The sequence below is a fragment of the Lysinibacillus zambalensis genome (assembly GCF_040183165.1).
Taxonomy (GTDB): domain Bacteria; phylum Bacillota; class Bacilli; order Bacillales_A; family Planococcaceae; genus Lysinibacillus; species Lysinibacillus zambalensis.
In genome coordinates this window covers 230,685-288,355 of record NZ_JBEGDG010000001.1, presented here as the reverse complement: position 1 = coordinate 288,355, position 57,671 = coordinate 230,685, and the positions used below count along the sequence as shown (strand labels likewise).

Here is a 57,671-nt window from a genome sequence, read left to right as displayed (position 1 = left end):
TACATAAATATGGATTGAATAATTTAAAGGGGTATATTTATGAAAATAGTAGAAAAGTACGGAAAAGTGATAGTGGGCGATTTTGAATTTTATGGTCAAATTGAACACGATAAATATTGTTCTAAATGCAAGTTTAATCTAGTATATTACGATGATTTTGATGCTTATTTTTGCCCTAAATGTAATAGTTGGACTGAATCAAAATGTAGTGACTCTAATTGCAAATATTGCTCTAACCGACCAGAAAATCCTTTAACTTCTTTCAGCATTGATGAAAAGTAAAAGCATGAAAAGGAGATTTGCTTGTTTTATACTGAACTCATACCTTTTCATTTTGTCTTCATTTTTTAGTAGCGGCGATGCGAAATAATCTAAATAATGTCCCAAAAGAAAAGCAAAGAATTAAATCTTATTTTAATCAAACATTTATTTTTCTCACAAAGGTTCCCATAATACGAACATATCAGTAAAATAGAGTAGGTTAGGGGGACAGTAATTTGAAAGATCAACGTTTTAAAATTGCGCATCGAGAGGCGCTTATCGGTATTGGACTTGTTATCATTAACTTTGCGATATGGTTCGGCTTTGCCTATGGACTAGGCTCTGGTGATCCAACAAGCTATACGTATGTTTTCGGTTTCCCTGCATGGTTTTTCTATAGCTGTATTGCAGGGACAGGCTTTATGATTATTTTAATCTGGATCGTCATGAAACTCTTTTTCAAAGAGGTACCATTTGACGATGAGGAGGTGGATCGATAATGCACTGGCAAGTTATTGTTCCACTGCTCTTATTTTTAGTCATCATCTTTGGTATTGGTATCTGGTCAAATAAGCATATACGCTCTTCTAATTCATTTTTACAGGAATACTTCCTCGGTGGTCGTGAAATGGGAGGCTTCATCCTTGCGATGACAATGATTGCTACGTACGGTAGTGCAAGTAGCTTTATTGGTGGTCCAGGTGTTGCTTATACGAAAGGGCTTGGTTGGGTCTTACTGGCGATGGCTCAGCTTCCAGCGGGTTATTTTGTTTTAATGATTTTAGGGAAGAAATTTGCTATTATCGCAAGACGTTATCAAGCGATCACGTTAATAGATTTTTTACGAGAGCGTTATAAAAGTCATGCCATAGTCATTTTATCAGCCATTAGTATCATCATCTTTTTATTTTCTGCCATGATGGCACAATGGGTAGGTGGTGCTCGATTAATTGAATCATTAACGGGCTTAAACTACACAACGGCACTGTTTATTTTTGCGATTTCCGTGTTAGTTTATGTAATCATTGGGGGCTTCCGCGCTGTTGCATTGACGGATACGGTGCAGGGCTCGATTATGGTGATCGGAACAGTTATTTTATTAATTGGGACAATCATCGCTGGCGGAGGAATCGATAATATTATGGCCTCACTTGTCGCTGAGAATCCGAATCTTGTGTCTCCATTTGGAGCTGAAGGTGAGTTAACGCCATTATACGTTTCTACATTTTGGATTTTGATCGGTGTTGGAGTAGTCGGGCTCCCACAAATCGCTGTTCGTGCGATGAGTTATAAAGATTCAAGAAGCATGCATTTAGCCATTATCATTGGCACTATTGCCATCGGGACAATTATGTTTGGGATGCATCTAATTGGTGTTTTAGCAAGACCAGTGATGCCAGGTATTGAAATTGGTGATAAAGTTATGCCACTGCTAACATTAAAGGTTTTGCCACCATTTTTAGCTGGTGTTGTTTTAGCAGCACCAATGGCAGCAACGATGTCTACAGTTAATGCGTTGTTGATGCTTGTAAGCTCGACAGTAGTGAAAGATATTTACTTAAATTATATAAAACCGACAGCTAATGATTCGGAAATTAAGCGTGCAAGCTTTATTGTTACAGCAGTGATTGGTTTAGCGGTTATCGTATTTGCACTAAATCCACCAGATTTATTAGTATGGCTTAATTTATTTGCTTTCGGCGGACTTGAGGCAGTCTTTATTTGGACCGTCGTTTTAGGACTCTATTGGAAAAAGGCCAACAAATATGGTGCGATTGCGTCAATGATTTCAGGGATGACCTTATATATTATCATTGATCGTTTTTATCCTTCTGTCTTTGGCATGCATACCGTGACAATTCCAATCGTCGCTTCCTTATTCATTTTTGTTATCGTTAGCTTATTAACGAGTCATAAATTTAAAGACGAAAAGTTGTTTATCTGACATATAAAACGCCGTAGAGATAGAATATCTACGGCGTTTTATATTGTATTCAAAGAGTAATGGATAGAACGTCGAGAATCGTGGATAGAAACCTTGAAATGATGGATAGAATGTTCAAAATCGTGGATAGGGTCACTGGAATGACGGATAGAACCTTCGAAGCGACGGAAAGAACTTGAAGCGACGGAAAGAGCCTCCGAAGCGACGGATAGGATCACTGGACCGACGGAAAGAATCTCCGAAGCGACGGATAAGATCACTGGAACGACGGAAAGAACTTGAAGCGACGGAAAGAATCTCCGAAGCGACGGATAAGATCACTGGACCGACGGAAAGAGCCTTCGAAGCGACGGATAGGATCACGGAAACGACGGAAAGAACTTGAAGCGACGGAAAGAATCTCCGAAGCGACGGATAAGATCAATGGAGCGACGGAAAGAATCTCCGAAGCGGCGGAAAGTATCACGGAAGCGACGGAAAGAACTTGAAGCGACGGAAAGAATCTCCGAAGCGACGGATAAGATCACTGGAGCGACGGAAAGAGCCTCCGAAGCGACGGAAAGTATCACGGAAACGACGGAAAGAGCCTCCGAAGCGATGGATAAGATCACGGAAACAACGGAAAGAACCTCTTCAAATAATAGAACACTCAAAGTTCATAAACAAAAACAAACAAAACCGCCGTAGAAATAGCGTATCTACGGCGTTTTTTTAATGAATTATGTAATCATAAGCATTTTTAGTGAGCAATGTAATCGTTACGATAATAAACAATACGCGAACAAAACCGCTACCTTTTTTAATCGCCATACGTGAGCCTACAAATGCACCGGCAATTTGAGCTACACCCATTAGTAAACCGTAGACAAAATGAATTTGACCTAAGTAGGCGAACATTAAAAGTCCTGCAAAATTACTTGCTAAGTTTAAAAATTTGGCATTTCCTGCTGCCTTTAAAAAATCAAAGCCGATTAATAAAAAGCTGAAAATTAAAAATGAGCCGGTTCCTGGACCAAGAAATCCATCATAAAAACCAATGCAAAATAACAATAGCATGAATAAAACTAAGTGCGTAAATTTTAAATTTTTGACCGTAGCTACTGAACCCCAATCTTTTTTGAAGATTGTATAGACTGCAACAGCTGCAAGCATTATTAGCATAAGTGGTTTTAGTAATTCAGGGTTTATTAAATGTACTGTCCATGCACCAAAGAGTGATCCAATAAAGGCTAGGGGAAAGTATTTGATAACTGAACGAATTTCTAGCTGACCGGAACGATAAAAGGAAATGGTTGATGTTAAAGATCCCATTGTACCAGCTAGCTTATTAGTTGCTACGGCTGCTGCTGGATTTAAACCGGCAAACATTAGGGCGGGTAAGGCAATTAAGCCACCTCCACCAACGACCGCATCTACAAAGGCGGCTAAAAATCCAAAAGATATTAATAATATGACTACATTTAAATCTACTTCAAATAGCATGCTTACACCCCTTTAGATAGTTACTACTGAAATAGTAACTAAAATTCACGTAGCTGTAAAGACTAATTTTTTCGTTGGCTAATCTTCATATTCTTCAACTATAATAGAGGAAATGGAGGGATTCGATGGAATTATTAATCGCCCAATTAAAAGAACTGGGATTCACAGAATATGAAGCTAAGGCCTATACGGCACTCGTACAAAATAGTCATGTTAGTGCCTATCAAGTAAGTAAAAACTCCGGTATCCCACGTGCAAGAATATATGACATACTTAATGGACTTGTTGAAAAAGGGTTAGTACTGAAAGAAGAAACGGCAGATCAAACGACATACTCTTCCATTCCAGTTGCTGTGTTTTTACAACAAATTGAGCAACGCTGGCAATCGAATTTCACGTCGATTAGTGATCAATTAGAAAAATTAGAGGTAAAAGAGCAGGAAGCGGAGCATAAGGTCGTTACGCTAAAAGGAAAAGAGGCAATCGTCAATTATTGTCAGTCGTTATTACAAAAAGCGGAGAAAAAAGTATTATTATCAATGTGGGAAGATATGTATGAAAAATTGCGAGAAGATATACATGAGGTCTCTCAGCGTATTCCGGTTCATGGCATTACATTGTATGTGGATGAAAATGTTGCATCGATTGACCAGCATCGCATTACTCAATATACGAGGAATGCTACTACGCCCCATTGGTTTATACTGTCTATAGATGGTCAAGAGATGATTTATGGTCACTCACCGTCCAATCAAGAAACGGCTTTTATAACAAATGACCCAGTGCATATTTATTTACTAGAAGATTATATATGGCATGACGTGCTTGTCAATCGACTGTTAAAGCGCGATGATACGGAGCTAGGGGAATGGATTACAAAAGAACGTAAAGCCTTTTTCGTAGAGTGAAAATAATAAAAGAATCTACAAGCCATCATGTACAGATGGTTTGTAGATTCTTATTTTATGTTATATAAGATCTTTTATCTTAATAAAAAACTTTATCAACATTGTATTTAGCGCGGAATGTATTAACCGCGTATGTTTCGTAAATTTCACGTTCCATTGGATCATCTACTTCGTACACTTCAATTTTGAAAACTTCATCACGGTGATTTTTCATCGGTGACACATTGTCTTCGAAATGCTTTTTAATACGTTGACGAATCTTACGTGCTTTACCGACAAATAATAGTTCATTCTGTTCATTGTAGAATAAGAAAATGCCGCCATTTTCACGTGTAATTTTATGGAAATCAATAAAACCGAAATACGGTGTGATTGGTACATCACCTGGCTTTACATCTTGTTCGCGTTGGCGAATTACTAAATCTGGTTTTGGAAATTCAATTTTAATCAAACTATTCACGTTCCTCTCTGTTACTAAAGGTATATGTTAACATAATTACAGCTTGTTTACCATAAAATATATGGACTTAGCTTCGATATTAGTTTTAAACAAATTACATAATGACATGCATGGTTAATAACAAAATATTCTATGTATTGTTGATATTCTTAATTGTTCATGGTACAATTCTTTTTAATTAAATAATCTTATCAAGAGAAGTTGAGGGATTTGGCCCGATGACGCTTCAGCAACCTCTAACAAAAGTTAGAAAGGTGCTAATTCCAGCAAAGGATTTGTCCTTTGAGAGATAAGAGTGAACGTGGTAAACATCCTTCTCATTCTATCTCAAATGGAATGAGGGGGATTTTTTAATTTCATCGAAAAAAAGACTTTACGCAAGGCCTGTGTATGGAGACTAAGGCCAATAATGGGTTAACAGAGAGAAATATAAGAGAGGGGAATGCAAGATGCCAATTAATATTCCAAAAAACTTACCAGCTGGAGAACATTTACGTGAGGAAAAAATCTTCGTAATGGAAGAGGATAGAGCGAAAACTCAACAAATTCGTCCGTTAAATATCTTAATCTTTAATTTAATGCCAGAAAAAGAAAAAACAGAGCTGCAATTACTACGTTTATTAGGGAATACCCCATTACAAGTGAATATTACATTTTTGAATACTGCTACTCATGAATCGAAAAATGTTAGTAAATCACATTTACAATTATTTTATACGACGTTCGATCAAATTCGTCATCGTCGCTATGATGGCATGATTATTACGGGGGCACCAGTAGAAAAAATGCCATTTGAAGAAGTGAACTACTGGCAGGAAATTTCAGAAATTATGGACTGGTCCAAAACAAACGTAACATCGGTTCTACATATATGTTGGGGTGCTCAGGCAGCGTTATACCATCATTACGATATTGGCAAAATTGGGCTTTCTGCTAAATGCTCAGGTGTATATTCTCATGTTATTACGGATTTAACAGTGGATTTAGTACGCGGCTTTAGTGATTTGTTTACGGCACCACATTCGCGTTATACGTCTGTATCGATTGATGAAGTACGCAACCATCCTGATTTACGATTGCTCTCTTATTCAGAAGATGCTGGTGTTTTCATTGTGCAATCTAAAGACAATAAAAATATTATGATTACTGGTCACCTTGAATACGATGCAACAACTTTAGCGGATGAATATAGTCGTGATGTTGCGAAAGGATTAGATATTGAGGTACCAGTGAATTACTTCCCAAATGATGATCCAGGGAATGAGCCGATTAATACATGGCGTGCCCATACACATTTGTTATTCTCGAACTGGTTGAACTACTATGTTTATCAAGAAACACCATACGAATGGGATTTTGTTGAACAAATTGAATATCATATTTAGTGCTATAGAAAAATGATGACCTTGATATTATAGGGTCATCATTTTTTTTTCTCATTTCCGTTCTGGTAGAGCACCTTCCTGGGGCGTCCGATGAGCCGCTTCGCTTTTGGTGATGAACAACAATGCTGTTAATTGTCTGGCGATTTTTTATTCTTTTCACTGTTTGGAGTATTTCCGGTATCGCTATCATTCTGTGTAGAATTTCCGGTATCGTTTTCACTTTTACTTTGAGTAGGATTTTCGGCATTATTATTACTTGCACTTTGAGTAGGATTTTCGTTATTGCTACTATTTGCACTTTGAGCAGCGTTACCGCCATTGTTACTACTTGCACTTTGAGAAGCATTCCCACCATTGCCATTACAATCGCTTTGAGTAGGATTATTGTTATTACTCGCACTTTGGGCAGAATTATCGTTATTGCTACCACCAGCACTTTGAGAAGCATTCCCGCCATTGCTACTACTATCACTCTGTGTAGAATTTCCATTTTGATTTTGCGTACTACTATCACAATGCATCACATTTCCTTGATGACCATCGATTTTACGAATCTTCGCGACAATTAATAATAGTAATGGCAATAAAATCATTAAAATGAAGGCGAATATAGGCCATGTTTCTCTATTGTAAATATCTGAATGAATAATATTCGGATGAACAATTTGTGAAAGTCCAAGGATAATCATGCCGAGTGGTAAAATGAGCGGTCGATGATTTTTAATTTTACATATTTGTGCGATACCGATAACCGCAGCATAAAAATACATATAAGTTCTAATATAAATAGTGATAATCCACATGGCTGCCATAATCACTTCAATACGTTGTAAAAAGTCCCCAATTGAAATTCTTTGGGCTAATGCATAGCTTGGGAATGTCCGTGAAGCAGTATTTGCCGGGCCAAGGACAAGGATTGATAGTGTGATGATCGTGATTAAGACAATTCCTCCCAAAATTGCACCAATGTAAAAACCTTTTTGCGCAGATTTTTGGACGTTAACTGCGGAAGGGAAAATCGTTAATAATACGGCAAGGGGGAATGAAAAAAGACTTATAAATCGAATTATACTAAAGAATAATGATTTTTTTGGTGTTTCCATTATTGGCTGAATATTTTCAATCTGTATAGATGGTGCAATAAAAAGGACAAAGAAAATAAAAATTAATATAAATATTGCAAATAGTATTTCTGCAGAACGGGCAAAAACTTCAATTCCTAAAAATGCAGCATAAATAATGATAATACTGAACATAAATGCAAACGCCATCGTGGGTGTTTCTGGCATTATTTCTGTTTTCATGAAAATTCCAATGAAATATAATAATTCACCGGCTGAAAGTAAAGATATAATAGCAAAGCCGATTGCAGTGAATTTTCCGAAAAATCGACCTAATATCTTTTCATTAGCCTCTACAAATGTAAGGGTAGGTGTTTTATTTCCTAAAGCAACGAATAGCTTTACTATGGGCAAACTTATAACGACACCAATGATCGCTGCAATCCATGCATCTTGCTTTGCTTCGCTTGTTACACTTGCAGGGATAATTAAAATGGCTGTACCAATTGAAAAAAGAAGGGTAATGATCATAAATTGTCTTGAACTAATTATTTCTTTTTCCATCATGAACTACCCCTTTTTCTTAACATAATATTGCCTTATTACTTTGTTAGAGAGACAATGTAATCTTTAATAGGTGAAAAAATATAGGTAATCAAATCTAGTGGGCTCGGTATTTTGACCTTTAATAAGATTGCAATATTTAATGCGGCACCAAGCAATAAAAAAATTGAAAAAATAACGATCGTTTTTGTTTCTTTATTTTTTTTTAATGAAGGAATAAAGGCAAAGGCTATAACAGCAGAAATGATTAGTATGAATATCGCCATCATCATAGCTTATTCTCCCTCCGTCTTATTCACTAATGAGTTTTCCATCGTCCCTAATCCTTGCGTGTTGACATGTACGTCAACTTTAACAGGTAGCTCTTGAAATATGGTTAGCCACTCTTTTTTTATTTTTTTCCACTCTTTCGGATTTGTGCGATGAAGTGCTTCGCCGAATCCAAAAATATCGACCCGATAATTTTGCTGAACTGTACTGATTGTTTTTTCGATTCGCTTTTTAATAAGTTCTTCCGTTTTTTTATTGACGTATTGAAGCGATTTTTCTTTTGTAAGGTCTATATCACATTCAACCTCTCCGACATTTTGGTTAACATCTATAGAAACATTGATTTTGGGTGATCCATTTTTAAATTTACCTTTTATTTTTGTCTTTGAGTGTGTAATTTCAGTTGATAGAGTACCTCCCTTAGGGCAAGTAAGGGTTTCAATTGTACTTTCTATTTTGTCCTTTAAAAAGCTTAGACTTCTACTCTCATCTTCCGATAAAAGCCCGATGTATTTATCTTCTTTAAAAACAGCTAAGCCTGCGTACTTCAAGACCGCAGTAGACTTTGATTTTTTAACATTCGTTTGCTCCATTCCCACACTTCTATCTCCATGAATTTCAATGGCAGACATGACTACGCTTGTTTCTTTGTTATTTAAAGTACTGATTAATTCATCTATTTTAATTGATTGGGTTGTACCCCAACTTTTCTCCGACGTTCTAAGAGAATTTAGCATTTTATTAGCTGGTACTTTTTCGATAGGTGTTAATACATTTAAAACTTCTTCGGCAGTCGCGTTATGAGCAACGATGACATCGAAATCATTTCTGAATTCATGATCTCTTGAAATTAAATCTAATGGCTTGCCAATTCCTTCTGTAGCTAATTCATCGCCGAGCACAACTATTTGAAGATGAGAAAAATAAAGTTTTCGAGCTGTTAATGTTGTCATTTTTCTTATGGCCTCAAACACTGTTGCACCTTTTGAATGATAGGTAATAACCGGTGACCGTCCTGAAGTAGGCTGTTTGGAAGAAATCTCACCAGGAATTACAACTTGAACAGTTATGTCAAATTCATTATCTACTTTATCTATTCCTAATGCTGCGACAATTGCTAATTCATTGAGTTCACGCTTACTCCAGCAACCACTTAAAAGTATAGTAAGAATAATTAGTAAACATAGTGCCTTACATTTTGACATAGTTTATTCCTCGTTTACACATTCTTTTGATTCCTTTTTTTCGTATTAAAATATTTATGACCTCTGACAGTGTTTTTATTGCTAACTAGGCGTGGTCGAGTCAATAAAGCTCTACGCGGGAACAACACTAGTGCATCTTTTTGATCCTTTAAAATTAATGGGCCGAATGGACTTAAATATGGTACACCGAAAGTTCGTATGCTGCATAAATGTAGTAGGATGATCATCAGGCCAAACATCAAACCAAATAATCCAACGATTGCTGATACAATCATTAATGGGAAACGAAGAGCACGAACTGTATTGGATAAGCCATAAGCAGGAAACAAGAAGCTACAAATGGCTGTTAAGGCTACAATAATGACCATTACGGCTGATACGACTCCTGCTTCTACAGCAGCTTGACCGATTACTAATGTTCCAACAATGGACACGGCTGGTCCAATGGTTCTTGGCATGCGAAGACCTGCTTCTCTTAATACCTCAAAGGCAATCTCCATAATGAGTGCCTCCACAACGGCAGGGAAGGGGACTCCTTCACGTTGAGACGCAATACTGATCAGCATCGGAGTCGGTAGCATTTCTTGATGGAAGGTGGTGATTGCTACGTAAAGCGATGGTGCCACCAAAGCAAGAGCGATTCCAAAAAATCTCAAAATGCGTACAAGTGAACTAATCATCCAATGCTGATAATAATCTTCAGCAGATTGCAAAAAGGATGTAAATAATGCCGGCACAATGAGGACAAACGGTGAACCGTCCACTAAAATGGCAATTTTACCGTCTAATAGCTCACCTGCAATAACATCAGGCCGTTCAGAATTATAAATAGTAGGGAATAAAGTGAATTTGTTATCTTGAATAAAATCTTCGATGTAGCCGCCTTCTAAAATACCATCAATATTAATACGATCTAATCGGGCAAGAACTTCTGCTACTATTTTGTCATTGGCAATGTCATTTATATACATAACTGCAACTTCTGTTTTTGTTACTTCACCGACAATCCGGGTCTTGATCCAAAGATTAGGACTTTTAATTTTTCGACGGATAAGGGCTGTGTTCGTACGTAATGTTTCCGTAAAAGATTCCCTTGGTCCTCTAATAACCGATTCTGTGGCTGGTTCCATAACGGCTCTATCTTTTGCACCTTGTGTACTCGTCACAATACCAGTTGAAGATTCATCTAATAAGATGACCGTATCACCTTTTAAAATAGAATTGTACAGTGCTGAAAAATGAAAAATATCATTCACGTCGCCAGCTGTTAAACAAGAATCTTTCAAATATCGAATAATCTTTTCTATTTCTGTATCTTGATTATCTTCAATATCAAGCATTAGTTTATCAATCACAGAATTAGAAATGCTTATTTTATCGGATAAGCCTTCTATATAAATGATTGCTAACGTATATTGTTCAGCTTTTCCAATCGTTATTTCTCGTATGACAAGGTCATTACTATTCCCCAATGTGTTTTTAATCAACTTTAAATTTTGAGAAAGAGAACTATATAGTTGGTCGTTATTTTGGGAGGTATCAGCAATTTTAGAAATAGACATGTTCTTTCCTCCTCAAGTTTTTACATAAATATAGAATGTACAACTTTGAGAGAAGATAAACTAAGGTTGGAAGTGATTTCATAGAAAAAAGCAGTGTTCCTTTCGTATAAAGAAAGGAAACACTGCTTTATTTTGTATACGTATATTTTAGTTCGTCATTAGTAGCATCCACATCTACATTTAAATTGTGGTCATTGAAGAACCATAAATCTTTTTCATCAATATAGTAGGTCACATCGTCAATAACTGTCTTTACACCAATTTCGATTGGTTCTTCACGTGTCATACCAAGAGAAAAGCCTTCGTGAAAAGGACTGGAACCACCATATCTAGCATAAAAACGAATCGTATCTCCGGATTCTACTTCCATTTCTTGTTTAAACCATTGTAGGGCTACATCTGTTAGTGTGATATTCATTAGAATGCTCCTCTCTTCGTTACAGCCATTTTACCTTTGGTTCGGTACCATTTTTAATGCGGGCAATATTTGCTCGGTGACGATACATGATAAAGGTAAATAAACAAGCTACTAAAATACCTAACGCAAAATCACCTGTAACAAAATAATAAACGATTGAGTAAATAAGTGCTACTAAAGCGGCAATCATCGAAGTTAAGCTTACAATCTTCGTTATTTTTAATGTTAATGCAAAAGCGATAAATAGTAAGATAAATAGAGGCCATGAATAACCTAAGAGAACGCCTGCTGATGTTGCCACCGCTTTCCCACCGCGAAAACCTGCAAAGATAGGGAACATATGACCAACAACGGCTACTAGTCCAAGAATTAGCGAGTGAATGGAAACGTCAGAGAAGACAGGAAGAGCTACAAGTAATACGGCTGCTGTACCTTTTAAGACATCCATAATCGTTACGACTATTCCCGCTTTTTTTCCTAAAATACGAAATGTGTTTGTCGCACCTAAATTTCCACTTCCGTGTTCACGAATATCCGTTTTATAAAAAATTTTGCCTACCCATAATCCCGAAGGTATAGAGCCGATTAGATAAGCACATAAAATAATAAGTCCATTTAGCATAGCTGGACTCCTTTCATTCATTGATTATTACTTGGTACTAATAATATGTAATAAATATTCTACACTTTTTCTCTACAATCTACAATGACATGAAGGAGATTTCTTCGTGTATCTTGAATTCATTATAAAAGATAACTATTTTTCAAGGATTTTAATATGTATTTGATTATATGTTAGGCTTTTTGACATGATTCATGTTGGCAGCATGAAAGCCCTTTCTAAAAATATAGGTAAAAAGGCAATTTTGTCAATCATCCATTCCTTTGGTAGAATAGAAGTCTATCTTTAATTTCTAGAGTAAGTTAGTATGAATTTTCAAATAGACAGAAGGAAGCTATGAAGTACAGTTCTGTATATTTTGCAGTGGAATTTCAAATGCTTCTGTATGGAAGACCAAAACCTATACCGATCGGCATCGTTTTGAAATGAGAGAAATGACCAGAAGTTAGCCATATGTTGTTTTATTTATGGAACTAATGTTTATGATCCTGCGTCAAGGGAATAGGATAGTTAGTAATACATAATAATGCATATATTGCAACTTTTTCTTCCGGTAACATGCTCAAAACGACAAAGCTGTGAGGAAATTTTAAAAATTTATTGGGTCTGTCACTAGCTATTGACAGGAAATGCTATTATTATTAGGAAGAGAACATAAATAGAACATGCGTTTTGTTTTTTGGAGGGGAATTTTTTGGCGAATAAACAGTCACCAAGCGTCTATAATGATGACGCCATTCAAGTATTAGAAGGATTAGAAGCGGTACGAAAACGACCCGGCATGTATATCGGTTCTACAGATGGCCGTGGACTTCATCACCTTGTATATGAAATCGTAGATAATGCGGTGGATGAAGCACTGGCTGGCTTTGGTTCTCATATCATTGTCACTATTCATAAAGATCAAAGTATCAGCGTTCGAGACTTCGGCCGTGGAATGCCAACAGGTATGCATAAGATGGGGAAACCCACTCCCGAAATTATCTTTACTGTCTTACATGCTGGTGGTAAGTTCGGACAAGGTGGCTATAAAACAAGTGGTGGCTTACATGGTGTAGGTTCTTCTGTTGTTAATGCTTTATCCACTTTTTTAGAAGTTACGATTCATCGTGACGGTAAAAAGTATCGTCAACGCTTTGAAAACGGTGGCCATCCTGTAACAACATTAGAGCAAATAGGACAAACAAAACAGACAGGAACACTAGTACATTTTCTACCAGATGACACAATTTTCTCTGTAACAAAATTCAATTATGATACGCTTGCAGAACGTTTACGAGAGTCCGCATTTTTATTAAAAGGCTTAAAAATTGAGCTAATCGATGAACGCGAGGAAGGCAAAGGTGATGTTTTCTTTTATGAGAACGGCATTGAAGCTTTCGTTGCGTATTTGAATGAGGAGAAGGATGTCCTTCATCCTGTTAAGTATGTGGAAGGGATTCAAGACGATATTGAAGTAGAATTCGCCTTCCAATTCAATGATGGTTACTCAGAAACAATCCTTTCATTTGTTAACAATGTTCGTACTCGTGATGGTGGTACACATGAAACAGGTGCCAAGTCAGCATTAACACGTGTTTTCAATGAATATGCGCGGAAAATTGGCCTGTTAAAAGATAAAGATAAAAACCTTGAAGGGACAGACATTCGTGAGGGCTTAGCTGCGATTGTTTCTGTTCGTATACCAGAGCATTTACTACAATTTGAAGGTCAAACGAAAGGTAAGCTCGGAACTAGTGAAGCGCGCTCGGCGGTAGATAGTGTTGTTTCGGAGCAAATTTTATATGTGCTTGAAGAAAACGCTGAATTATCTGCATCTCTTGTGCGTAAAGCTATTCGTGCGCAGCAAGTACGCGAAGCTGCTCGTAAAGCACGTGAAGATGCACGAAACGGCAAGAAAAGCAAAAAAGGCAGTACGATTCTTTCCGGAAAATTAACACCTGCACAATCGCGAAATGCGGCGAAAAACGAGCTGTATTTAGTCGAAGGTGACTCTGCAGGAGGGTCTGCAAAACAAGGGCGAGATCGTACGTTCCAAGCGATTTTACCATTGCGTGGTAAAGTTATTAATACTGAAAAAGCAAAGCTTCAGGATATTATGAAAAATGAAGAGATTTCAACGATTATCCATGCTATTGGTGCTGGTGTCGGAACAGATTTCTCTGTCGAGGATGCAGCATATGACAAGGTCGTGATTATGACCGATGCTGATACGGACGGAGCACATATTCAAGTGTTGCTGCTAACGTTCTTCTATCGATATATGCGACCATTGATCGAAGCTGGAAAGGTATTTATCGCATTACCACCGCTTTATAAAATATCAAGAGGCACTGGTAAAAAAGAAGTGATTGAATATGCTTGGACCGAAAATGATTTACAAAAGGCCATTAAAAAAGTTGGAAAGGGTTACATATTACAGCGCTATAAAGGTCTTGGTGAGATGAATGCTGACCAGCTGTGGGATACGACGATGAACCCTGATACGCGTACATTAATTCGTGTAACGATTGAAGATGGTGCACGTGCTGAAAGACGTGTGACAACATTAATGGGCGATAAAGTAGAGCCACGCCGTAAATGGATCGAAGCTAATGTAGACTTCGGTATGGAGGATGATTCAAATATTTTAGAAAATGAATTCATCCAACAAGAGGAGGACCAAGCATGAGTAGTACGGAAAAGTATCAAGATTTACCTTTAGAAGAAGTAATGGGTGACCGTTTTGGTCGCTATAGTAAATATATTATTCAAGACCGCGCGTTGCCCGATGCACGTGACGGTCTTAAGCCTGTGCAACGACGTATTTTATATGCGATGTTTACAGAGGGCAATACGAACGATAAACCATTCCGTAAATCAGCCAAAACTGTCGGTAATGTTATCGGTAATTATCACCCACACGGTGACAGCTCAGTTTATGAAGCAATGGTGCGCATGAGTCAGGATTGGAAGGCGCGCCATATGCTTATTGAAATGCATGGGAATAACGGCTCTGTTGATGGTGACCCACCGGCAGCGATGCGTTATACAGAGGCAAGACTATCTGCTATTGCAGCGGAAATGCTCCGCGATATTGGCAAGAAAACCGTTGAATTTGTGCCAAACTTTGATGATCAGGATATGGAGCCGACTGTTTTACCAGCTCGCTTCCCGAACTTATTAGTCAACGGTTCAACGGGTATTTCGGCAGGTTATGCGACGGACATCCCACCTCACGCACTTGATGAGGTGCTAGATGGTGTTCTTATGCGCTTAGATAAGCCAAACTCCACGGTTGATGAATTAATGACCGTTATTAAAGGGCCTGATTTCCCAACAGGTGGCATCATTCAAGGTGTCGATGGTATTAAAAAGGCATATGAGACTGGACGCGGTAAAATCATTGTGCGCGCTCAAGCAGTCGTAGAGCCAATTAAAGGTGGCAAAGAGCAAATCGTTATTACGGAATTACCGTATGATGTCAATAAAGCAAATCTTGTGAAGAAAATCGATGAACAGCGCGTGGATAAACGACTTGAAGGAATTGCAGAAATTCGCGATGAATCAGATCGTACCGGCCTACGTGTTGTCATTGAGCTGAAAAAAGATGTTCCAGGACAAGGGATTTTACAGTATTTGTTTAAAACAACTGATTTACAAGTAGCCTATAATTTTAATATGATTGCTATCCATAATCGTCGTCCGACAATGATGACATTGCCATTGTTATTGGATTCTTATATTGCCCATCAAAAGGAAGTCGTGACGAACCGTTCTATTTATGATTTGCAAAAGGCTAAAGATCGTTCGCATATAGTTGAAGGCTTGATAAAGGCATTGTCTATTTTAGATGAAGTCATTGCAACGATTCGTTCGTCGAATGATAAAAGAGATGCAAAAACGAATTTACAGGCGAAGTTTGACTTTACAGAAGTACAATCAGAGGCAATCGTTAGCTTGCAATTATACCGATTAACGAATACAGATATTACAGAGCTTCGCAATGAACAAGATGAATTAAATAAACTGATCGCCAAGCTTGAAGGGATTCTTAATAGTGAAGCAAAGCTTGTACGTGTCATTAAACAAGAATTGCTCGACATTAAAAAACGCTTTGCAGAGCCTCGTCGCTCAAAAATCGAGCAAGAAATTGAAGAAATCAAAATTACGTTAGATGTCCTTGTACCAAGTGAAGAGGTCGTAGTGACTGTGACAAAGGATGGCTATATTAAACGAACATCTACACGTTCACATGCAGCTTCAAACGGTCAGGATTTTGCAATGAAGGATTCCGATTATTTATTATATGAAGCAAATTTAAATACACAGCATCATCTACTGCTGTTCACAAATCGAGGCAATTATATTTATCAGCCAGTCCATGAGCTTCCTGATATTCGTTGGAAGGATCTTGGTCAGCATATTTCAAGTATTGTGCCAACCGGAAAAGATGAATCTATTATTGCTGTATATGGTTTTGAGACATTCGAACAGGCCAATACGTATATTTTAACGGCTACGAAAGATGGACAAATTAAACGCTCATCAGTAGCAGATTATGCTGTAACACGCTATTCGAAGCCGATAAAAACGATGAATGTCAAATCAGGCGATGAAATGATTTTTGCAAGTATTGTGACGGACGAGGTAGAACTAATGTTAACGACAGATACTGCCTATGCAATTCGTTTCCCAATAGAGGAATTACCAGTAACAGGTGTAAAAACAGGTGGCGTCAAAGGGATTACACTGAAAGACGGAGAAGCATTAGTCGGCATCAATGTTTTACCACCAGATAAAACGTCCTATGTGGCAATTGTTACGCAACGCGGTGCTGTGAAGAAAATGAATGTAGCCGAAGTAGAAATGACTAGTCGTGCAAAACGCGGCTTAAAAGTATTAACAGAGTTAAAAGCGAACCCACATCGAATCGTGGCTGTAGTTAAGGTCACTGATGGGGAACAACTAATGATTGAAACGGAAAAAGGTGTGCAAGAGTCCCTTGATGTACAAGCATTAACTCGAGCAGATCGCCATTCAAATGGCTCCTTTAAAGTGGATATAGCTACAGACGGTGCCATTTCACATGTCTTCGCAGTCAAAAAAGAAGAGAAATAACATTAGTTTTCTAGCCCAGCTCCTTTGAGAGCTGGGCTTTTTTGAGTTAATTGAAACCAAAGAGCTCGGTTCTTTGTCTAACATACTGTGATGCTTTACCTAACGATAACAAGTTTGACCGAGCCGAAATAAGTGGAAAAACAACCTTTAAGAAGAAACAGGCACTTTTCTTTCATTCTTTTCACAAACATTAGCGTATAGTGTTTTTGTTACTAAATAGTACAAAAATGTACCAGTTAATCCTAGGATAAGGAGCAATCCGCTCATATATATAGGGGGAATCCATTCTCCAATGATAATCAATAACGAAGCTACAATCATTGCTCCATAGGTAGTTAAGCTATTAAAAGCCATATAGGTGCTACGAGCGTTAGATGGGGCAAGTTCTCCTATCATCGCCTGTTTATTAGGAACAAACATCAGCTCACCAATTGTTCCAATAAACATGGCAATAAAAAGAATCAACACGTTATTTGAAGAAGCGAAAACACTGAAACATATAGAAAAGATTAACATTCCTATAACAAGAGTCCAGCGATCACTACATTTTTTAAATAAGAACAATACAGCACTAGATAGGATAACTACAAGAATAGTATTCTCTGTTCGAAGAAAACCAAGCATTTTTTTTGTGCCATCTACTATGAAATCTATTCCAAATAAAGAGGCTGAATGTTGAGGTATATCTTTTTCGAGCCGAATCCCAATATAGTTTGATAAAGACTGTTCCAAAGTAAAGATCAAGATTGCTCCTAAAATATAAAACATAAATAGCTTATCTTTTAAAACACTTGAATAAGTTTGAAGCATTTCTACAGATGAAGATTTTTTCTTATGATGAGAAGACTTAGGTGAAGGTTCTGGTGAATAAGTTTCTGTGATGAAAAATACAGTCATAAAAACAGATAACAAAGAGATCAGTGAGATTCCAATAAATAACTCAAATAAGTAGTTTTTAAAAAGAAATGCTCCAATAATTCCTCCAATTGCAGTTGATAAATTCCCTAACCAGTAGCTAATTGTAAATACGAGCTTTCTCGATTCAGAATTAGTAACATCAATCATCATAGCTTGTGCGGCTGGCTGAAACATGCCTCCACAAAACATATTGATGATGAAGAATGCTGCAGAAATATAAGGAAGGTTAAACCAAGGAGAATTACAAAGTGCTATAAACAGATACGAAAGCAATAGACCAATTTCAGAATAAATCATTATTTTTTTCGTCCGATTTTATCAGAAACATGCCCTCCAATAAACCCTCCAATGACCCCACTAATGACAATAATTATAAGAATAAAAGCCGTTTTAGTAGCGCCGATATTTTGAGTAAAATAAATAGCGAGAAAAGGGATAACAGCCATAGAAATAAGGCCGCCTAGAAATTGCATGGCTAGGCGAAGTTTGATGTTGGGATGGATATCTCTCAATTTCATATAATCACTCCTCGAACTTTAAGTAATAGTTTTTTCCGATAGAATTCCTAATGGAAGTGGTGGTCTCATTGACTCTTTTATGTTTTCCAGTTTGAGTCCTACATAGGTAGGGGAGCCAAAAAGAAAATCATGCAAACTATTTTTCATAGGGAACAAAATATGTCTATAGATTCCGCCCTGTTATTTGAGTTTCCTAATTTTATAGGTACGGCTGAAGGATAGAGAATGTTTATAAATTAGAAATAGGTCCAAATAATCTTAGAGCTTGTCTCGTTATATCCTTCCACACCGTGTTTGTATACTCATCAATAAACGTTAAACGCATTCCGTTTAAGATGGATAAGTATGACTCAGCAATTAATGAAGGTGCTTCTTCATAAAAGTAACCAAGCCGTTGACCTGCTTCAATAACCGGATAAATACAGTCTAGAAATGATTTTACAAAATCATCTAGTTCTTTAAAAAGCTTTGGAAATCGTTCAGGTCTTGCAAGAACCTGTTGAATTAAACGTAAGTATTCACTTCTCGTTGCAAAAAGTTGCACATGACAATCTATCATTTCCTTAATTATTTCAAGAGGCTCACCTTTAAAGTGTTCTTGTATCTCAATAAAATATGGTTTGATTTTTTCCAATGGCTCTAAAATAGCTGCTTCATAAAGTACTTCTTTTGAATCAAAATACGTAAATACGGAGCCAAAACTAACTCCTGCTTCCTTAGCAATATCGGCCACTTTGGTCTCTGCAAAACCATTTTCACTATATAATTTAATAGCGGCGTCTAAAATTGTAGATCTTTTTCTTTTCTTTTTTTCATCATTAGTAAGTATCGAATTCATGTTGATACTCCTTTCATAATAAATGATTGATTAATCAATCAAATTTTATTGTAATTTGTTTCCATTGTCAATATAATGAAAGAATTTTTTGTATTTTTAGTTATAAATTACTTTAAAAGCATGATGCCTCCGTTACAGTGGTGAATTTTACTTTGCTTTCTTGAAGGAACGTTTTACAAATGAGGCTGTTTAAATAATAATTCAGCGCTATCGATAAACAGACCCTTGTCATTTACGGATAGATATGGTTATAATAATCTCGAAAAGTTCATATCGAAAGAATGTAGGGGGGCTGGTAGTTGCCAGCTGAGATTGTGTCCGATAGACGCTGACCCTTTGAACCTGATTTGGCTCGTACCAGCGTAGGGAACATCTATTCAAAAAAAGAAAGTTTTTGATACTGATTGTACAACGTCTGGGAGGAATCCTAGGCGTTTTTTATGTTTTCAGACTTTTGTTGCATGCACATACCTTACGTGTAAACAGACCGTGAACGGTTTCTTCTGGTAAAGACATTCATTCATGAACACTTTCACACTACTAACTTGGAGGATTCAGCATGAAAAAATGGTTATTGGTCCTAATAGCTGCACTATTAACTTTAGTGGGCTGTAGCGAAAAAGAAACTAAAAAGGATGCTAAAGGATTAACAAAAGTATCGGTAGTTCTTGATTGGACACCGAACACAAATCATACAGGTTTATATGTAGCTGAAAAACTTGGCTACTTTAAGGAACAAGGCTTAGATGTTGATATTTTATTACCTGGTGAAACGGGTGCTGATCAGCTTGTAGCATCAGGAAAGGCTCAGTTTGGCGTAAGCTATCAGGAAGGAATTACACAGGCTCGTGTGCAGGATGTACCTTTAGTATCGATTGCAGCGATTATACAGCATAATACTTCTGGCTTCGCATCTACCGCATCAAAAGGCATTACGTCACCAAAGGATTTTGAAGGGAAAACATACGGTGGCTGGGGTGCACCGCTTGAAAAGGCTGTACTACAATCACTAATGCAAACAGAAGATGCAGATGTTAATAAGTTAGATATCGTCAATGCAGGTGATTTAGATTTCTTCACAATGATGAAAAAAGATATTGATTTTGCGTGGATTTATTATGCATGGACAGGTATTGAAGCAGAACTTCGTGGCGAAAAGCTGAACATGCTTTATTTAACAGATTATAGTGAGCAGTTAGACTATTACACACCTGTACTTGCTACAAATGAAAAAATGATTCAGGATAATCCTGAGACGGTAAAAGCATTTGTCGCTGCTGCAGCAAAGGGCTATGAATATGCAATAAAACACCCTAATGAGGCAGCTGATAGTTTACTAGAAGCGGTACCTGATTTAGATAAGAACCTTGTGCATAAAAGTCAGGAATGGTTAGCAGATAAGTATCAAGACGATGCTGCACAATGGGGCGAGCAAAAATTAGCTGTCTGGGAAAACTACGCGAAATGGATGGCCGACAACAAAGTTTTAGAGGGCGAATTTAACGCAAAACAAGCATTTACAAACGACTTTTTACCGAAAAAGGAGACAAAGTAATATGGCAAACTCTTTAATAAGTGTACAAATTATCCCGAAAACTGAAACATATGAAGATGTGATCCCGTTTGTCGATGCAGCAATTGCAGTTATCGATGCTTCAGGGGTGAAATATGAAGTTCATCCATTAGAAACGACAATGGAAGGCGAGCTTACGACTTTGCTGCAAATTATTGAAAAAATGAATGCCAAGATGATCGAGCTTGGCGCAATCAATGTCATTACGCAAGTGAAAATTTTATATCAGCCATCCGGTATTACAATGGATACGCTAACGGAGAAATATAAGTAATGAAGCAGGCTGTTAAACAAGGAAGGACGATAATTTTTATCGCCTTCCTCTTGTTCATATGGGAACTAATTGTCCGTTTTGCTGATATTCCACATTGGCTTTTGCCTGCACCAAGTGCCATTTTGAAAGAGGGCTTTCAATCGTATGAGACGTTTGTGCCTCATGCTTTAGCTACTATACAATTAGCACTTCTTGGACTTGCTATCGGGATATTATGTGGGCTCACAGTTGCGGTGCTATTACATCGTTTTACGTTTATAAGGGAGCTATTTTACCCTATTCTCATTATGTCGCAAAATGTCCCAGTACTTGTCCTAGCACCATTATTAATCATTTGGTTTGGCTTCGGTTTATTGCCAAAGCTCATTATTATTTGTCTTGTGTGCTTTTTCCCTCTTGTTATTTCGGCAATGGATGGTTTTCGTCAAACTTCGCCTGAGCTAAAGCATTATTTTGAGATGATAGGTGCTACGAAAGCCCAAACCTTTTGGAAGTTAGAATGGCCTTATGCGTATCCAGCGATTTTTTCAGGCATAAAGATTGCTGCTACCTATAGCGTCATGGGGGCTGTTATCGCGGAATGGTTAGGAGCGAAAATGGGGATTGGCGTTTATATGACATTGGCACAGTCTTCATTTCGAACGGATCGTGTATTTGTAGCGATTTTCGCTATCATATTTTTAAGTTTATTATTATTTAGTGCTATTCGATTAATAGAAAAACTTGTTGTGAAGGGGAGAGGAAACTATGCTAAGCATTCAAAACATTGATAAATCCTTTGATTCCCTTCCAGTTATCCGTAGTTTATCTTTTGAGGTGAAGGACGGGGAATTTGTGGCGATTATCGGTCCGTCAGGCAGTGGGAAAAGTACACTTTTTCAATTAATTGGTGGTGTTTCTTCTATAGATAAAGGTGCTATTTTATTAAACGGCACAGATATCCAGAAAAAAAGAGGGACGATTGGCTATATGCCTCAGCAGCCATGTTTATTACCGTGGCGGACGATCCTAGAAAACGTCACGATGGTCGAGGAGCTTCATGGAAAACCTAATGTTAACGTTGCGAAGGAATGGTTAGATAAAGTGGGGCTCGCAGCATTTGTAAATGCATATCCTAATGAGCTGTCAGGTGGTATGCAACAACGGGTATCGTTTATTCGTGCAATTGTCAGTAATAAACCTATTTTATGTTTAGATGAACCGTTTTCAGCACTGGATGAGTTTACAAGGCTTGAAATGCAGGCGTGGCTATTATCGATTTGGGAGAAATATCGAAAATCTATATTGTTCGTTACACATAATATTGAGGAAGCTCTGTTTTTAGCTGATCGTATTATTGTACTTTCAAAACGACCAGCGACGAAGAAAAAGGAAATAATCGTACCTTTTGCAAGGCCACGACAAGAAGAAATTCGCCATTCCGCTTCTTTTACGGCATTGAAGCAACAATTATTCACTTATTTAAAAGAAGAAAAGGATGAGGCGAATGTTGATTGATGCACATATTCATTTAGACAAGTATAAAGAAAACGACATACCTCCTTTGCTAGAGGAAGCGGAATATGTCATTGCCGTAAGCATGAATCTACCATCATGTGAGAAGACGTTGAAGCTGTCAAAAGCCTATGCAAAGGTAAAGGCGGCATTTGGCTTTCATCCTGAACAACCGTTACTTAGTAATGCGGAGGAAGAGGCATTATTCGATTGGATACGTCATCACGCTCATGACATGGTGGCAATTGGCGAGGTAGGGTTGCCTTATTATTTGAGGCAGGAGAAGGCAATTGATGATCGTTCGTATGAGGCTTTGTTAGAACGGTTTATTGTATTGGCAAAGGAATTAAATAAACCGATTGTATTACATGCTGTTTATGAGGATGCGGCCATTGTTTGTGACCTGCTAGAAAAACATCATGTAACGAAAGCGCATTTTCATTGGTTTAAAGGCGATGAGGAAGTGATTGAACGGATGATTCATAATGGGTATTTCATTTCTGTGACGCCTGATTGTACGTATGAGACTGAAATTCAAGATCTAATCAAAAAATACCCAATCGAGCTATTGATGGTAGAAACAGATGGACCTTGGCCGTTCGAAGGTCCTTTTAACAATAAACGAACATCTCCTTGGATGATGGATCATTCCATGGGGGTTATTGCTTCGATAAAGGGGCTTACAACAGAGGAAGCGGCGCGTATCATTACAAGAAATACGACAATGTTTTATAATTTATAGCAAAAAACACAGCTGTTCTTTTAGAGTGGCTGTGTTTTTATAGTATCTGAATGGCTGGTAAAAGATTAGAATCACGATAGCCTACATTCAGTTACGAAGGTGTTCTTTGGAACGTCCACTTTTAAGCGAAAGTTTAAAAAGGGATCTAATTAATAACACAACTTTTGCATAGCAAAATAGGAAGGCAAGCTCTGATATAGCTACAAAACCTTTAATCCAAGCCCTTTTCTCACTTAGAAAGAGATTGTGCCACTGCAACAAACCTTTTTACCCCTTCCCTTAGTTGTTTTTCATTTGCATACGAATAGCTTAAACGTATCCAGGATGAAGGTTGTTTTAATGGATCACAAACTTGACCTGGCACGAAGGATATAGATTGTTCGATACATTTGGTTAATAATAATTCAGTCGGAATTTTATCTGGGAGTTCTACCCATAAGTTAAGACCGCCTTTTGGACTGGTCCATTTCCAGTCTGTTACTGCTAGCTTCTCCTCCATGATTTCCTTTCGAATCTGAATGGCGATCCGGATCTTCTCCAAGTGCTGCTGCAATCTTATTGATGAAAAGTAATGGAGAAAAATTTTTTGATTGAGAAGTGGAGAACCATTATCAGCTAACGATTTTACTGTTAGTAGTGAATTCATTAACGATGATTGACAAATAACAGCCGCTATTCGCAAACCAGGTGAGATATATTTACAAAAGCTTCGGATATAAATGACTGTACCAGCAGTATCATATGTGTAAATTGGTGGTGGAGGGGCATGATCAAAATATATGTCGTGATAGGCATCGTCCTCAATTAATAGACATCGATATTGTTCAGCTAATTCTACTAATTTTTTTCGCTGCTCAACTGAAACAGTATAACCAGTCGGGTTATGGAATGTTGGGTTGAGATAAAATAGGCGTGGTTTATATTGTTTCATATATAATTCGACCTGCTGTAAATCGTACCCGTCTGGATGGATATCAACTGTTACAATCTGTGCTCCTTGTGCTCTAAAAGTATCAATCGCAGCACTATAGCTTGGACGTTCAAATAATACGACGTCTCTTGGCTTAATGAAAGTTTGAGCGATTAAGTGAATCGCTTGCTGTGAGCCAGAAGTGATTAACAGATCATCTGCACCCAGATGATTTTTATACTGGTTGATAAAATATTGAGTGAGTGTTTCACGTAGTTCTAAATCACCTTGCACAGTTGAGTAGGTTGCAAGTACTTTTGGATAAAGGTCAAACACTTTCTTCACATAATCTGAAAAATAATGATTAGGCAAAAGATTTGGATCAATTAACGCTTGAGAAAAATGATAAGAAACAGGTGATTGATGGATTTCAGATAAATGATTTTTTTGTGCATATGCAGATACAATTGGATTGTCAAGATCTAGATTTTTAAGGTTTTTCGTCACATTTGATTGGACAAAATAACCAGCTTTATCTTTTACATAAACTTTGTCATGCTGTTTCAGTAATTGATAAGCCTTTAATACTGTTAATCGATGAACATTCATTTCAGATGCTAATTGTCGAACGGAGGGAATCTTTTCATGTTCTTTCCATTCTTTACGTTCTATTCTGTGCAGTACATAATCGTATACTTTCTTAAAAAGATAGTCTCCATTTTGAATCGCTTTACTCACATCGATTCCTCCTATTCAAGACGATTGTACCATGATCCAATCTAATCTGTTCTATCTTTTTCAATCTGTTCTAATGTCATTCTTTTATGATAGAAAAAGAGGAGGAGTGTTATATGGTAATTGTTAATTATTTCTTCATGTGTTTGATTTTTGGAACGACATTTTTAGCGATTAAAATTGGTGTTGATGCAGGAGTGCCTCCATTTTTATCAGCTGGCCTTCGTTTTTTCATTGCTGGTTTGCTGCTATTTAGTTTTATGGTTTGGAGAGAAAAAACGACAATAGGGTTATTTTTTCGGAAAGAGATATTTTTTACAGGAGTAGGTTTAACCTTTGGTACGTTCGCCACATTATACTGGGCAGAACAGTATGTGACATCAGGGATTGCAGCTGTCTTATCTGCTACAGGCCCAATGATGATCATCGTTATTCAGACATTCATAATGAAGCAAAAAGGAAATTGGAAATCATTCATAGGTTGTGGCGTCGGAGTCATTGGTGTCATGCTTTTGATCCTACCTAGTTTTTCAATTGAGATTAGTCCCTTTTGGATGGTTGGTTGTTTCACCATAATATTAGGTGAAGTTTTTTACGCATCCGGAACGATTTATTCGAAGCATGTCATCCGAAAATTTGAAACGACATCACCGATTGCTTTAAATGCAGCACAAATGATGCATGGTGGGATTTTATTAATCATTTTATCATTTTTTTCCGAGAATATTCAGCTTGATTATCTTTTAAGCCTAGCTTCAATTGGCTCTCTTCTTTATTTAACTATTTTTGGTTCAATGATCGGCCATAGTATTTATTATTGGCTTGTCTCACGGACAAATCCTGTTTTTCCTTCTACATGGCTGTACATCTCACCATTAATTGCCGTTATGCTAGGTGTTATCTTCTATCATGAATATATTTCTTGGCTAACAGGTATAGGAACTTTGACAATTATTGTAGGAACGGTTTTAGTTAATTTCGAAACATTACGGAAGTTGTTTTGGGGGAAGGGGACTGTTCTTCAGGATATTAAAAATTAACCTGCTCGATTTTGTTCAGGTAAATTATATTTGAAGAAGTGATAATGAGGTATTAGTGATACTGCGTAATTAATCTAACAAAACCTAATTTTTTACGTCAATAAAATCTAAATATAAAGGAGTGTAAAGTATGGAAATTTCAAAGGGAGTAGAGATGCTCCAACTTGAATTTCACGGAAATATTATTCATCCCACTCTATTATGGGATCAAGAAATGGCTGTTTTAATTGACACTGGGTTCCCTGGACAAATTGACGATTTACGCGTGGCAATGGAAAAGATAGGCGTGTCGTTCGACAAACTGAAAGTTATCATTTTGACGCATCAGGACATAGATCATATAGGAAGTCTTCCTGAGATATTACAGAAGTGTGGAAGGAATATTAAAGTGTATGCTCACGAACTAGATAAGCCTTATATACAGGGGGATTTACCGCTTCTAAAAGATGGGCACATAGAAAATCCACCGAAGGGAAAAGTGAATGATACATTGAGTGACGGCCAAGAACTGTCGTATTGTGGAGGAATTTGTGTCATTCATACTCCCGGGCATACTCCTGGCCATATCAGCCTATATTTGAAACAAACTAAAACACTGATTGCCGGGGATTCGATGTACAGTGTAGACGGAGTAATTGGGGGAATTCATGTCCCGACCGTACTGGATTTCAAAGAGGCTCTACTCTCTTTGAAGAAATACCTAGACCTCGACATTGAATCTGTGGTTTGTTACCACGGGGGATTAACTAAGATGAATATTAATGAACAGATACAAAAAGTAATGTCATATTAAAATTCCAGAACTAAAACGGGCGCGAGTTTTGAATAAAACTTTATTTTACCCCCATCCAAAACAGGACGGGGTATGCGCTTTAGAAGTATTTAACTTTAATTATATAACCTTGACATTATTTTCATTTGGTTCTATCATTAAATGGAAAACAAGGAAAATGAGAAACTTTTTTCGTTTTCCTGAAAGCAGGTGATCATGTTGAAAGATAGAATTTTAAAAGTATCAATAAGTGAAGCTGAACGAAAAGGATTCCGATTTACGATGGGGGATTTAGCAAAGCAACTAGGTATGAGCACGAAAACATTGTATAATTACTATCCCTCAAAGGAAGAAATACTCAATGAAATGATAGATTTTGCAATCCATGAATTGAAGTTGAAAGAAAATGAAATACTGCATGATTCAACGTTAAATCTTCTAGAAAAACTTCAGAAATGTCTTGTATTAATTCCAGCTGATTTTACATTTGCTCAGCTCCAGTATTTAGAGGAGCTTCAACGCTATTATCCAAAGCAATGGGAAACAGTTGATCTATTTATTCAAGAACAATGGACAGGCATTATTACGTTAATTGATGAAGGGATTGTGGCAAATCAAATACGTCCCTTTAATAAAGAGATATTTATAGAAGTCTATATTGGAGGGCTTTATCGATTGATGGATCATGCATCCAAAAACAGAAATATGATTTCACTTCAGGATACGATGCAGGAAATGGTGGATATTCTTATGCTTGGTATTCTTAATGGTAACGTTCATGAAGAAAACTAAATGGGGGCTGTAAATGAGTAAAACTTTAAGAATGCTATTTTTAGGTACAGATTTCTTTTTTATACTCTATTGGCTTGTCACTTTTTTTCATTTGATTCCAGAAGAGTATTTATATCAGGATTATCAAAATGAATTATTAGTTATATGGAATTGGTCGTTTTTTCCATTAGATATTTTGATCTCAATTACCGGTTTTATTAGTCTCTATCTATTTAAAATAAAAAATGAAAAGTGGAGAAGCTTTGCCTTAGTATCTTTAACACTTACAAGTTGTTCTGGATTACAGGCGATTGCTTTTTGGACTATAAAACTTGATTTTGAACTTATGTGGTGGTTACCAAACCTTTTCTTATTACTATATCCGTTGTACTTTATTCCAAAACTTATTACTTCTAAACAGCAAAATGTCTCATTACAAGCAAAACACAACCACTAACAATCCTCAATGTGGTTGTGTTTTTTGTGCTTTGTTAAATTTTGTTCAATGCTTTCTTTTTTCGTTTTCGTTACACGCTCATGTGTACTGAAAGAGGAAGTTTGACGATTTTTTTCTACGTCCTTCCCTTTAGTGCGCTTTACATGCATACGTTTCTTTTTTGCTTTTGAGTTTGTCATGTTTTCTTACCCCCAACTGTCATTTGTGAATATAATACCGAATAAGGAATAAAAAGTAAAACCTCGTAAGTGTTAACTTACGAGGCGGTTGTCGTATTATTAGTGAGATACGTCCTGTACAGAAATACCTGTGTTCGCTTTAACATCCACTTCACGATATTTCTTATCATCTGTTTCCTTAGAAAGCATTGTTCCAATGAAGCCTCCTAGGAAGCCAAGTGGGACAGAGATGATTGCTGGGTTCGTCAACATAATTAACGGATCACCAACGAAAATTGCTTTTCCTTCTACTGGATTCCAAATATTTGGTGAAACAGCAACAAGAGCTAAAGCAGAGATTAGACCTGTTAACATTGCCGTTATAGCACCAGCTGTATTAAAGCGTTTCCAGTAGATTGTATAGATGATTACAGGTAAGTTAGCTGAACCTGCAATACAGAATGCTAGTGATACTAAGAATGCTACGTTTAATGTTTGTGCACCAAGTGCTAAAAGGATAGAAATAACAGCGATTGTGATGGAACCGATACGAGCTGCAAGTACTTGCTCTTTTTCTGTAATTTTGCCCTTTTTAATAATTTGACCGTAAATATCATGTGATAGGGCAGATGCGCCAGAAAGTACAAGACCAGCTACTACCGCTAAGATTGTTGCGAATGCTACCGCACATACGAATGAGAATAAAATGTCGCCACCAAGTGCTTCCGCAAGAAGTGGAGCCGCCATGTTCCCAGCGGCGTTTGCAGCAATAATATCTTCTTTACCAACGAATTTAGCTGCACCGAAGCCTAAGAAGATTGTAAGAATGTAGAAGATACCTACAATCCAAGTAGCCCAGATAACTGATGAACGAGCTGTTTTCGCATCTTTTACTGTAAAGAAGCGCATTAGGATATGTGGAAGACCAGCTGTACCTAATACTAAAGCGATTAACATTGAAATAGTATCAATACCATTTGTATATTTAAGACCTGGATTCAAATAAGCTGCACCACTATCAGTTGCAGTTCCCATTTCTTTGAACATCGTTGCAATGCTAAAGCCGAATTCTTTTAATACTAAGAATGAAATAATAACTGTACCTAACATTAAAAGACAAGCTTTAATAATTTGTACCCAAGATGTTGCAGTCATACCACCGAATAGTACGTAAGTCGTCATCATAAAACCAACGATTAAAACTGCAATCCAATAATCAATTCCTAAAAGTAATTGAATAAGTGCTCCTGCACCAACTAGTTGTGCAATCATGTAGAATAATACAATTGTAATAGTGCTTAAAGCTGCTGTACCACGAACTTTAGCGCTATCAAAACGCGCTGTAATCATGTCAGCTAATGTGAATTTACCAAGATTACGTAATGGCTCAGCGACGATGTATAGAACCACTAAGTAAGCTACTAAATAACCGATAGAGAAGAAGAATCCATCAAATCCAAATAATGCAACTGCACCGGCGATTCCTAAGAAAGATGCTGCTGATAAGTAGTCACCTGCGATGGCTAGTCCATTTTGCCAGCCTGTTAACCCTCCGCCTGCAGTGTAGAAATCACTTGCAGATGAAGTTCGTTTTGATGCCCACCATGTAATAACTAATGTTAAACCAACAATGGATACGAAGAAGAATATGGCTGTTAAACTCATCCCGTTATTCATCGGCGGCCACCTCCATTCTCGTACTCAGCGATAATTGCCTTTGCTTCTTTATCAAAGCTATTCGCTTTTGCTACATATAAATGACATAATGTCCAAGTCATGATGAAAAGTCCCGCTGAATATACCCACACCCAAGTGATTTCCCCAAATGCCTTTTGGTGTAGTATTTTCGTGTACGAAGTCAGAACTGGTAGCAACATATATGCTGCTAAGAAGATCGCGGTCATTAACCAAAGAAATGAATTCTTCCTTCGAACAAGTGCTTTAAATGATTCTTGATTTGCAATCGCATCATAGTCAATCACGACACTTTTGCTAGCTTTATTGTTCCCCATTAACATTCCCCATTTTGTGTTTATTTTTACTGCTTAAAGACTTGATTTTGCTAGATTAGTGAATTCACATCTTCATTTTATGAGAGAGTTCACAAAATTGCAATACATTTCAGAAAAATTATGAAAAAATAATTTTCGTGAAAAAAAGTCTTGAAAGAGAATATACGTGCCGAAGCTAAGAAATAAAGGTGTTTTAGAAAATTCTGACAAATATACAGAGGTAGGTCAATTCTAGATTTTCGAGCGAAGAATATGGAAAAAAATTAAAAAAAGAAATGGTTTTTTGTAAAAAATAAACACTGTTTATTTAGTGAAAATCATTTTTTTTCTTATTTTTTTTGAAAGAGAATAGTATTGCTAGATAAGTAAAATGGGAAATATTTCGAAAGAAAACATAAAAAAACTCGATGAAAAATCGAGTTTTTTTATTAATATGGATAGGATGATTGATAGATATTTTTTCAATAATTTGGATGTCTGGAATGGATCAATGAGAGATATCAGAAACAGATACACCAGTGTTTGCTTTAACGCGAATTTCCTTGTAAATACGTTCTGCTTCTTCCTGTGGTACTTTACTAGAAGTAAGAACAGAACCTAAATAACCTGCGATAAAGCCAAGTGGGATCGTAATAACTGCTGGAACGGCTAACGGAACGATAGGATTACCAACAAAAATGGCTGCACCTTCAACAGGACTCCATACATTAGGCCCCATAGCGCCTAACACTAAACAAGATACTAAACCAGTTACCATCGCTGATATTGCACCCGTTGAATTGAATTTTTTCCAGTAAATTGTGTAAAGAATAACTGGTAAGTTTGCTGAAGCACCGATACAAAATGCAAAGGATACTAAAAATGATACATTCAAGTTTTGCGCAAATAACGCAAGGATAATAGAAACAATGGCAATAGAAATAGAGCCAGTACGAGCTGCTACAACTTGTTGCCTTTCTGTTAATTTACCACCTTTAATGATTTCACCATAAATATCGTGGGAGATGGCAGAAGCTCCTGTTAAAACTAAGCCCGAAACTACCGCTAAAATAGTTGCAAATGCTACTGCACCGATAAATGCCATTAACACATCACCGCCCAAATAATTAGCAAGAAGTGGGGCTGCAGTGTTACCAGCTTTACTTTCAGCAAGAATTTTATCGATTCCTACAAAATTTAACGCACCAAAGCCTAAGAAAATAGTTAGTGAGAAGAAAATAGCTGTAATCCAAGTTGTCCATGAAATAGAAGAACGCGCAGTTTTAGCATCTTTCACTGTAAAGAAGCGCATTAAAATATGTGGTAACCCAGATGTACCTAATACAAGTGCCATCATCATTGAAACAGAATCGATTGTACTTGTATATTTAATCCCTGGTACAAGGAATTTCTCACCATGATCCGTGGCAATCGTATCAAACATTTTCATTAGTGAGAAGTCAAACTTAATTAATACTAATGTAGCTAATACGCCTGTCCCGAATAAGAGAAGGCTAGCTTTAATAATTTGCACCCAAGAAGTAGCTGTCATTCCACCGAATAAAACATAAGTAGTCATCATGACACCTACGATTAAAACGGCAATCCAGTACTCAATACCAAATAATAGTTTAATAAGAGCACCTGCACCTACTAATTGTGCAATCATATAAAGAATGACGATAATAATTGTTCCTGACGCCGCAACGCCACGAATGCGTTTTTCATTAAAGCGGGCAGTAAGCATGTCTGCTAACGTATATCGACCTAAGTTACGCATAGGTTCTGCAATTACATAAAGAAGAACTAAGTTAGCTACTACATAGCCTACGGAGAAGAAGAAACCATCGAAACCAGTTAATGCAATCGCACCGGACACCCCTAGAAATGCAGCAGCTGATAAATAGTCACCGGCAATCGCAAAGCCGTTTTGCCAACCTTTAAGACCACCACCAGCTGTATAGAAATCAGACGCTGAAGACGTCCGCTTTGCTGCGATATATGTTACTACGAGTGTTAAACCAACGATTGCTAAGAAGAAACCAACGGATACTAAGTTCATTTATTTTCCACCTTTCGCCTGATACTCAGCTAGTACTGCTGCGGCAGCTTTATCGAATGATGCTGCTTTTTTTACATATACCGTACAAAGAACAATTGTCATAATGAATAATCCAGCTGAATAAATCCAAACACCCGTAATATTTCCGATGATTTTTTGTTGTAGTACAGGTTGGAAAGCAAGGATAGGTAATAAAATATAAAGTAATAAAAAAATTGCTGTGATCGAGAAAAGGAAGGTATTCTTCTTTTTTACGAACTTGTTGAACGATTCCATAGCTTCAATTGCATTATAATCAATTGATTCTATATTTTTGTGTTCAGAAAGATTTGCCATTATTATTCCCCCTAAAGTGATATATTTCTGTTTTAGACGACATATTTCTTTTTTTGTTCGTCGTTATATTCACTTATTTTATGGGGTATATTCTTATAATGCAATACTAAATTTTGACTTTTTATAATTTTTAATCATTTCTAAATTACGGAAATAACATAGAAATAATAAGGGTTTAGTAGAAAAAAACCGCATGAAAGAGAATGGTGTTGTCTATAAGAATAATATTCCTATAATAGTTTAATAATGATAATTTTGAATGTGATAGAAAAAATGAGCGTGAAAGAGAATTTTTAAGTGGTTTATTATTCCATCATTAGATGAGGAGGAACTTGAAAAGTAACGAAACATTGTTATATAACAATTGTTCGATCTCTTGGGAAATAACCGAAATAGTAAAAAACAGCTTTGAAAAAAATTTTAAAAAGTTCGAATTATCTGGAAAGCAAAGGAGGTTAATTATACTAAAATCGTACAACATACATTGAATGGATATAAAAAGTGAAATGATAAGCTCATATCTTGTATTATGCAACTTTAATTTATACAATAAACTTCGATGGTAAATTGAAGGGAAGTGAGCAAATAAATGAAAAAGAAAAGTGTCATGCTCGTATTGATACTAACATTAAGTAGCATACTTGCTGCTTGTGGAAGCTATAAATTTGAACCAGAAATGAACATAGAAGTACAGGATTTTTCGGTAACAAATCAAAATAATGAAAAAGTTAGCCTAAATGACTTAAAAGGTAAGCCATGGTTAGCGATGTTCATCTTTACTAATTGTAATACGATTTGTCCACCAATGACGTATAACATGACAGAGGTGCAAAAGGCGCTTAAAGATAAAGGTCTGGAAGACTATCAAATTGTAGCTTTTAGTGTTGATCCTGAGGTTGATAAGCCAGAAGTTTTAACGAATTATTTGAAAACGTATTCAGTGCCCGATGCAAGCAAATGGCAACTGTTAACTGGCTATGAACAAAAGTATATTGAACAGTTTGCGAGGAAATCGTTTAATTCCTTAGTAAAGAACGATCCGAATTCTGACCAAGTCGTACATATGTCAAGTTACTACTTAGTGGATGCTGATGGTATGGTTGTGAAGGATTATGACGGTACTACAGATGTACCAGTTGAGACGATCGTGGCAGATATGAAGGCCTTAACTAAATAAATAAAAATAACTCAGAAGTTCGAAGGAACTTCTGAGTTATTTTTTAGCCAGCACATCAATTAAATGAAGTGGCACCTATTAGGATTGAACGATACGGTCATTCACAAACGCCTGTATGAAAAATAATTCATTATCATTAGGGTCCCTATTATTTTCTACTTTAAAGTACTCCATAGCATTTTAAGAAAAGGCAACCGCTTCGTGTGACGTAACTAATCGCAAATGGAGTGGTTTTTTTATGGACGATTTAAAGAAAGAAAAAGTGAAATAGCGCCCAATCTATCGTAGCTCTTCATTTATACCTTTACACTCAATAATTTTATTATGTCTACTAAAAACCAAAACTAAATAAAGAATCATTAAAACCGCTGAGTTTTAAATGTATTTTTTTCCAAACATGTATATATTTAATTTTATCAGCTTATATATTATTAGAATGATGTAACGTCTGGCGTCCGATTCTAGGCAAAATTTTTTCCGAGATTTAACGGCATCAATCGCAATGGAAACATCTTCAAGCTGCAAGGTAGGTAGTGCAATCATGTTCAGTTCAGGTGAAACTTCTACAAAAAACGGTCGTTAGCAATGCTTTTAAATTTCTACTATTTTGCCAGGTTTAATGGCTTCTTGATAATGTGTATCGACAAAAATGAAGCGAAAAAATTGTAACTCTAAAATATACGACAATCGTTGTTTATTTTAGAGTTACTTGACGTTGACCAAAAATGATATGAAGGGATGAAATAAATGAATAAGCTTATCGAATTTATAAACGTAACGAAAGAATACAAAATAGGAGAAGTCCCAATCAAGGCTCTTGATGGTGTTGATTTTTCCATTTGTGAAGGGGAATTTGTCGTTATACTGGGTGCAAGTGGGGCGGGTAAAAGTACGATTTTGAATATTCTTGGTGGTATGGATACGGCTACCTCAGGTCAAGTATTTGTTGGGAATCAAGAAATAACTAGATTGAATGAAAAAAAGTTAACAGAATATCGTGGTGAGAAAATTGGTTTTGTTTTTCAATTCTATAACTTAATTCCTAATTTAAATGCTCTCGAGAATGTTGAATTTGCTACTGAAGTATGTAAACACCCTCTAGATGCAAAGGAGATTTTACATCAAGTTGGATTAGAGAATCGTCTCAAAAATTTCCCTTCACAACTTTCTGGTGGCGAACAGCAAAGAGTTGCTATAGCTAGAGCGGTTGCAAAAAATCCCTTGCTTTTACTTTGTGATGAACCAACCGGTGCTTTGGATTATGTAACCGGTAAGTCCGTATTAAAGACTTTGCAAGATTTAAACAGCGAAACGAAGAAATGCGTTATTTTGGTCACACATAATTCTGCAATTGCTCCTATGGCAGACAAAATTATTAAAGTTAAAAGCGGATACATCGAAAGCGTCACGATCAATAATGAAAAACAAAGTGTTGAAGGGATTGAGTGGTAAACATGAAATTGTTTTTAAAATTATTGAGGGACATCAAACAATCTATGGGGCAATTTATAGCCATAGTGATTATTATCGCAGTTGGTGCTTTTTTCTATGCGGGACTAGTAACGTATAGTACTAATCTAAGTGCTTATACGAAGGATTACTTCCAAAAACATCATTTAAGCGATTTAAATGTGTATTACAGTCACCTTTCTAAAAATGATGTGACGCGTTTGAGTAAAATTGAAGGGATCCATAAAATTGAAGGACGTTATACCTTTGATGGAACGCAAGCCTTTGAAGATTACAAAACTGCATTAAAAATACATTCGATCCCTGAAAACAATGAAATAAATACGCCTACTATCATTGAAGGGAATATCCCATTAAACAAGGGTGAGATTTTATTAGATTCTCACTATGCAAAAGAACATCATTATCGTGTTGGCGATCAATTCACAATCAAAGCGAATGACAGAAATCTTGATTTTACAATTAGTGGTTTGGGTGAGAATGTGGAATATGCAAAAAAGAACGAAATTCAAGATCATAAAACTTATGGGGTAGCTTATATTGCTGAAGAAACATTACCTGAAATCTTAGATGGCTTTTATTATAATGAGGTCATCATTGATGCCAAAAAAGGGCAAGATATTGAACAATTAGGCAAATCAATTGAGGTACAATCTAAACAGCTCGGTTATTTAGATCAAGTAAACAAGGAACGGACTTTGAATTATTCTAAAATCAATCAAACGATATATAATAATAACTTAATGAGTAAGGTTATACCTTTAGTTCTCTTTTTGATTGAAGCGGTTATCCTTTTTCTAGTCATGTCGAGGACGATCGATTCTCAAAGAATCCAAGTTGGTATTATGAAGGCTTTAGGTGTGAAAAATAGCAACATTATGCTTCACTATATGGGATACCCTGTGTTGGCAAGTATACTAGGCTCAATCATTGGCTGTGTTCTGGCCGCTTTCGTTTTTATCCCTTTAGTAACGACGTCGTGTGCTAGGGCCTATTCTTTGCCTGACATTAAATTCTCGCTCTCTCTATTTTCAATCATTCCTCCGATTATTTTCTCAAGTGCTTTTGGAGTACTAGCATGTTACTTAAGCGGTAGAGCTATATTAAAAGAACGGGCAGCACAAGCTATGCGTCCTAAACCGCCAAAGAAGATGAAAAAGCTATTGATAGAAAGAGTTCCAGGTTTCTGGAGTTCAATTTCCTACAGTAATAAACTCATATTAAGAAATATATTTTTAAATAAACAAAAGGCTTTAGCGAGTTCGATTGGTGTTGTTGTTAGCACGGTTCTACTAATCACTGCTTTCGGTACTCAGGCATCCTTGCTGAAAGTAGCTAATCAAATTGAAGATGTTTATAGCTATGATTTAAAAGTAGATTATACGATCGGTACATCTCCTAATATGATAAAACAACCTCCTGGTATGAAAGAAAGTTATTTTTTATCCACTTTTCCTATTGAAATCATCAAAGACGCTGAAAAAGAAAATGCTACTTTAATTGTAACTGAAGAAAATAACAATCTCATTCATTTCTTTGATGAAAAGAACAATAGCATACCTTTAGAAAATAACGGCTTACTTGTACCCAAATCTTACGCGGATCAATACGATATTTCAAAAGGGGATTTTATCAAAATAAAGTTCACATCGCCCGAGCTTAAAAACACTACTGTAGATATGAAAGTTTTAAATATATCTACACAATACTCGAATCCATCGTTTTATAGTACACCAGAGTACTTAAAGAGCTTTAACATAGACTACAATCCAACCTCGCTTTTAGTTCAAGCAAATAGCGCCGCGGATCTGATGAGCGTCCGTGACTTTTTTGAACAAGATCGTTATGTAGAAACAATTGCGGATAAGAATGATTTGAAAAAATCAGCCCAATACATTGTGAAACAAAACAGTTTTGTTTTTATCATGTTCATCACAAGTGCCATCATACTTTCTTTTGGCGCCATCTATACGATATCTTCCATAAACATTTATGAAAGGAATCGTGAGCTTGCAACGCTTAAGGTACTAGGCTATCAAAAAAATAAAATAAACAGACTAATATTTTTGGAAAACATTATATTAACTTCATTTGCGGTCATTTTGGCTTTACCGATTAGTGGTTATGTTTATAAAGTTATTGTCAAGGCTCTATCAAGCACCCATCAGCAAATCCCTGATAAATTAAATATTATAATCATTTTGGTTTCTGTATTGCTTGCATTCTTACTGACGATTGTTTCTAATTTACTTCTTAGAAGAAAAGTTACGAAAATCAATATGATTGAATCGTTAAAAAGTGTGGAATAGGCCTTTTCAGATGATCGGACAATATAGCAGTTTTACCCCAGATGCGAAGATAGCTCGTAGCGAATTACAGGAGTACTGGGGAGGACTTTCCAATATCTCATCTTTCGCCAACATGCGAATGAATGAGGTCCTTAAAAGATTTTGGCTTGTTAAGCTAAAGCCTGCGTTTGTTTAAGTACATTTCTTCATGAACTTATTAGTATTAAAGCTGTCTTAAGGCCATATACAAACCCCACTCTCGATTTTGAAAGTGGGGTTTGTATATGGCAACAGAATCGGACAGCTTTTAAGAATGCTATGTTTTGAGGTTTCGAATTTAGTTAAAGGTCCGTGTGTTATAGATAATCCCTTATGTTTAGGTCATATGATTAAAACACTTGAAGAATATGGTAGAATAAAAAGGAGTTAAAAAGGTTTAATTTAACAACAAAGAAATATTTATACTAAAATTTAAAACAGTATATTTGAATTGGAGAATACCTTTATGAAGTCGATATTAATTAAAATTAAAGAATATTTTATATCTAGTGCTCCGAAACCTCCTAAAAATGCTTGCTATTTTTGTAAACGAAAAGCAGCTGATTTAAGAAATTACCGGAATGAAAGAAATAAAAAAATTAAAGTATGTTATCTATGTGTTGAATATGCTGAAAGACGTGCCTATCGTAAATAAATCTTGCTGCTTTTGGGATTAAAACAAGGGTAATAAAAATTGGACAAACGATATCTTGGAATATAGTATGTAATTTTTGGTATAATTACATATAACTATATATATTAAGGAGTGACTATATGAAAAAATTACTTATAGTAACAAGTTATTTAGGCTTTTTTATATTAGGAGGATTAACCTTTACATACCTCTCAACAACGGAAGCGGCAAGCAATTTGAAAAAGATTAGCGTATTTCAGGATACAATCAATTACTATTTTGATAAGGTTGAAAAAAAACCACAAGCGGGTCAATCTGGCTTTATTTATGAAGGTACTACTTATGTGCCAATGCGTTTTGTTGCTGAATCATTAGGGAAAAAAGTGACATGGGATGGAAAATCAAAATCCGTTTATATTGGTGATGTTCCAAAATTCGTCGCTTTAAAAGATGTAAAACCTATTGGGAGTGATGAGGATCACTTCTTCCATAATGCAAGCTCTATTGTGATTAGCACAGGTGAAAAGTTTGAACGATCCTATCAACTTGGTGGATATCATGGTGGAGGGGCTGTACAAGATCATACTGTTGAATACTTAGCGAATGGAAATTACAAAGGATTCGAAACATATTTAGCACCAGTTAAAAAGTTATCGGCGGGCTCTTTCGGCGTAGGTTATATGAAAATTTACGCGGATAATAAATTGATTTATGATAGTGGATCGATAAAAGACAAGGTAAAAGTTAATGTTAATTTAGAAGGTGTTTCAAAAGTGAAGTTTGAAATGGAAGGCGGTGGCTTAGGTATATTAGATCCTAAATTTATTCACTAATTGTCCAAAGTGAATATAGAAGAACCTGAAGCCAATACAGTATAATGCGCGCAGTATAGGATAATTAGTACATCACTTTTTTATAAGTGGTGTACTTCTTTGTTTTGTAAGTAGGTGTATTCATTAATGTATTGGGTGGGGCTTGTGTCATTGATCATGAGAGTCAAATTAAGCCGGAATGAGTCGGATGCTGTGCAAAAATTCCTCAATCAGAAATAAAGGAAGTACTACTACAATAAGTGAGGTTCATTTGAAATATGGGAAGCACCGTTCTAAATTAATGCTTTTTGTGTTGCTTTAGATTAAAGAAATTTATGGTAATATTACTTCTTGCATCCATTTAGATTTTTAGTTAGAATGGTATATAGTTAGATAATCTAATTAAAAGGTGATTAAATGACAAAATTCAAAAAAATGACCACTAATGAAGATGATTTACCCGTATTAGGCCTAGAGCCGTATATTGAGTTGATTCAAACGACTTCTTCGGGTAATTCGGATCAAGAAGATGCAAAATTAGGATTAATGTTGTTGTGGTTAAGTGACTACGTTTTAGATGTAATGGATATTGAGCTGGCTCCTTTCGGAATTACAGAAAGTAAATTAGACTTACTAATATTACTTACACTACATGGTGAAAGACGGGCGACACCTTCTGCTATAGCTGAACGATTAGGGATTACGAGGGCATCGGCAACTTCAATGATAGATTGGTTAGAAAAGAGAAACCTTGTCGTACGGAATCATAGTAAAGAAGATCGTAGGAAAATTTATGTGAGTTTAACAGATGAAGGTCGTACTTTTGTTGCTGAGGTTTTGCCAACTTATTGGTCGTCTTGTGCTTCTAACATGATGGATTTGGAACCTGATGAACGAAAAGTCTTTGAGAAGCTGGTTAATAAATTATTAAAATCTATACAAAGAAGACTTGAGGTGGAACGTTAAACTGTAGCTTCGTTGGTGCAGTTTAATTTTTTTAATCATTTAATTAGATTATCTAACTATAAGTCAATCAAATTAAAAAGGGTGATTTATTGTATGAACAAAGCAATTACAGGAAACCAAGTGAATTATTCTCTGATGACAATTATTTTATCATGGTCAGGGATGGTAGTTATGTCTAGTTTATATTTAACAATACCTCTTATTAGTCTTTTCAGTGATTATTATCATATTTCATTGTCCAAAGCAGGCATCACTTCAAGTATTTTTTCACTTGGATTTGCTACTGGGTGTTTTTTCTATGGAGCTATATCAGAAAAATATGGACGAAAAAATGTGATTGTTATAGGACTTTTTTCATTAAGTATTATAACGTTGCTGTTAGGAATGGTTACTGATTTTTCTTTAATTCTACTACTAAGAGGGTTACAGGGACTTGCGGCGGCTACATTTTCACCAGTAGCACTTGCATATACTCTTGAGGTATTTCCAAATGATAAAAAAGTAGGAGCAGTTGGTTTTATAAGTACGGGGTTTCTTGTAGCTGGTATTGTCGGTCAGGTATTTAGCGGATATGTTAGTGAACATACTCATTGGCATGTAATATTTTATGTTCTTTCTATAGTATATATTTTTACTGCCTTCCTAGTATCGTGGTTTATACCAAAAGGAGTGGTTCATAACCAAACCAAAAATATATGGGAGCCCATGAAAAAGATCGGTACTATTTTTACCAATGGAAATTTATTATTCAGTTATATGATTGCATTCGTTCTATTAATGTCTTTTGTCAGTATGTATATTATTTTGGGTGAGTATCTTACGAGTGCTTCTTTTGGAATGAGTAGTCAGAAACTAATTTACATTCGATCTTTTGGTATTTTAGGAATGATAATGTCACCTTTTGCAGGAAAATTAGCAAAACGATTCAATGTGTTGTTTGTACTTAAAGTTGCCTTGACTCTTTCGATTATCGCACTTATCATGATGAGCGTTATTTCAAACATAATTGGTTTAACCATCATTAGTATCATATTTGTTAGTGGAATTGCTCTTGCTGTCCCTTCATTAGTGACACTTGTTAGTCAATTAGGCTGGAAAATGGGTGGCATTGCAGTCTCTATGTACACGGTTATTTTATTTGCTGGAACAAGTGTTGCGCCCATTATATCTGTTTACTTTATGAAAACTGGTAGCTTTACATTAGCATTCATTCTTCTTGCTACAACACTTAGTATCGGATTAGTTTCTGCAATGATGATAAAAATGCAAACTAAGAAAATCCTAAATTGATTATTGATGGACTATCAGCATTAAAAAGCATCTTCACTTTTAATAAAAAAATCATCATTGACTTTTAAAATAAGGCAACTTGTTTTAGAAAGCAATTTAAAATGATTGTTCAGACTAAACAAACCCCTTTTTATTGTTACGAGAGAGGGTATGTTCTAGTAATAGCTACTTACTTAATAATGAAAAGAGGGATTTAAAATTGGCAATATTACTATAAACTTTTCAATTAAACTAGCTATAACAGTCCGTTTACCTTTGAGGTAGACGGGCTTTTTATTGAATGTAGAGAAAAAAATACCGCGCGGAAAGCAGAAAGAGAAAGTACTCAAAAGGTCGATAAAACATAGTTCCTTAGTTATTATTCATATTTGCTTTTGTCAAAAACATGTAATGTTGTTTTTATTTTTGTTAAAAGTGAACAATGTTATTTAAATGCTCCTATCTTACAATTGCATTAAGGAATACCATAAGGAAATAGGAGAAAGTAGAAGTGAGTAAAAATGAAAATACTTTGTTTTTTGTGCAAAATATACAAAGTGAAAACTGAAATTTCATTCACCTCTTCATATGTGATTTTAACGGGGATCTTTCTATTTTTAAACTATGGTACCTAGTTAATCAACAGACGTATTGCAAAATAATAGGAGGGAATTGATGACATGTTAGTTAAATTATTAGAACCATTAAATGTTTCGGATTCGATCATTGAAAAATTAGCGGAACCAATTAAACAGCGAGGTCATGAATTTGTTTATTACAACGAGAAAACAACAGATTCGGCAGAATTAGCAAGACGTAGTGAAGGTGCAGATGTTATTATGATTGCTAATAATCCTTATCCTACAGAAGTCATTGATAAAAACGACAATCTAAAACTAATCAATGTTGCCTTTACAGGTGTTGATCATGTAGGGATCGCTCAAGCTAAAAACCAAGATATTATGGTATGTAATGCTGCTGGTTATGCAAATCAAGCAGTTGCGGAAATAACAATTGGTTTAGTATTAGATGTGTATCGTCATATTACTCAGGGGGATAAAGAGATTCGTTTCACTAATTTCCCAGGAGCATTCCAAGGTCGTGAAATTAAAGGGAAAACAGTTGGTTTGATTGGTACAGGTAAAATTGGTATGATGACGGCTCATTTATTTAAAGCATTTGGTGCAAAAATAGTGGCTGCAGACCAATCCCGAAGAAATCCAGAAGCTGAAGCTTTAGGAATCGAGTATATGGAATTAGATGAGGTATTAAAACAATCTGATATTGTATCCTTACATATTCCGTTACTACCAAGTACAAAGGGATTAATCTCTAAAGAAAAATTAGAATTAATGAAGGAATCAGCTATTTTAATCAACTGCGCACGAGGTCCGATTGTTGATAATGATGCATTGGCAGATGCATTAAATAAAGGGCGAATTGCAGGGGCTGGTATCGACGTTTTTGATATGGAACCACCTATTCCTGAAGACTATAAACTATTACACGCTAAAAATGTAATTTTAACACCACACGTAGGTTTCCTTACTAATGAAGCGATGGAATTGCGTGCTACAATTGCATTCGATAACACGATCGCATTTTTAGAGGGTAAACCTCAAAATATTATGAATAGATAATTCCTTGATGTATTTTTGCAAATCCGACAAGTTTTTATTTGTTGTTTAATAACGCTAAATCATTTGGGTATGGTGAAGTTGGAAATTTGAAACAAGGAGAAAATACTATGACATTTAAAAAAGTAGCAAGAAATGATTTGAAAAATCGTATTTTCCATTGGCCAGATATTCAAGAGTTTAGAGATGAAGAAGCGACAAAACATATTTTCTATGAAACACCTAATACTGTTGGAGCTGTCTGGTGCATGCGTCCAGGACAAGATTTGCCCATTCACTCGCATAAGCAAGCGGATGATATTTGGATTGTTATTAAAGGAACTGCAGATTTTTATCCAGAATGTGGTGAAATGGTGCAAATTAAAGCTGGTGATGTTGTTGTTGCACGTCCGGGTGAAAAGCATGGTATGACAAATAATTCTAATAAAGATTTTGTAATGTTAGGAATTGCGGGTCCAACACCAATTGGTTTTATTCCGCATTAATAGTATTGAGTTAACTTTCACGTCTGTTGGTTAACTAGTTTTCATCGTAAAAAAGAGAGGTTAACATATTTCACAGGCATATGTGAATCTTAGAACGAGGCTGTCCAAACAGTCAGATCAAAATCTGACTGTTTATCAGCCTTTTCATAATAATTAGAGAAGCGGATTGAGGAAACGAAAGGTTTTTCTCAATCCGCTTTTTTTCGGCTTTTTAGACAGCCTCTCAAAGATTCAACAGTAACATAAAGCAAGGGTTTATAGGTTTAGACGAAATTTTATTTATTTTGAGAATGCTCTTTTGTCTAAAGTGTTTAAAGTCATTTTTATTTTTGTTCAAAGTGAACAATGTTATTTACCTACTCGTAATCTACAATCAAGTTAAGTAATAACAGCAGTAAATACTAAAAAAGTGGGAGTGTCAACCATGGAACAAACAGTTAAACATGACCCGAATTATTACAAAAAAATCATTTTTGCACTATGTTTAGGTTGGGTAGTTATTTGGATTTATCGTACAATACTTACGCCAATCTATCCACAAATTCAAGAATCGCTTGGTAATATTAGCGATACACAAGTAGGACTTATTGCTTCAATTTATTTCTTTGCCTATACTGGTATGCAAATTCCATCAGGAATACTCGTCGATAAATTTGGACAAAAACGAGTATTAATCCCTGCGTTTATCATCTTTGCATTAGCAGCATTCGTCATTGGATCAAGCACGACAATTACTCAAGTTTATATAGGCGCCTTAATGGCAGGTCTTTCGACTGGTTCATATTATGGTGCAGCGTTCTCCTTATCAGCTAAACATATGCCAAAAGATAAGAAAAGTTTTTCTAATGCGATCATCAACAGTGGTTCGGCATTAGGGATGGTCATTGGTCTAGTAGGTTCATCTGTATTAGTAGGTGGTCTTGAAATTAAATGGAATTTCATGCTGTATATTATAGCAGTTTTAATAGTAGCTGTAACATTTGTGTTTATGTTATTTGTCAAACAAGACAAAAAAACAGCTACAAATGAAACATCTGAAGATAAGAAAACAACACAAAACACAGTATCTCAAGGCGTAGAATTATTCTCGCCAAAAAAATTAGTTATTTATTTCGTATATTTTGCAACATGTTATGGTTATTACATGATTGTGACGTGGTTACCATCATTCCTTGTCTCAGAAAAAGGATTCGAACAAGGTTCAGTAGGATATGTAGCTGCTTTAGTTGCAGTCACAGCAGTACCTGGTGCATTGATATTTTCTAAGTATATTGATAAAAATGCACATATGCGTCAGAAATTAATTATCTTCTTGTTAATTGGTGCAGCCGTAACAATTAGTTTAACCGTATTTGCACCTAACCCTGCTGTCCTTTATGGAGCACTAATTTTATATGGCTTATTAGGTAAACTTGCCATTGATCCAGTTTTAATCACATATGTAACTGATTCAGTACCTTCCAACAGCATGGCTAAAGCACTAGGTATCTTTAACTTCTTTGGGATGACTTCATCAGTTATCGCGCCAACTCTTACTGGTTATATTGGTGATATCACTGGTTCGAAAGTACTGGCATTCTATATTGCAGCAATACTTCTTGTAGCAGCAACGATTTTATTCTTCCTTGTCGTGATGTTGAAAGAGAAGAAAACAATCAACCCCCTAATTAATGAATAAAGTAAAGCTACCTATCAGTGGAGGTTTAATACTTCTCCCGCTGATAGGTAGTTTTGTTATTCCTAATTCCTGTCTAAAGCTAGCGGAATTTATCGAAGTCTTACAAGCTAATGTTCTAAATTTATATAAAACAAGAGTTGTACAACCCCATGCAATCCATGTTCAATATAACAACTGAATTAAGCAGTAGTAACAAGAAACAAATTCTTGTTACTACTGCCTTTTCGATTTAGTGTGTATATAGTATTTTATATATTATTGGTTTGGCAGTGTTTTTCGGCAGGATCACCAACCGCAACATGGATTCATTTTTCTTATTGAGCTAACTAAGCAGTGTAGTTGGAGTACAATCTTCTTTTAAAATTGGAACTTTCACCCAATGATAAACGTTAAACTTTTAAATTCTCTATTGCTATTAATAGCTTTGTGAAATAGAAAGGAGACTTTTATGAAATCCAATCTTTTAATATGGGTATTTTTTCTTCCTTTATTCTTATTTTTCAGTTTAATGCTATATATGGAAGTGTCAATTTATTCAGCTTTGCCTCCAGAACTAGGTGGAAGGGGTTTTTGGGTAGAATTTAAAAATGTTTGGTATCTTTCAATTTGGTTTTATGCAATAGTATTATTAATTTCCTTCTTTCTATATTTGAAGTTTCTATATAAAGAAAAATAAAGAATTAATGAACTATTGATGTTGAACTCCCACGAAAGAACATAATCATCTTTCATTTTCTGTGGTAAAGTGCTGATTTTTGTGCTTCACGGATGGTTAACTGGAGCTTTAGCTGAAGAGGAGCTACTACATTTTGCATGCTCATAATTGAGGTGGGGAAGCAAGTGTAGCGGTAAAGTAGGTAATAAGAATCCCGCTAAAAAGCATTCATAACAGCTTTTTAGCGGGTTTTTAACATTAAAACGTTATTTTCTCTGATGCAAATAACGCTAATCGTAAATCCAGTGAAATATCAGGCGCTTCGATAGGCTGGCCTAAAATCTCTTCACATTTTTTAATCCGATATTTGACCGTATTGCGATGAATAAATATATCCTCTGAAGTTTTTGTAAGATCACAATGGTTCGCCAAATAGATTTTCAATGTATGTTTTAGTTCTTTTTCTTTCGTTGTTTTCGGATAGGCTAATGAACCTAGCGTATACGTGATAAACGGCTTTAATTTATTGGCTGGAATAAGTTGTAATAATTCTTCTACACTTTTAGATTTATAGAGTTCTATAAATTCTATTTTCCCACTTTCAGACTTGTGATCAAAAGCTTCATTCGCTTCGAAATAAGAGAGTGGTAACTGTGAGAATTCAGTGACTTCATTTCCAATACCAAATGAAAGTGTACTATTAAAAAGTTTTTGATATTCTTTTTGGATATATTTGCAGTAATCTAAATAATATTGATGTTTCGTTTGTAATAGTATCGTAAACCGATGATTCCCTGGAGACATATAGACACTGATAGAAGGATCAATGTCCGTCAACTTATGTGTGAGCCATTCAAAGGTCATCTGATAGCGCTCATTCAAATAAATATTATTTTCCACATCTCTTTCTTGATCAATTGCACAAACGATCACTTGATAGAAATTAGATGGTTGGATAAGATGCTTTTTTAAAAACTCAGGGTGTTGTTTAACTGAAATAAGATTATCAGGATGTTCAGACATTAACGTTTCGAAAAAGCGGTTTACATCTTGTTGTTCCGCTTCTTTGATTTTACTATTTTTATAGATGGCAAGACTGAGTGTATTGACAGCTTGTTCTATGGCAAGCAAACTAAATGGATACGTAAGCGTATTGACATTTGAGACCATCAAATAATATGGAAAATATTTAAATGCTGGAACCTCAAATATAATATGTTCTTCTTGGAAAGATGCTTTATTATTAGGTGAAATTTGATTGGAATTAACGCATCTTTTGAAGTAACTAAGATTTTTTTGAACTTGCTCTGAGTGTTCGTGGAAGTGATGGCTCATCGATTTAATTTGATGGAAAGGATTTAAGAGCATCACCGGGACTCTGAGGAGTCTGCTCATACGTTCAATCATCATTTCCAAGCTCAAACCTCTCATAAGCATTGTATTTAATTCTTGTTGGATATCTAATGCGAAATATAACTTTTCAGTTTCTTCATCCAATATATAGGATGATATATGGTGTGTAATGGATCCAAGATTCCAACTATCAGGGATTCTGATAATAGGGAATTTTAACTCATTTGCATATTCTAATACTTCCTCGTCGATCTTTTCTAAAAAGCGCGATAACTTAACGCCTATACCGGCAACTTGTATATCATTTAATTCTCGTATGAGATCTATTAATCCGGATTGGTCGTCTTGATAACACATACCCGTAGTGACGATAAATGAATGTGGTGCTGTGAAATCTTTAATGTCAGGCGTTTCCGTAATATCAACCATTTCTACTTCTCTTTCTAAATCGCCCTCATCATTTAACAATATTAAATCAGAAAATTGTTGGACAGACATAATTTCTTTTAATGTTGTCACAAGAATCATCTCCTCTATCTTTGTTAGAAAAAGCCAAAATATTATTTAAATATGTAAGATGCTACAAGGATAAGCTATCTCTCTGATTGTATACTATTTTCGAAGGTTATTATACGTATAATTCTTTATTTCGAAATAGTAAAGGAGATTCATGCTGAACTAGGTCAAAATATTCTATGTAATGCTTTGTTTTTGAAAAGCGGGTTACAACAAGGATAGCATGATAAAGTAGCTCGAACAAAGAAATCACCTTTACTCAACTAAACCATGTTAGAAAGAAGTGACAACGATGTGGGATCAACAATACAATCCACTTGGAAACGAAATAGTGAGTGGCATCATAGCCTTTCTTCCTATACTCCTATTTCTACTTAGTTTAACAATCTTTAAGTTAAAAGGGATTTATGCAGCAGCCTTAACTTTAGGGGTTACTATGATCATTTCAGTCGGAATTTTTGATATGCCGATTGGCAAAGCTTTCGCGGCCATTCTTCTAGGAACAGGCAAAGCGCTGTGGCCTATTGGTTATATCGTCATAATGGCTGTTTGGTTGTACAAAATTTCTGTGAAAACTGGAAAATTTGAAATCGTACGTGGTAGTATAGCGAATATTACCGAGGATCAAAGACTGCAATTATTGCTCATTGGTTTCTGTTTTAATGCCTTCTTGGAAGGAGCGGCCGGATTAGGTGTTCCAATCGCTATTTGTGCAGCCTTACTTGTGACGCTTGGTTTTAATCCGATTAAAGCTGCTGGACTTTGTCTAATCGCCAATGCCTCTACGGGCGCATTTGGTACAGTTGGAATTCCAGTCATTACTGGTGCTGAAGTAGGTGGGTTGGAAACGTTAGAACTGTCAAGAATGACAGCCTATCTATTACCTTTAATTTCATTTCTCGTACCTTTTCTCCTCATTTTTATTTTAGATGGAATCAAGGGAATAAAAGAAATATTCCCAGCTATTTTAGTCGTTAGTAGTGTCTATTCAGTGCTTCATTTACTGACAATTACTATGATCGGTCCGGAGCTTGCGAATATTATTCCTTCTTTAGTTAGTATGGTTGCTTTAGCGTTATTCTTAAGGAAATGGCAACCGAAAACGATTTACCATGAGCCCGGAGTAGAACTTACAGGTAAATTAAAAAACTATACGATGAAAGAGATTTTGGTAGCATGGTCACCATTTTATATACTTACAGGTGTTATTGCCGTTTGGAGCTTGCCTATATTTAAACAATTATTTGTAGATGGTAGTGTACTTGATTTTACGACTGTCGCTTTGAAAATTCCAGGATTACATGATCAAATTATGCGTACACCACCGATCGTAACAGAAGCAAATTCTATACCAGCTATTTTAAATATTAACTTTGTTTCTGCTACGGGAACGGCGATTTTATTGGCCATCATTTTAACAAGTGTCCTGTTTCCTGCGTTAAACATCAGACAATCCGTTCATTTGTTAGGTGACACGATTAAAGAACTATGGTTACCGATTCTTACAATCGTACTTGTAATGGCTTTTGCTAATCTTTCGGACTTTTCTGGTCTTAGCACTTCTCTAGGACTGGCACTTGCTAAAACGGGTGAATTTTTCCCATTTGTTAGTCCAGTATTAGGATGGATTGGTGTCTTTCTCACGGGATCTGTTGTGAATAATAACGCATTATTTGGCAGCTTGCAGGTAGTTACCGGAACGCAGATCGGCATCTCACCATCGTTGCTAATGGCAGCTAATACTGCTGGAGGAAGCGTAGCAAAATTGATTTCACCACAATCTATCGCGATTGCTGCGGCAGCTGTTAATCAAACCGGGAATGAGTCAAAAATCTTTCAATATACAATACGATACAGTTTAGGCTTGCTTCTACTCGTATGTATCATGACACTTGGGTTATCGTTCATCCTCTAATGACGTAAATAATGAATATACCACATAGTAAATCTAAGTTTTTACATAGATTTACTATGTGGTTTTTGTTTTTACATAAAGATAAACTCGATTATTTGCTCCGCTCAAACGCCTTATTAGTACCTTTACATAAACGATAGCGAACAGCATTTTTTTACCTCACAGCTCCTTACCAATTTTTTGTCTAAAGTGCATAAAACGACCCTCCATTATTGTTCGTTGTGTCAATGAATGGTTATGAGGAAGGACCTATAATAAAAGTGTAGAAGGAAGGAGTGAAAGAGTAATGGATATTCAATTAACTTTTGAAGCTTTAGATAAGAAATTCACAGGTTTTGGTGGCTTAGAACAAGGTGGAATTACACGCCTTTTATATTCTCAAGAATGGAATGAGGCAGTTCGTGAGCTGGAAAAAACATTCAAAGAAGAAGGATTAGAAGCAAGTTTTGACGACATAGGGAACTTATCTGGACGTCTTGTTGGAAGTAAATATCCAAAAGAAACAATTATGACAGGTTCACATATCGACACAGTTGTTGAAGGTGGGCATCTGGATGGGCAATACGGTATCTTATCTGCACTTGTTGCTGTGAAATATTTAAAAGAAAAATATGGTCAACCACTACGATCTCTAGAAGTATTATCACTTGCAGAAGAAGAAGGTAGTCGTTTCCCTTATACATTTTGGGGTAGCAAAAACTTCTTTAACCTAGCTGAAAAATCGGATGTTGACACAATTGAAGATGCTGAGGGTATTAAGTTCGAAGATGCGATGCGTCAATCAGGCTTTGATTATCGAAAAACTACTGACGTTCGTAAGGACATCAAAGCATTTGTTGAAATTCATATTGAACAAGGTAAAGTGTTAGAGACAGAAAACAAAACAATCGGTGTTGTTAATGGCATCGTCGGTCAAAAACGCTTCACGATTAACTTAAAAGGTGAAGCAAACCACGCTGGTACTACGCCAATGTCATTACGTCGCGATACAGTTGTTGCCTATAGTGAAATTGTCTCAGACTTAACAAAACGTGCTAGAGAAATTGGGGAACCACTGGTGTTAACGTTCGGTCATGTCACACTTGTACCAAACACAGTAAATGTAGTTCCAGGTGAAATTACGTTCTCAATAGATTGTCGTCATATTGATCAGCAAATACTAAATGATTTTGCAGCAGAAATCGAAGACAAAATTAAATTAGTCGCCGAAGCAAATAGCATGACTTACGACATTAATTTATGGATGGATGAGGCACCAACATTGATGGACAAAGATATTGTTCAAATCATTGAACTAGCAGCAAAGAATAATGTAGGTGATCGTTATAAAGTGATGCCATCTGGTGCAGGACATGACTCACAAATCTTCGCGCAATATGTTCCAACGGCGATGTTGTTTGTACCTTCTATTGGTGGAATTAGTCACAATATTACAGAAGAGACGAAGATAGAAGACCTTGTTAAAGGTATCGAAGTATTAGCAGAAGTACTTTATGAACTGGCGTATAAAGAATAAACATTGAACAGGAGCGGACTTATTTATGGGTTACTTAAATCTAAATCAAGGATACAGAGAAGGTTTATTAGAAACACGTTCTGTCATTAAAAAAGATAATTACGCATTAATCACACCAGACGGCTTAGTGAATAATGTTGTACCTGGCTTTCAAGATTGTGACGTAACAATCTTAGGATCTCCACGTTTAGGCGCAAGATTCGTAGATTACTTAGTAACGGTTAAAAACGAAGGTGGAAATAAAACTGGTTTCGCTGGTGAAGGTATTCAATCGTTTGTATACGTTATTTATGGCACAATCAACGCTTATGCAGCTGGTGAAAAATACGAATTAACGGCAGGTGGATACTTATATGTACCGCCACACTTACAGTTAACTTTTGAAAATAATAATAACGGTGAGGATAGCCGCTTATTTTTATATAAAAAACGTTATCAACCACTTAAAGGCCATCCACTTAAAGGGCATACACCTGATGTAGTGACAGGTAATGTGAACGACATTAAACAAGAAGCTTATGAAGGTATGAAAGAAGTATTAATCCAAGACTTATTACCAAAAGAAATTGGATATGACATGAATATTCATATTCTTTCATTCAAACCAGGTGCTTCACATGGTTACATTGAAACCCATGTCCAAGAACACGGCGCGTACGTTTTAAGTGGGCGAGGCATGTACAACTTAGACAACGAATGGATGCCAGTTGATAAAGGGGACTATATCTTTATGGGCGCTTATGTACCTCAGGCAACTTATGCAATTGGTTTAGATGAACCATTCTCATACATTTATTCTAAAGATGCTAACCGAGACATTGACCTATAAAGAGGAGGCCTAATGAATCTTTGAAGCTATTGAAAGATTCATTAGGTATCTCCGTTACAAAAGAAATTCACTTATGTAGAATCTGACAAAATATTTTAGTGATGTAAGAGAAGGGGCTGACAATATGCGTGTATCGAAGGAAGAACTATTTAATTTAATGAAACAAAAGTTTATAAAAGCGGGATTAAATGAAGGAGCGGCACATGATGTTGCAGACGTATTAACATACGCCGATCATAGAGGTATTCACTCCCATGGTGCCGTACGTGTTGAATACTATTCTGAACGAATTGCAAAAGGTGGTATTACAACAAATCCAAACTATACATTTGAACAAACAGGACCTTGCTCTGCTGTCTTTGGTGGGGATAATGGTCCAGGTCACCAAATAGCAAAACAAGCGATGGAAAAAGCGATTGAAATGGCTAAAAAATCAGGTGTTGCCGTAGTTGGTATGAAAAATATCTCACATAGTGGTGCATTAGGTTACTTTGTTGAAATGGCAGCGGAACAAGATATGGTTGCTCTAAGTATGTGTCAATCAGATCCAATGGTTGTACCGTTTGGCGGAACAGAACCTTATTTTGGGACAAATCCAATTGCATATAGTGCACCGTCTGCTGATGACCGTATCATTACATTTGATATGGCGACTACTGTCCAAGCATGGGGCAAAATCTTAGATGCAAGAAGTAAAAATGCATCGATTCCAGATACATGGGCTGTTGATGCTACTGGTGCGCCAACAACGAATGCAAGAGATGTTCATGCACTCCTGCCAATTGCAGGTCCAAAAGGATACGGCTTGATGATGATGGTAGATATTTTATCAGGTAGTCTTCTAGGAGTCCCACATGGTATACATGTGTCTTCTATGTATCAAGACTTAACTAAAGGGCGCGATTTAGGTCAAATTCATATCGTGATTAACCCTGCCTATTTCACAAATTTAGATACTTTTAAACAACAAATTACAACGATGCTTAATGAATTAAAAGCGCAGCCAGCAGCAGAGGGATATGGAGAAATTTATTATCCAGGTGAACGCGGTATATTAAGAAGTAAAGAATATGATAAAGAAGGTATAGAAATCGTAGACGACATTTACAACTATCTTGTGTCAGACGACGTTCATTACGATCGTTATCATGGAAAAAATAGATTTGCAGAATAATAAATTGGAGGATCATCATGTTATACACAATTATAAAAGAAAACACTTATAAAGACTCTATCGTGTTAATGCTTTTATCAAATAAATTATCTGCAATTGATGGTGTAAACAAAGTATCAATCATGATGGGAACACCAGCGAACAAAGACATTTTTAAATCTTCTGGCTTAGGTACGGATGAATTAGAAAACGCAAAGCCAAATGATATTGTCATCGTTGTAGATACAGATCAAGAAGAAAAAGTAGACGAAGTGAAAGAAGAAGTTGAGATTGCTTTAAAAGGTGAATCAGATTCACAAAATACGTCTAAAGATCAAGAAGCACATAACTGGAAACGTGCAATGGAGCTCGCGAACAATCCGAACTTAGCGTTAATTTCAATTCCTGGTCAATATGCAGCAATGGAAGCGGAAAACGCATTGAACGAAGGCTTACATGTATTTATGTTCAGTGACAATGTTTCGAAAGAAGACGAAGTGAAATTGAAACAAAAAGCGCATGAAAAAGGGTTATTAGTGATGGGTCCAGACTGTGGTACTGCACTTATTCACGGCGTACCTCTTGCCTTTACAAATAACGTCAACGAAGGTGATATCGGTATTGTTGGGGCATCTGGTACAGGAATCCAAGAAGTCACAACAATTATTGACCGTTATGGTAAAGGTGTTACAAACGCTCTTGGTACAGGTGGACGTGATTTATCGACGGAAGTTGGTGCCATCACTATGTTAGATAGCATCAAAGCGTTAAATCAAGATCCGAAAGTAAAAGTAATTACAGTGATCTCCAAACCACCTGCGGAGGAAGTACAACGCAAAGTATTAAACTTATTAAGAAATATTGATAAACCAATTGTTACGCTATTTTTAGGTGACAAACCTTCCTATCAAGAAGAGAACATCTATCATGCTTATACACTTGAAGAAGCAGCAGTTGTAGCTGTCCAATTATCAAATGGGGATAAACCGAATTTTGAACCAACAACAGCTGAACGTGTAAATGTTTTATTACAAGAATCACAAGTTGGTATAAAAGGTTATTATTCAGGCGGTACGTTAGCATCTGAAGCAGCGATGCTAGTGAGAGATGCTTTCAAAGATACAATAACGGAAGAACAGAACGATAACTTTGTTTTAAAAACAAAAAATCATGAAATTATCGATTTAGGTGATGATGTTTATACAAAAGGCAAACCACACCCGATGATTGATCCTGAAAAACGTATCGAAATGCTTGAAAAATCCGTTAACGATCCTGAAACAGCGGTCATTATGATTGATAACGTAATCGGTAACGGTGGTCATGAAGATATGGCCAGTGAACTAGCACCAGCAATCAAACGTATTTTAGACAGCGCACGTCAAGATGGTCGTCAACTTGCAGTGCTTGCAACAGTTGTAGGTACAGCACAGGACATCCAAGGTTACGATAAACAAATTGAGATCTTAAAAGAGAGTGGCGCAATTATTTGTAAGACAAACGACCAAATGGTTCGCACTGCTATCCAACTTGTAGGCGGTAAAGTGGAACAACCTATTACTGATGTACAAAAATTTGACTATACAAAAGAAAGCTTAGTAGTGGATGAGAAAATTATGTCCTTAATCAATATGAAACCAAGCGTGATCAATATTGGGCTAAAAAGCTTTACAGAAGCTGTTCAAAACAGTGGCTCGGAGTGTGTTCAATTTAACTGGCGTCCTATTGCTGGTGGCGATGAGAAGTTAATGAAAGTACTTCAATTCTTAAACTATTATGAAGGAGGTACAATCTAATGGGTTTCAGAACAATAAATGAAGCGAACGAAGCCGTTATTCAAAAGATCATAGTAGCAGCACCGTTCTTAACGGATGTTGTACCTGCTAAGTCTGTTATTCCAGAATTAAAAGAGTATGTATTATTACATGCTGGACCTCCAATGAAATATGAAAACATGACAGATCCTATGCAAGGTTCCTGCGTTGGCGCAATCCTTTTTGAAGGATGGGCAAAAGACGAGGAGGGTGCACGTGATTTACTTGAAAACGATCAGATTACATTCATTCCATGTCACCATGTGAATGCGGTTGGGCCAATGGGTGGTATCACATCACCTAATATGCCAGTCCTTGTCGTTGTTAACAAAGAGAGTGGTCACGAGGCGTACTGTCAAATGAACGAAGGCATTGGAGCCGTATTACGCTTTGGTGCTTATAATGAGCAAGTAATCAACCGTTTACATTGGATGAAAGACGTATTAGGTCCAGTGTTAAGTAAAGCATTAAGAACATTGGATGAAGGCTTGAACGTTAACGTATTGTTTGCGAAAGCGATTGCCATGGGTGATGAATTCCACCAACGTAATATTGCTGCTTCACTTGCGTTTTTAAAAGAAATAGCGCCAATCATTACGTCATTAGAAGATGTTGAAAAAGAACAATGTACAGAAGTAATCCAGTTCTTAGCTGACACAGACCAATTTTTCTTAAACATTGCCATGGCGGCTGGTAAAGCGATGATGGATGCAGCACGTACGATCGAACACGGTACAGTTGTTACTGCGATGTGTCGAAACGGTGAAAATTTTGGTATTCGCATTGCGGGTATGGGAGACGAATGGTTTACGGCTCCTGTTAATACGCCACAAGGATTATATTTCACTGGTTACTCAGCAGAAGATGCAAACACAGATATGGGTGATTCAGCGATTACTGAAACAATTGGCGTTGGCGGTATGGCAATGATTGCAGCTCCTGCAGTTACACGCTTTGTAGGTACGGGCGGATTTAATGATGCGCTTGAAACTAGTAATCAAATGACTGAAATTTGTATTAGTGAAAACCCGAACTTTGTCATCCCAACTTGGGACTTCAAAGGCGCATGTTTAGGTATCGATGCTAGGAAAGTTGTTGAAACAGGAATCACTCCAGTCATCAACACAGGTATTGCCCACAAAATTGCGGGTTACGGACAAATTGGTGCCGGTACAGTCCATCCACCAATCGAATGTTTCGAGAAAGCTATTACAGCTTATGCTGAAAAGCTAGGTTTTAAAGGATGATTTTACAAGCAAGTGCGGTTGGTTTAACCGCACTTCAATTGTTAAATGAAGGTAATACCTTTTCCGTGCATAGTATTTTTGAAAAAGGGTTGAATATCGTTGATCAAAATGGTGAATTGATATTTGCTGGTACCGATGAAAATGGGACATTTCCGTTTGGTATATTGCTTGATCCACAAACGAAAGAAACGATGAAGGCCTATATTCAAGTGGGAGATACGTTAACAGTTCGTCATAATCGTCTGTCTCATAACGGTTTTGACATGTTGTTTAATTCAAAAACACTCCCTTTAAATATGGATTTTGAACATGCAAATATTACTCAATTAAAAGAAAATTTTCAAGACATTTCATTTAATTGCTATGAATCAACAGATTTTGAACGTGCACGTGTGTTGTCCTTGATCAATCGATTACACGATCCAACTGAAAATCTTGAAGAGACATTTCGTTACTTCATTGGACGTGGACAAGGCCTAACACCAACTGGTGACGATATACTGGTCGGCATTTTGTACGGGCATTTTATCAATTATTTTATCGAACATAAACATCTCGAAACGTTAAAAGCTTTAATGAAGGAACCGTTAACGACCATTGTTAGCAAGCGTTTTATAACATGTGCTTTAGATGGTCTATTTAGTTCGAAGATTACAGCATTGCAACATGATCCATCTTTAGAAAGCATGAAACGGCTGATAGATGTAGGATCATCATCCGGGATGGATACGTTATATGGCATTTATATGTCATTAACTAAGGAGTGAAAGAAATGGGGAAAAGTGTAGTTATTGCTTTGGGCGGTAATGCCATTTTACAGCCAAAACAAGAAGCAACTTATGATAATCAATTTAAAAACGTAGTGTCGGCAACAGGCCATATGGTGGAAATTCGAGAAGCGGGGCATAAAATTGTCATTACACACGGCAATGGTCCGCAAGTAGGAAATATTATTGCTCAGAACGAAGCTGCTAAAAATGTTGTTGAACCACTACCAATCCATGTTTGTAACGCAGAATCACAAGGGTTCATTGGTTATATGATGGAAACAGCTTTAAAAAACCATATGAAAGAACGAGGCATTGCTACAAACGTGGTGACATTGCTCACAATGGTTGAAGTGGCCAAGGAAGATCAAGCGTTTAAAAATCCGACTAAACCGATTGGTGTATTTTTCTCGGAGGAAGAAGCGAAACGTCTAGAAGCGCAAGGCTTTACGATGGCGGAAGATGCAGGACGGGGTTACAGACGAGTAGTCCCTTCACCAGAACCACAAGTCATTCATGGTATAGACGAAATTAAACGTTTAATTGATGATACAATCGTTATTTCATCTGGTGGCGGCGGTATACCTGTATATCGTGAAGACAATGGTCAATTACATGG

53 protein-coding genes and 2 riboswitches (1 of these 55 only partly in view) are annotated in these 57,671 nt (G+C 36.3%); of the genes, 34 read left to right on the top strand and 19 right to left on the bottom strand.

The features are described 5' to 3' along the window. Positions 1–39 precede the first annotated feature (39 nt). From ABNX05_RS01350 to panF, 3 genes are all read left to right on the top strand, one after another. Complete coding sequence (locus ABNX05_RS01350) at positions 40–282, top strand: hypothetical protein (protein ID WP_349658041.1); 243 nt, start codon at positions 40–42, stop codon at positions 280–282. 215 nt (positions 283–497) lie between these two features. Then, a complete protein-coding gene (locus ABNX05_RS01345; protein ID WP_349658040.1) occupies positions 498–761 on the top strand; it encodes a YhdT family protein in 264 nt (87 codons plus the stop codon). Further along, positions 761–2,206 carry a sodium/pantothenate symporter gene (gene panF / locus ABNX05_RS01340; RefSeq protein WP_349658039.1) on the top strand — a complete coding sequence of 482 codons (1,446 nt, stop codon included), beginning with the start codon at positions 761–763 and terminating at the stop codon, positions 2,204–2,206. Before ABNX05_RS01345 ends, panF begins: the two co-directional genes overlap by 1 nt. Positions 2,207–2,565: 359 nt before the next feature. On the opposite strand, the gene ABNX05_RS01335 is transcribed toward panF, so the two are convergent. Together ABNX05_RS01335 and ABNX05_RS01330 are read right to left on the bottom strand one after the other, a co-directional pair. After that, on the bottom strand, positions 2,566–2,859 hold the full coding sequence (locus ABNX05_RS01335; protein ID WP_349658038.1) for a hypothetical protein: 294 nt from the start codon (positions 2,857–2,859) through the stop codon (positions 2,566–2,568). Positions 2,860–2,917: 58 nt separating this feature from the next. After that, the gene (locus ABNX05_RS01330) at positions 2,918–3,688 is read right to left on the bottom strand and encodes a TSUP family transporter (protein WP_349658037.1); all 771 of its coding nucleotides are present in this window, start codon (positions 3,686–3,688) and stop codon (positions 2,918–2,920) included. A 125-nt stretch (positions 3,689–3,813) separates the two neighbouring features. Here ABNX05_RS01330 and ABNX05_RS01325 point away from each other — a divergent pair, with 125 nt between their 5' ends. Continuing rightward, positions 3,814–4,596, top strand: a complete 783-nt coding sequence (locus ABNX05_RS01325) for a TrmB family transcriptional regulator (RefSeq protein ID WP_349658036.1) — start codon at positions 3,814–3,816, stop codon at positions 4,594–4,596. Between the two features lie 79 nt (positions 4,597–4,675). Here ABNX05_RS01325 and ABNX05_RS01320 read toward each other — a convergent pair whose 3' ends face one another. Beyond that, entirely contained in the window at positions 4,676–5,047 is a 372-nt protein-coding gene (locus tag ABNX05_RS01320; protein WP_349658035.1) for a nucleotide excision repair endonuclease, read from the bottom strand. A 194-nt stretch (positions 5,048–5,241) separates the two neighbouring features. Then, a riboswitch (SAM riboswitch) is annotated at positions 5,242–5,352 on the top strand. Between the two features lie 153 nt (positions 5,353–5,505). On the opposite strand from ABNX05_RS01320, the gene metA reads away from it, so the two are divergent. Beyond that, complete coding sequence (metA, locus tag ABNX05_RS01315) at positions 5,506–6,441, top strand: homoserine O-acetyltransferase MetA (protein ID WP_349658034.1); 936 nt, start codon at positions 5,506–5,508, stop codon at positions 6,439–6,441. Positions 6,442–6,569: 128 nt separating this feature from the next. On the opposite strand, the gene ABNX05_RS01310 is transcribed toward metA, so the two are convergent. From ABNX05_RS01310 to plsY, 6 genes are all read right to left on the bottom strand, one after another. Then, positions 6,570–8,069 carry a GerAB/ArcD/ProY family transporter gene (locus ABNX05_RS01310; RefSeq protein ID WP_349658033.1) on the bottom strand — a complete coding sequence of 500 codons (1,500 nt, stop codon included), beginning with the start codon at positions 8,067–8,069 and terminating at the stop codon, positions 6,570–6,572. 35 nt (positions 8,070–8,104) lie between these two features. Next, positions 8,105–8,338, bottom strand: a complete 234-nt coding sequence (locus tag ABNX05_RS01305) for a hypothetical protein (protein WP_349658032.1) — start codon at positions 8,336–8,338, stop codon at positions 8,105–8,107. A 3-nt stretch (positions 8,339–8,341) separates the two neighbouring features. Beyond that, the gene (locus ABNX05_RS01300) at positions 8,342–9,541 is read right to left on the bottom strand and encodes a Ger(x)C family spore germination protein (protein WP_349658031.1); all 1,200 of its coding nucleotides are present in this window, start codon (positions 9,539–9,541) and stop codon (positions 8,342–8,344) included. 14 nt (positions 9,542–9,555) lie between these two features. Continuing rightward, the gene (locus ABNX05_RS01295; RefSeq protein ID WP_349658030.1) at positions 9,556–11,103 is read right to left on the bottom strand and encodes a spore germination protein; all 1,548 of its coding nucleotides are present in this window, start codon (positions 11,101–11,103) and stop codon (positions 9,556–9,558) included. A gap of 127 nt (positions 11,104–11,230) precedes the next feature. Next, positions 11,231–11,521, bottom strand: a complete 291-nt coding sequence (locus tag ABNX05_RS01290) for a HesB/YadR/YfhF family protein (protein WP_349658029.1) — start codon at positions 11,519–11,521, stop codon at positions 11,231–11,233. 19 nt (positions 11,522–11,540) lie between these two features. Beyond that, positions 11,541–12,143, bottom strand: a complete 603-nt coding sequence (plsY, locus tag ABNX05_RS01285; RefSeq protein WP_349658028.1) for a glycerol-3-phosphate 1-O-acyltransferase PlsY — start codon at positions 12,141–12,143, stop codon at positions 11,541–11,543. Positions 12,144–12,837: 694 nt separating this feature from the next. Between plsY and parE the strand changes: the two genes are divergently transcribed. Next, a complete protein-coding gene (parE, locus tag ABNX05_RS01280) occupies positions 12,838–14,814 on the top strand; it encodes a DNA topoisomerase IV subunit B (RefSeq protein WP_349658027.1) in 1,977 nt (658 codons plus the stop codon). Next, a complete protein-coding gene (gene parC / locus ABNX05_RS01275) occupies positions 14,811–17,243 on the top strand; it encodes a DNA topoisomerase IV subunit A (RefSeq protein ID WP_349658026.1) in 2,433 nt (810 codons plus the stop codon). The genes parE and parC overlap by 4 nt, the downstream gene beginning before the upstream one ends. A gap of 147 nt (positions 17,244–17,390) precedes the next feature. Here the strand turns inward: parC and ABNX05_RS01270 are convergent, their stop codons facing one another. The 3 genes from ABNX05_RS01270 to ABNX05_RS01260 all read right to left on the bottom strand — a co-directional run bounded on the left by ABNX05_RS01270 (position 17,391) and on the right by ABNX05_RS01260 (position 19,517). Continuing rightward, positions 17,391–18,458: an MFS transporter gene (locus ABNX05_RS01270; RefSeq protein ID WP_349658025.1), complete on the bottom strand. Its 1,068-nt coding sequence runs from the start codon at positions 18,456–18,458 to the stop codon at positions 17,391–17,393. Next, entirely contained in the window at positions 18,458–18,679 is a 222-nt protein-coding gene (locus ABNX05_RS01265) for a hypothetical protein (RefSeq protein ID WP_349658024.1), read from the bottom strand. Before ABNX05_RS01265 ends, ABNX05_RS01270 begins: the two co-directional genes overlap by 1 nt. Positions 18,680–18,908: 229 nt before the next feature. After that, positions 18,909–19,517 (bottom strand): TetR/AcrR family transcriptional regulator, encoded by a 609-nt coding sequence (locus tag ABNX05_RS01260; RefSeq protein ID WP_349658023.1) that lies wholly within the window; start codon positions 19,515–19,517, stop codon positions 18,909–18,911. A 275-nt stretch (positions 19,518–19,792) separates the two neighbouring features. After that, a riboswitch (TPP riboswitch) is annotated at positions 19,793–19,903 on the top strand. A 173-nt stretch (positions 19,904–20,076) separates the two neighbouring features. Here ABNX05_RS01260 and ABNX05_RS01255 point away from each other — a divergent pair. The 5 genes from ABNX05_RS01255 to ABNX05_RS01235 are packed head-to-tail and all read left to right on the top strand — an operon-like array spanning position 20,077 to position 23,600. After that, positions 20,077–21,072 carry an ABC transporter substrate-binding protein gene (locus ABNX05_RS01255; RefSeq protein ID WP_349658022.1) on the top strand — a complete coding sequence of 332 codons (996 nt, stop codon included), beginning with the start codon at positions 20,077–20,079 and terminating at the stop codon, positions 21,070–21,072. Between the two features lies 1 nt (position 21,073). Beyond that, positions 21,074–21,364 carry a thiamine-binding protein gene (locus tag ABNX05_RS01250; protein WP_349658021.1) on the top strand — a complete coding sequence of 97 codons (291 nt, stop codon included), beginning with the start codon at positions 21,074–21,076 and terminating at the stop codon, positions 21,362–21,364. Continuing rightward, a complete protein-coding gene (locus tag ABNX05_RS01245; RefSeq protein ID WP_349658020.1) occupies positions 21,364–22,134 on the top strand; it encodes an ABC transporter permease in 771 nt (256 codons plus the stop codon). Before ABNX05_RS01250 ends, ABNX05_RS01245 begins: the two co-directional genes overlap by 1 nt. Next, positions 22,112–22,861 carry an ABC transporter ATP-binding protein gene (locus tag ABNX05_RS01240; RefSeq protein ID WP_349658019.1) on the top strand — a complete coding sequence of 250 codons (750 nt, stop codon included), beginning with the start codon at positions 22,112–22,114 and terminating at the stop codon, positions 22,859–22,861. The genes ABNX05_RS01245 and ABNX05_RS01240 overlap by 23 nt, the downstream gene beginning before the upstream one ends. After that, complete coding sequence (locus ABNX05_RS01235; protein WP_349658018.1) at positions 22,851–23,600, top strand: TatD family hydrolase; 750 nt, start codon at positions 22,851–22,853, stop codon at positions 23,598–23,600. Before ABNX05_RS01240 ends, ABNX05_RS01235 begins: the two co-directional genes overlap by 11 nt. A 229-nt stretch (positions 23,601–23,829) precedes the next feature. Here ABNX05_RS01235 and ABNX05_RS01230 read toward each other — a convergent pair whose 3' ends face one another. Further along, positions 23,830–25,248, bottom strand: coding sequence for an aminotransferase-like domain-containing protein (locus tag ABNX05_RS01230; RefSeq protein WP_349658017.1), 1,419 nt, complete (start codon positions 25,246–25,248; stop codon positions 23,830–23,832). Positions 25,249–25,361: 113 nt separating this feature from the next. Here ABNX05_RS01230 and ABNX05_RS01225 point away from each other — a divergent pair, with 113 nt between their 5' ends. The 4 genes from ABNX05_RS01225 (at position 25,362) to ABNX05_RS01210 (ending at position 28,285) form a co-directional block, all read left to right on the top strand. Beyond that, positions 25,362–26,285, top strand: coding sequence for a DMT family transporter (locus ABNX05_RS01225; RefSeq protein WP_349658016.1), 924 nt, complete (start codon positions 25,362–25,364; stop codon positions 26,283–26,285). Positions 26,286–26,415: 130 nt separating this feature from the next. After that, positions 26,416–27,078 (top strand): MBL fold metallo-hydrolase, encoded by a 663-nt coding sequence (locus ABNX05_RS01220; protein ID WP_349658015.1) that lies wholly within the window; start codon positions 26,416–26,418, stop codon positions 27,076–27,078. Between the two features lie 195 nt (positions 27,079–27,273). Then, entirely contained in the window at positions 27,274–27,849 is a 576-nt protein-coding gene (locus tag ABNX05_RS01215) for a TetR/AcrR family transcriptional regulator (RefSeq protein ID WP_349658014.1), read from the top strand. A gap of 13 nt (positions 27,850–27,862) precedes the next feature. Then, on the top strand, positions 27,863–28,285 hold the full coding sequence (locus tag ABNX05_RS01210) for a DUF5360 family protein (protein WP_349658013.1): 423 nt from the start codon (positions 27,863–27,865) through the stop codon (positions 28,283–28,285). On the opposite strand, the gene brfA is transcribed toward ABNX05_RS01210, so the two are convergent. The 5 genes from brfA to ABNX05_RS01185 form a co-directional block, all read right to left on the bottom strand. Then, entirely contained in the window at positions 28,282–28,464 is a 183-nt protein-coding gene (brfA, locus tag ABNX05_RS01205) for a ribosome rescue factor BrfA (RefSeq protein ID WP_349658012.1), read from the bottom strand. The genes ABNX05_RS01210 and brfA overlap by 4 nt on opposite strands. Positions 28,465–28,563: 99 nt before the next feature. Continuing rightward, positions 28,564–30,108, bottom strand: a complete 1,545-nt coding sequence (locus ABNX05_RS01200) for a solute symporter family protein (RefSeq protein ID WP_349658299.1) — start codon at positions 30,106–30,108, stop codon at positions 28,564–28,566. An 8-nt stretch (positions 30,109–30,116) separates the two neighbouring features. Continuing rightward, positions 30,117–30,455, bottom strand: coding sequence for a DUF485 domain-containing protein (locus ABNX05_RS01195; protein ID WP_349658011.1), 339 nt, complete (start codon positions 30,453–30,455; stop codon positions 30,117–30,119). 487 nt (positions 30,456–30,942) lie between these two features. Then, entirely contained in the window at positions 30,943–32,496 is a 1,554-nt protein-coding gene (locus ABNX05_RS01190; protein WP_349658010.1) for a solute symporter family protein, read from the bottom strand. Further along, the gene (locus ABNX05_RS01185; protein ID WP_349658009.1) at positions 32,497–32,832 is read right to left on the bottom strand and encodes a DUF485 domain-containing protein; all 336 of its coding nucleotides are present in this window, start codon (positions 32,830–32,832) and stop codon (positions 32,497–32,499) included. It lies immediately after the preceding gene. A 589-nt stretch (positions 32,833–33,421) separates the two neighbouring features. On the opposite strand from ABNX05_RS01185, the gene ABNX05_RS01180 reads away from it, so the two are divergent. The 10 genes from ABNX05_RS01180 (at position 33,422) to ABNX05_RS01135 (ending at position 45,287) form a co-directional block, all read left to right on the top strand. Next, positions 33,422–34,009 carry an SCO family protein gene (locus tag ABNX05_RS01180; protein WP_079561866.1) on the top strand — a complete coding sequence of 196 codons (588 nt, stop codon included), beginning with the start codon at positions 33,422–33,424 and terminating at the stop codon, positions 34,007–34,009. Positions 34,010–34,756: 747 nt separating this feature from the next. Beyond that, the gene (locus tag ABNX05_RS01175) at positions 34,757–35,461 is read left to right on the top strand and encodes an ABC transporter ATP-binding protein (RefSeq protein ID WP_349658008.1); all 705 of its coding nucleotides are present in this window, start codon (positions 34,757–34,759) and stop codon (positions 35,459–35,461) included. Between the two features lie 2 nt (positions 35,462–35,463). Beyond that, positions 35,464–37,788, top strand: a complete 2,325-nt coding sequence (locus ABNX05_RS01170; protein ID WP_349658007.1) for an ABC transporter permease — start codon at positions 35,464–35,466, stop codon at positions 37,786–37,788. A 484-nt stretch (positions 37,789–38,272) separates the two neighbouring features. Continuing rightward, positions 38,273–38,461, top strand: coding sequence for a hypothetical protein (locus ABNX05_RS01165; protein WP_349658006.1), 189 nt, complete (start codon positions 38,273–38,275; stop codon positions 38,459–38,461). Between the two features lie 119 nt (positions 38,462–38,580). Beyond that, positions 38,581–39,273 carry a stalk domain-containing protein gene (locus ABNX05_RS01160; RefSeq protein WP_349658005.1) on the top strand — a complete coding sequence of 231 codons (693 nt, stop codon included), beginning with the start codon at positions 38,581–38,583 and terminating at the stop codon, positions 39,271–39,273. Between the two features lie 414 nt (positions 39,274–39,687). Then, a complete protein-coding gene (locus ABNX05_RS01155; protein WP_349658004.1) occupies positions 39,688–40,218 on the top strand; it encodes a MarR family winged helix-turn-helix transcriptional regulator in 531 nt (176 codons plus the stop codon). Positions 40,219–40,311: 93 nt separating this feature from the next. Next, positions 40,312–41,508, top strand: coding sequence for an MFS transporter (locus ABNX05_RS01150; RefSeq protein ID WP_349658003.1), 1,197 nt, complete (start codon positions 40,312–40,314; stop codon positions 41,506–41,508). A 659-nt stretch (positions 41,509–42,167) separates the two neighbouring features. Next, positions 42,168–43,127 (top strand): 2-hydroxyacid dehydrogenase, encoded by a 960-nt coding sequence (locus tag ABNX05_RS01145; protein ID WP_349658002.1) that lies wholly within the window; start codon positions 42,168–42,170, stop codon positions 43,125–43,127. Positions 43,128–43,234: 107 nt separating this feature from the next. Next, positions 43,235–43,609 (top strand): cupin domain-containing protein, encoded by a 375-nt coding sequence (locus ABNX05_RS01140; protein ID WP_349658001.1) that lies wholly within the window; start codon positions 43,235–43,237, stop codon positions 43,607–43,609. A gap of 424 nt (positions 43,610–44,033) precedes the next feature. Beyond that, positions 44,034–45,287, top strand: a complete 1,254-nt coding sequence (locus tag ABNX05_RS01135; protein WP_349658000.1) for an MFS transporter — start codon at positions 44,034–44,036, stop codon at positions 45,285–45,287. 913 nt (positions 45,288–46,200) lie between these two features. Here the strand turns inward: ABNX05_RS01135 and ABNX05_RS01130 are convergent. Next, on the bottom strand, positions 46,201–47,814 hold the full coding sequence (locus ABNX05_RS01130) for a PucR family transcriptional regulator (protein WP_349657999.1): 1,614 nt from the start codon (positions 47,812–47,814) through the stop codon (positions 46,201–46,203). Positions 47,815–48,103: 289 nt separating this feature from the next. Here ABNX05_RS01130 and ABNX05_RS01125 point away from each other — a divergent pair, with 289 nt between their 5' ends. From ABNX05_RS01125 to arcC, 8 genes are all read left to right on the top strand, one after another. Beyond that, positions 48,104–49,726, top strand: a complete 1,623-nt coding sequence (locus ABNX05_RS01125) for a lactate permease LctP family transporter (RefSeq protein ID WP_349657998.1) — start codon at positions 48,104–48,106, stop codon at positions 49,724–49,726. A gap of 286 nt (positions 49,727–50,012) precedes the next feature. Continuing rightward, the gene (gene allC, locus ABNX05_RS01120; protein ID WP_349657997.1) at positions 50,013–51,242 is read left to right on the top strand and encodes an allantoate deiminase; all 1,230 of its coding nucleotides are present in this window, start codon (positions 50,013–50,015) and stop codon (positions 51,240–51,242) included. Positions 51,243–51,267: 25 nt separating this feature from the next. Then, positions 51,268–52,071, top strand: a complete 804-nt coding sequence (gene allE / locus ABNX05_RS01115; RefSeq protein ID WP_349657996.1) for a (S)-ureidoglycine aminohydrolase — start codon at positions 51,268–51,270, stop codon at positions 52,069–52,071. 124 nt (positions 52,072–52,195) lie between these two features. Then, entirely contained in the window at positions 52,196–53,245 is a 1,050-nt protein-coding gene (gene allD, locus ABNX05_RS01110) for an ureidoglycolate dehydrogenase (RefSeq protein WP_349657995.1), read from the top strand. A gap of 17 nt (positions 53,246–53,262) precedes the next feature. After that, entirely contained in the window at positions 53,263–55,020 is a 1,758-nt protein-coding gene (locus ABNX05_RS01105; protein ID WP_349657994.1) for an acyl-CoA synthetase FdrA, read from the top strand. After that, positions 55,020–56,285 (top strand): YlbE family protein, encoded by a 1,266-nt coding sequence (locus ABNX05_RS01100; RefSeq protein ID WP_349657993.1) that lies wholly within the window; start codon positions 55,020–55,022, stop codon positions 56,283–56,285. Before ABNX05_RS01105 ends, ABNX05_RS01100 begins: the two co-directional genes overlap by 1 nt. Next, entirely contained in the window at positions 56,282–57,052 is a 771-nt protein-coding gene (locus ABNX05_RS01095; RefSeq protein ID WP_349657992.1) for an oxamate carbamoyltransferase subunit AllH family protein, read from the top strand. Before ABNX05_RS01100 ends, ABNX05_RS01095 begins: the two co-directional genes overlap by 4 nt. 5 nt (positions 57,053–57,057) lie before the next feature. After that, positions 57,058–57,671, top strand: the 5' portion of a protein-coding gene (arcC, locus tag ABNX05_RS01090) for a carbamate kinase (protein WP_349657991.1). The gene runs 319 nt beyond the window's last position; the window shows 614 of its 933 coding nt (coding positions 1–614); it begins with the start codon at positions 57,058–57,060; its stop codon lies beyond the right edge, outside the window.

Bases quoted from the DNA above. Each gene is read 5' to 3' on its own strand.
- parC (WP_349658026.1), top strand. From the start codon at position 14,811: ATGAGTAGTACGGAAAAGTATCAAGATTTACCTTTAGAAGAAGTAATG.
- ABNX05_RS01225 (WP_349658016.1), top strand. From the start codon at position 25,362: ATGGTAATTGTTAATTATTTCTTCATGTGTTTGATTTTTGGAACGACA.
- ABNX05_RS01245 (WP_349658020.1), top strand. From the start codon at position 21,364: ATGAAGCAGGCTGTTAAACAAGGAAGGACGATAATTTTTATCGCCTTC.
- ABNX05_RS01250 (WP_349658021.1), top strand. From the start codon at position 21,074: ATGGCAAACTCTTTAATAAGTGTACAAATTATCCCGAAAACTGAAACA.
- ABNX05_RS01260 (WP_349658023.1), bottom strand. From the start codon at position 19,517: ATGAATTCGATACTTACTAATGATGAAAAAAAGAAAAGAAAAAGATCT.
- ABNX05_RS01150 (WP_349658003.1), top strand. From the start codon at position 40,312: ATGAACAAAGCAATTACAGGAAACCAAGTGAATTATTCTCTGATGACA.
- ABNX05_RS01210 (WP_349658013.1), top strand. From the start codon at position 27,863: ATGAGTAAAACTTTAAGAATGCTATTTTTAGGTACAGATTTCTTTTTT.
- ABNX05_RS01180 (WP_079561866.1), top strand. From the start codon at position 33,422: ATGAAAAAGAAAAGTGTCATGCTCGTATTGATACTAACATTAAGTAGC.
- ABNX05_RS01195 (WP_349658011.1), bottom strand. From the start codon at position 30,455: ATGGGGAACAATAAAGCTAGCAAAAGTGTCGTGATTGACTATGATGCG.
- ABNX05_RS01255 (WP_349658022.1), top strand. From the start codon at position 20,077: ATGAAAAAATGGTTATTGGTCCTAATAGCTGCACTATTAACTTTAGTG.
- ABNX05_RS01105 (WP_349657994.1), top strand. From the start codon at position 53,263: ATGTTATACACAATTATAAAAGAAAACACTTATAAAGACTCTATCGTG.
- ABNX05_RS01095 (WP_349657992.1), top strand. From the start codon at position 56,282: ATGATTTTACAAGCAAGTGCGGTTGGTTTAACCGCACTTCAATTGTTA.
- ABNX05_RS01350 (WP_349658041.1), top strand. From the start codon at position 40: ATGAAAATAGTAGAAAAGTACGGAAAAGTGATAGTGGGCGATTTTGAA.
- ABNX05_RS01175 (WP_349658008.1), top strand. From the start codon at position 34,757: ATGAATAAGCTTATCGAATTTATAAACGTAACGAAAGAATACAAAATA.
- ABNX05_RS01240 (WP_349658019.1), top strand. From the start codon at position 22,112: ATGCTAAGCATTCAAAACATTGATAAATCCTTTGATTCCCTTCCAGTT.
- ABNX05_RS01235 (WP_349658018.1), top strand. From the start codon at position 22,851: ATGTTGATTGATGCACATATTCATTTAGACAAGTATAAAGAAAACGAC.
- ABNX05_RS01330 (WP_349658037.1), bottom strand. From the start codon at position 3,688: ATGCTATTTGAAGTAGATTTAAATGTAGTCATATTATTAATATCTTTT.
- brfA (WP_349658012.1), bottom strand. From the start codon at position 28,464: ATGACAAACTCAAAAGCAAAAAAGAAACGTATGCATGTAAAGCGCACT.
- ABNX05_RS01125 (WP_349657998.1), top strand. From the start codon at position 48,104: ATGTGGGATCAACAATACAATCCACTTGGAAACGAAATAGTGAGTGGC.
- ABNX05_RS01310 (WP_349658033.1), bottom strand. From the start codon at position 8,069: ATGATGGAAAAAGAAATAATTAGTTCAAGACAATTTATGATCATTACC.
- ABNX05_RS01155 (WP_349658004.1), top strand. From the start codon at position 39,688: ATGACCACTAATGAAGATGATTTACCCGTATTAGGCCTAGAGCCGTAT.
- ABNX05_RS01325 (WP_349658036.1), top strand. From the start codon at position 3,814: ATGGAATTATTAATCGCCCAATTAAAAGAACTGGGATTCACAGAATAT.
- ABNX05_RS01300 (WP_349658031.1), bottom strand. From the start codon at position 9,541: ATGTCAAAATGTAAGGCACTATGTTTACTAATTATTCTTACTATACTT.
- ABNX05_RS01140 (WP_349658001.1), top strand. From the start codon at position 43,235: ATGACATTTAAAAAAGTAGCAAGAAATGATTTGAAAAATCGTATTTTC.
- panF (WP_349658039.1), top strand. From the start codon at position 761: ATGCACTGGCAAGTTATTGTTCCACTGCTCTTATTTTTAGTCATCATC.
- ABNX05_RS01145 (WP_349658002.1), top strand. From the start codon at position 42,168: ATGTTAGTTAAATTATTAGAACCATTAAATGTTTCGGATTCGATCATT.
- ABNX05_RS01220 (WP_349658015.1), top strand. From the start codon at position 26,416: ATGGAAATTTCAAAGGGAGTAGAGATGCTCCAACTTGAATTTCACGGA.
- ABNX05_RS01200 (WP_349658299.1), bottom strand. From the start codon at position 30,108: ATGAGTTTAACAGCCATATTCTTCTTCGTATCCATTGTTGGTTTAACA.
- allC (WP_349657997.1), top strand. From the start codon at position 50,013: ATGGATATTCAATTAACTTTTGAAGCTTTAGATAAGAAATTCACAGGT.
- ABNX05_RS01135 (WP_349658000.1), top strand. From the start codon at position 44,034: ATGGAACAAACAGTTAAACATGACCCGAATTATTACAAAAAAATCATT.
- ABNX05_RS01190 (WP_349658010.1), bottom strand. From the start codon at position 32,496: ATGAACTTAGTATCCGTTGGTTTCTTCTTAGCAATCGTTGGTTTAACA.
- ABNX05_RS01215 (WP_349658014.1), top strand. From the start codon at position 27,274: ATGTTGAAAGATAGAATTTTAAAAGTATCAATAAGTGAAGCTGAACGA.
- metA (WP_349658034.1), top strand. From the start codon at position 5,506: ATGCCAATTAATATTCCAAAAAACTTACCAGCTGGAGAACATTTACGT.
- plsY (WP_349658028.1), bottom strand. From the start codon at position 12,143: ATGCTAAATGGACTTATTATTTTATGTGCTTATCTAATCGGCTCTATA.
- ABNX05_RS01185 (WP_349658009.1), bottom strand. From the start codon at position 32,832: ATGGCAAATCTTTCTGAACACAAAAATATAGAATCAATTGATTATAAT.
- ABNX05_RS01165 (WP_349658006.1), top strand. From the start codon at position 38,273: ATGAAGTCGATATTAATTAAAATTAAAGAATATTTTATATCTAGTGCT.
- ABNX05_RS01170 (WP_349658007.1), top strand. From the start codon at position 35,464: ATGAAATTGTTTTTAAAATTATTGAGGGACATCAAACAATCTATGGGG.
- allD (WP_349657995.1), top strand. From the start codon at position 52,196: ATGCGTGTATCGAAGGAAGAACTATTTAATTTAATGAAACAAAAGTTT.
- ABNX05_RS01100 (WP_349657993.1), top strand. From the start codon at position 55,020: ATGGGTTTCAGAACAATAAATGAAGCGAACGAAGCCGTTATTCAAAAG.
- ABNX05_RS01295 (WP_349658030.1), bottom strand. From the start codon at position 11,103: ATGTCTATTTCTAAAATTGCTGATACCTCCCAAAATAACGACCAACTA.
- ABNX05_RS01305 (WP_349658032.1), bottom strand. From the start codon at position 8,338: ATGATGATGGCGATATTCATACTAATCATTTCTGCTGTTATAGCCTTT.
- ABNX05_RS01160 (WP_349658005.1), top strand. From the start codon at position 38,581: ATGAAAAAATTACTTATAGTAACAAGTTATTTAGGCTTTTTTATATTA.
- ABNX05_RS01270 (WP_349658025.1), bottom strand. From the start codon at position 18,458: ATGATTTATTCTGAAATTGGTCTATTGCTTTCGTATCTGTTTATAGCA.
- ABNX05_RS01290 (WP_349658029.1), bottom strand. From the start codon at position 11,521: ATGAATATCACACTAACAGATGTAGCCCTACAATGGTTTAAACAAGAA.
- ABNX05_RS01265 (WP_349658024.1), bottom strand. From the start codon at position 18,679: ATGAAATTGAGAGATATCCATCCCAACATCAAACTTCGCCTAGCCATG.
- allE (WP_349657996.1), top strand. From the start codon at position 51,268: ATGGGTTACTTAAATCTAAATCAAGGATACAGAGAAGGTTTATTAGAA.